The sequence below is a fragment of the Brevundimonas nasdae genome (assembly GCF_016654005.1).
Lineage (GTDB): Bacteria > Pseudomonadota > Alphaproteobacteria > Caulobacterales > Caulobacteraceae > Brevundimonas > Brevundimonas nasdae.
This window is the reverse complement of the sequence record NZ_JAEPWN010000011.1, coordinates 54,121-105,199: the sequence shown is the minus strand read 5'-3', so window position 1 is coordinate 105,199 and position 51,079 is coordinate 54,121. Positions and strand designations below refer to the sequence as shown.

The following is a 51,079-nucleotide window of genomic DNA, read 5'->3' as shown; positions in this document are numbered from 1 at the left end:
TTGACGAGTTCCCACGTCATCGATCCGAAGACCGACGCATGGTATCTTTTCAAAAAGACCGCAGATAGTCAGTGTCGTATGATGACCTCGAAGGGCCATCGCAAGAACACCGCCGCCTGCGTTTCTCTTTCCAAATCAACAATATCAAAGACCCAAACCGCTCCAGCGGCCCGACTTGTTTAGCGCCGGTGTCGTCGGCGGAGGCGGGTATCTAGTGAAGCCCGATCCTCATGTCAATCGCTCTTTTCAGAGATTTTGAAGACCGAAGAGCGAACCCTTCAAACCGCAAAAAATCGCCGGGAGTAAGCTGCGAGGCTGACCCCTAAACCGTAGTTCGGCGTTTCGAATGAAGCGCGGAACCTAATGAAGCCAACCGATGAAAGCAAGAAGTTTTTCAACCTCTTCTTTCGAAAGTTAACCCCACTCTCCATAAAGAACAGGAGAACGATGGTAGGCGGCGACGGGTTCGAACCGCCGACCCTCTCGGTGTAAACGAGATGCTCTGACCAGCTGAGCTAGCCGCCCTGAAAGAGAAGCAGGGCTTATGCCTGCGACCGGCGGACGGTTCAAGCCGATTCGAGCCCCCTCCCCGCATGAAAATGCCGCCGACAGTGATGTCGGCGGCATTCTCATTCAGTCACATCAATGGCTGACGGCGGATGACGGCCCTTCGACCGCCGGGACCGGAGCCGGAAGAGGCTCCGACGCCTCGTCCCACTCGACCGGCGTAAGCGTTCCGGTCAACGCCCACTTCAGCGCCTCGTCCGCCGTGGAGATCGGCACGATCTCGAGCGCCGACTTCACATTATCCGGCACATCGGCCAGGTCCTTCTCGTTCTCCTGCGGGATCAGCACGGTCTTCACACCCGAGCGCAGGGCCGCGAGCAGCTTCTCCTTCAGGCCTCCGATGGCGGTGACCCGGCCCCGCAGGGTGATCTCGCCCGTCATGGCGATGTCCTTGCGGATCGGGATGCCGGTCAGGACCGAGACCATGGCCACGGTCATGGCGACGCCGGCGGACGGACCGTCCTTGGGCGTGGCGCCGTCCGGCACGTGGACGTGGATGTCGGTCTTCTCGAAGACCGGCGGCTTGACGCCGAAGGCCAGCGAGCGGGCGCGGACGTAGGACGCCGCCGCCGAGATCGATTCCTTCATGACCTCTTTCAGATTGCCGGTGACGGTCATGCGACCGCGGCCTGGCATCTTGATGGCTTCGATCGTCAATATGTCGCCGCCGAACTCGGTCCAGGCCAGACCGGTGACGATGCCGACCTGATCCTCTTCATCCGTTTCGCCGTAGCGGAACTTCTTCACGCCTGCGTAGTCGGCCAGCTTGGCCTCATCAACAGTGATCGACTTGGCGCCGGTCTTGGCCATTTCGCGAACAGCCTTGCGGGCCAATCCGCCCAGGGCGCGTTCAAGCGAACGAACCCCGGCCTCGCGCGTGTAATAGCGGATCAGGTCGCGGATCGTGTCTTCCGGCACGATCAGTTCGCCGTCTTTCAGGCCGTGGTCCGCCAACTGCTTGGGCAGGACGTGACGCTTGGCGATCTCGACCTTTTCGTCCTCGGTGTAGCCAGAGACGCGGATGATCTCCATCCGGTCCATCAGCGGCTGCGGCATGTTCAGGCTGTTCGCGGTCGTCACGAACATGACCTGGGACAGGTCGTAGTCCACCTCCAGATAATGGTCGCCGAAGGTCGAATTCTGTGCGGGATCCAGCACCTCCAGCAGAGCCGAGGACGGATCGCCGCGCCAGTCGGCGCCCAGCTTGTCGATTTCGTCCAGCAGAACGAAGGCGTTGGTCGTCTTGGCCTTCTTCATCGACTGGATGATCTTGCCGGGCATGGAGCCGATGTAGGTCCGGCGGTGACCGCGGATCTCAGACTCATCCCGAACGCCGCCCAGCGACATCCGGACGTATTCACGCCCCGTCGCCTTGGCGATGGACTTAGCCAGCGAGGTCTTGCCGACGCCCGGAGGGCCGACGAGGCACAGGATCGGGCCTTTAAGACTGCCGGTGCGAGCCTGGACGGCCAGATACTCGACAATCCGTTCCTTGACCTTCTCCAGACCGAAGTGATCCTCTTCAAGGATGTCCTCGGCCTTGGCCAGGTCGATCGGCTTCTGCTTGGCCTTGCCCCACGGCACGGACAGCAGCCAGTCGAGGTAGTTGCGGACCACGGTCGATTCCGCCGACATCGGCGACATGTTGCGCAGCTTCTTGACCTCGGCCTCGGCCTTGGTGCGGGCTTCCTTGGACAGGCGGGTCTTACGGATGCGCTTCTCCAGATCCATGATCTCGTCACGCGCGTCGTCGGTCTCGCCCAGCTCGCGCTGGATCGCCTTCATCTGCTCGTTGAGATAATATTCGCGCTGGGTCTTCTCCATCTGGCGCTTCACGCGCGAGCGGATCTTCTTCTCGACCTGCAGGACCGAGATTTCACCCTCCATCAGGCCGTAGACCTTCTCCAGCCGCTTGGGCACGTCGAAGGTCTCCAGCAGGCCCTGCTTGTCGGCGATCTTGACTGACAGGTGGGCGGCGACCGAATCCGCCAGCTTGGAGGCGTCGGTGATCTGGGGGATGGAGCTGAGGGCCTCGGGCGGGACCTTCTTGTTCAGCTTCACATAGGATTCGAACTGCTCGACCACGGCGCGCAGCATGGCCTCAGCCTGGGAGGTTTCGCCCGGCTCATCCTCGATCTCGACGGCCTCGGCCTCGAAATACTCTTCACGGTCGGTGAAGCGGGTCAGACGCGCACGGCCCTTGCCCTCGACCAGCACCTTGACGGTGCCGTCGGGCAGTTTCAGCAGTTGCAGCACCGAGGCCAGCACGCCGATGGGATAGATGGCGTCGGGCGACGGATCGTCGTCGACGGAATTCTTCTGGGTGGCCAGCAGGATCTGCTTTTCGCCCTTCATGATTTCGTCGAGCGCCTTCACCGACTTTTCGCGGCCGACGAAGAGCGGCACGACCATGTGCGGAAAGACGACGATGTCTCTCAACGGCAGGACGGGTAGTGTCACGGAGCCAGTGCTCTGGGTATCAGTCATGATGCATACTCCTGGGCCATTGATGATCTCCGGCCCGCCGCCACGGTCGCCCGGGCAAAAGGCCCGGCCAGCGCGTGACGACCCGTCGATTCCGACGGCGTTCGAATGAGTATGTGGTTTGTGCGCGATGCGGTTCAAGCGCAACCGCGCAACAGCCCACATCTGTGTGCTGCATTGCCGCAAAATCAGTGGTTCTGTGCGAGGTGCGCGGGCGGCTTATTCAGTCGCGCGAGACGGAAAACCCCTTGTCCGGAGGGCCTTCACTCCGAAAACGCCTGAAGTCGAGCCTCGCGAATCCGCTTCCGCTCGTCGGCCTCGGCGATTTTTTCTAAAAGGATGGCGTCGAGACGTGCGTGGTGGCCGATCAGTTCGGCGCGCAGCAGTCACTTCCTCTCACTTCGTCATCCTTGGACTTGTCCCAAGGATGACGGTTTGTGGTGTGTGCTGCTTTCTTTCGTCATTCCGGGCGTAGGGCCGCTTGGCCTAAAGACCCGGATCCGAAGGGGGGCGAAGGCACCGCGCTCATGAAAAAAAGGCCGGTGCAGTCGCCCGCACCGGCCTTTCGCATCTCAGTTTTCCGCTAGATCAGGCGGCGCCATCAGCCTTTTTCTTGGAGGCTTCGGAGTAGATCAGCAGGGGCTGGGCCTTGCCGTCGATGACTTCGGCGTTGACCACGACCTCTTCGACGCCTTCGAAGGTCGGCAGTTCGAACATGGTTTCCAGCAGAATGCCTTCCAGGATCGAACGCAGGCCACGTGCGCCGGTCTTGCGGGTGATGGCCTTCTTGGCGACGGCGATCAGGGCGTCGTCGGTGAAGGTCAGTTCGACATTCTCCATCTCGAACAGACGCTTGTACTGTTTGACCAGGGCGTTCTTCGGCTCGGTCAGGATGGTGACCAGGGCCGCCTCGTCCAGATCCTCCAGCGTCGCCAGGACCGGCAGACGGCCGATGAACTCGGGGATCAGGCCGAAACGCATCAGGTCGTCAGGCTCAACATTCTTGAGGATGTCGCCCGTGCGGCGTTCGTCGATTTCCTTGACCTTGGCGCCGAAGCCGATGGAGGCCCCCTCGCCGCGCGCCGAGATCACCTTCTCCAGACCCGCGAAGGCGCCGCCGACGATGAACAGGATGTTGGCGGTGTCGACCTGCAGGAACTCCTGCTGCGGGTGCTTGCGGCCACCCTGCGGCGGCACGGAGGCGACGGTGCCTTCCATGATCTTCAGCAGAGCTTGCTGCACGCCCTCGCCCGAGACATCGCGGGTGATCGAGGGGTTGTCGGACTTGCGCGAAATCTTGTCGATTTCGTCGATATAGACGATGCCGCGCTGAGCCCGTTCAACGTTGTAGTCGGAGGCCTGAAGCAGCTTCAGGATGATGTTCTCGACATCTTCACCCACATAACCGGCTTCGGTCAGGGTCGTGGCGTCAGCCATGGTGAAGGGCACGTCGATGATGCGCGCCAGCGTCTGGGCCAGCAGCGTCTTGCCCGAGCCTGTCGGCCCGATCAGCATGATGTTCGACTTGGCCAGTTCGACGTCGTTGTTCTTCGTCGCGTGGTTCAAGCGCTTGTAATGGTTGTGGACGGCGACCGAGAGCACCTTCTTGGCGTGCGACTGGCCGATGACGTAATCGTCCAGGACGTCGCGAATCTCTTTCGGCGTCGGAACCCCGTCAGAGGTCTTCTTGAAGCCGATCTTGTGCTCTTCGCGGATGATGTCCATGCAGAGTTCGACGCATTCATCGCAGATGAACACGGTCGGGCCTGCGATGAGTTTACGCACCTCATGCTGGCTCTTTCCGCAGAACGAGCAGTAGAGGGTGCTTTTGGCGTCAGAGCCGGCTGCTTTGGTCATAGACCCTTATCTCACTCCCGCGGCGCGGACCGAAATGGCCCGAAACGCGCTTCCCTCACATTGATTCCAGCACTCTGGACGCGAAGGTCTTCAAAAAATGACAATCACCCATCCATCGTTCCGCGACAACCCCGAAGGCAGGAGGGAAATGTTGCAGCGCGTGGATCGTTCAGTCTCGCTGGGGATCAAGGCGAATGTCTGACATGGGCAGCGTGCAAGAATTTCGCCAGTCCGTCGTCGACGGACAGCCGATCGTGGCGTTCGATTTTGACGGCACCCTGACGATTCGCGACAGTTTCACCGAATTCCTGCGCTGGCGTGCGGGTCCGGGCGGCTGGATGCTGGGGCTGGTCAGGCTGGCGCCCGCCGTGGCGGCCTATGCGCGGAATCGCGACCGGGGACGGATCAAGGCCGCCTCGGTGCGCGAGTTTCTGCTGGGCGTTGACCGCGCCACGCTGGAGGCCGACGCCGCCCGCTTCGCCGACCAGATCTGGCCCCGCTTCATGCGGCCGGATGCGATGAAGACGTGGGATGAGTGGGGCGAACGCGGCGCTCATCGCGTGATCGTGACCGCCTCCCCCACCTCAACTGTCGCCCCTTTCGCCCGCAAACTGGGCGCCGAGGCCCTGCTGGGCACCGAGTTCGTGTTTGACGCCGACGACCGGATAACGGGCGAGTTCGCCGGTCCCAACTGCCGCGCCGAGGAGAAGGTGCGCCGCCTGAAGGCCGCCTATGGACAGGACATGGTGCTGACCGCCGCCTATGGCGACACCTCAGGCGACACCGAGATGCTGGCCATGGCGCAGGAGCCGGGCTTCAGAGTCTTCACCCAGAAACCCTGAACGATCAGCGCCCGTCGGCATCCACGTCGAAGACGACGGGCTTGCCGCGTGAGGCCGGGTTCCAGCCCGCCTCGATGGCGGCGGTGACGGCGTTGCGGACGGCGTCGACATTGACCCGCTGCTTCTCCACGTCCGGGCGGCCATTGGCGCGCAGGGGCATGGGGAACTGGACGATGGCTTCGCGCTTGTAGTCCTGGTGGCGCAGGGACACGGCCATGCCGTCCCAGGCGCCGCCACCCTTAGGCTGGGGCTGGCGGCGAAGCTCCCACTCGTAGTTTTCGCCATCGACTTCGACGACGCCGCTCTGATCTCTCGTGAACTGCATGGCCGCCTGATAGCACACAAAGAAAAAGGCGCACCGGGCTGGCGCGCCTTTTCCGTTCAATGATCGAACCGGATCAGTTTCCGGGCGTCTTCACGCCGTCGGCGTCAGCCTGTTCGCGGCGATCATAGACGTGGTCGACGATTCCCCAGGCCTTGGCTTCTTCCGCCGACATGAAGTGGTCGCGGTCCAGCGTCTTTTCGACTTCCTCATAGGTCCGGCCCGTGTGGTGGACGTAGATCTCGTTGAGGCGCTTCTTGGTGTAGCGGATGTCGGCGGCGTGCAGTTCGATGTCCGAAGCCTGGCCCCGGAAACCGCCCGAGGGCTGGTGCACCATGACGCGGGCGTTCGGCAGGGCGATGCGCTGCCCCGCCTCACCGGCCGTCAGAATCAGCGAGCCGGCAGAAGCGGCCATGCCCATGACCACGGTCGAAACCGGGCTCTTGATGTATTGCATGGTATCGTAGATCGCGAGCGCCGAGGTCACCTGACCGCCGGGGCTGTTGATGTACATGCTGATTTCCTTCTTCGGGTTTTCCGATTCCAGGAACAGCAGTTGGGCGCAGATCAGCGACGCCATGCCGTCTTCGAACGGACCGGTCAGGAAGATGATCCGCTCACGCAGCAGGCGCGAGAAGATGTCGAAGGAGCGCTCGCCGCGGCTGGATTGCTCCACCACCATCGGCACCAGGTTCATATTCATCAGTTCGATCGGATCGCGCATATGGTCTCTCGAGTGCGTGGAGGCGTTTGAGTCGCAGCCTCTTCAACCCAGCATATCGCGTCCGCCCCGGTCTGGCGCAAGGCGCATAAGCTGGAACAGTCAGCCTAGCGCCCGTTTCGTTGACGAATGACTTCTTCTGCGATGCCGCGCGCCTGCTGACGAACATTGGGGCGGTTTGGCACGGCCTTATACAAGGCGGCCAGATAGTCGCGATCCCATTGACTAAGTTCAGTAATGTTTTGAGGGTCAGCAAACAGATTCAGTATCGTGTCCTGCCCAGCAGTATCTCCGTCAGGGTTGACCTGGGCCAAGGCCACGAACGCCACATAGTCGACCAGCGCGCTCATGCGGATATTCGCCGTCTTGCTGAAATCAATGACGACGACGATACGCGCCAAATCATCACGCACATTCGTGCGCAGTCGCGAGGCGTCACGCACTGTATTGGTTGGATATTCTTCGCCGTCCAGGTGGACCGCCAACTCCCCGGTGTCGACATTAACGGGCAGGCTGACATGCCACCAACGCACAGGTGCGTCGCCTTCTTGGAAGCGACGCAGTGCAACAGAGCCGCGATCAGTGGCGCTGCGTGAGGGCCGAAACCCGCGCGGGTCGCTCTTAACAAGGGTTTGCGCCGTTTCCGCACCATTCTCAGAGCCGACGATCATCACGTCGGCCTTGCATCCGGGTCCCGCGACATCGCCGCCAGCCTCTATGATTCGAGCCGCGACACGATCAATCACCGCCTGAGCATACTGCGGTGACAGATAGGCGGTTGCGACACAGACCGGCTTGTTCCAACGCGCCAACGGGCGGCCCGGCGCAGGCGCCATATTGGTTTCGATGAAGGCGTCAACGCGCTCGCGGACCTGGGCGGCGCGCATGCGCGCCACGACTTCCACATCCTCGACCTGGCTTGGCGCAGCCGTTGATGCCGGGGCCTGGGACTGAACCGGCGCCTGCGCCTGAGATGTAGTCAAACCAGCTGACAGCGCCAACATCGCCCAAAACGCCATAACCATCTCCCAAAGCAAAAAAGGGCCCGCGACAGCGGACCCTTTTCATTTGCCGAAAAAGTGCAACGACGGACAGTTACCTATCCGTAAGATGGCTTAAATCACGCCTCTTCGTCGTCTTCCTTGAGCAGTTCTTCCTTGGTGATCGGCTTGTCGGTGACGTCGGCGACGCCGACGATCAGGTCGACGACCTTCTCTTCGTAGATTGGCGCGCGCATCTGGGCGGCGGCGTTCGGGTTCTGGCGGTAGAAGTTCAGGACGGCCTGTTCCTGGCCCGGATAGTTGCGGGCTTCCTGCAGGATGGCGGCGTTCAGTTCCTGGTCGGTGACCTGAACGTTGTTGGCGCGGCCGATTTCAGCCAGCACCAGACCCAGGCGCACGCGGCGCTCGGCGATCTTCTTGTACTCGGCCTTCAGGTCTTCGTCGGACTTGGCGGCGTCTTCTTCCGGCAGACGGCCAGCGGCCTTGTCGGCCTCGACCTGTTGCCAGATGCCGTCGAACTCGGCTTCCACCATCTTCGGCGGCAGCGGGAAGTCGTGGGCTTCGTCCAGTTGGTCCAGCAGGGCGCGCTTCAGCTTGAAGCGGGCGGCGCCGGCGTATTGCTGGTTCAGGTTCTGGCTCAGCAGTTCCTTCAGCTTGTCCAGCGATTCCAGACCGATGCGGGTGGCGAACTCGTCGTCGATCTTGGCTTCGGCTTCAGCCTTGATGGCCTTCACCTTGATGTCGAAGGTGGCCAGTTTGCCGGCCAGATTGGCGGCCTGGTAGTTCTCAGGGAAGGTGACCTCGATGGTCTTTTCCTCGCCGACCTTGGCGCCCGTCAGTTGCTCTTCGAAGCCGGGGATGAAGCGGCCCGAGCCGATCACCAGATCAGCATCTTCAGCAGCGCCGCCTTCGAAAGGCTCGCCGTCCAGCTTGCCCAGGAAATCGATCGTCAGTTGGTCGCCTTCGGCGGCCTTGACGGTCTTGCCCTTCTTGTCCTCGTAGGTCTTGGCCTGACCGGCCAGTTCCGTCAGGGCTTCGTCCAGATCGGCGTCCGACGCTTCATAGGTCGGGCGTTCCAGCTTCAGCGTCTTGGGATCAACCGGGGTGAAGTCGGGCATGACTTCCAGCGACATTTCATAGGCCAGGTCTTCCTGACCGGCGATGACCTTGTCCATGTCGGACGTCAGCTTCATCTCGGCGGGCGCGGCCGGACGAATCTTGGCTTCGTCCAGGGCCTTCTGGCTGGTTTCGTTCAGCTCGGCGTTGATGATTTCGCCCATGAACTCACGGCCGAAGGTCTTCTTGACGTGCGCGACCGGCACCTTGCCCGGACGGAAGCCCTTCAGCTTCACTTGCGGGGCGACTTCCTTGACGCGGGCTTCGAGCTTCTCGTTCAGCTCCGCGACTGGGATGGTCACCGCGATCACGCGGCTGAGGCCTTCGTTCGACTTTTCGACGACTTGCATGGTCGGGATTCTGACGCTCTGTGGCGCGTGAACCCCAGAGGGCCCAGCGCGGAATGGATAAAGCAAGAAGGCCGCCCCTTGTCAGGAGCGGCACCTCGAAGCCCGCCCTTATGTCGAGAAGGGCCGAAAAGGTCAACGCGGGCGTGTCCATTCGACGGTTTCAAGGGCCGCTCAGCCTCGCTATCTAGAGGAAATGAGCCAGCAAGCCTCCCCTATCGGCGTCTTCGTCACGCCCGTTACGCCGCTTCAGCAGAACTGCACGACCGTCTGGTGCACCGCCACGAACAAGGCGGCGGTCATTGATCCGGGCGGTTCGGTGGATGCGATTCTGGCCGAGGTCGAGCGGCGCGGCCTGACGCTGGACCAGATATGGATCACCCACGGGCATCTGGATCACGCAGGCGGGGCGGCGGAGATGCAGGAGAAGTCCGGCGTTCAGATCACTGGCCCGCAAAAGGCCGACCAGTTCTGGATCGACCGAATCGTTGAGAGCGGTCGGATGTACGGCCTGCCCGACGCCCGCCCCTTCACGCCCGACCGCTGGCTGGAGGACGGCGACACCGTGTCGCTGGGTCAAACGACATGGGAGGTGCGCCATTGTCCGGGTCATACGCCGGGTCATGTCATCTTCTTCAACCGGGCGGCGCGCTTCGCCCAGGTTGGGGACGTGCTGTTCCAGGGATCGGTTGGACGCACCGACTTCCCGATGAGCGACCCGCCCGCCTTGATCCGCGCCATCGTCGAGAAGCTGTGGCCGCTGGGCGACGACGTGACCTTTGTTCCGGGGCACGGGCCGATCTCGACCTTCGGACAGGAGCGCCGGACCAACCCCTATGTGTCCGACGCCGCCCTGCAACGGGCGCCGATCCAGCGCCCGGCGTCCGGTCCGGCCTAACGGCTCAGCAGAAGGCCGATGATGACGCCGATGCCTGCGGCGTAGAGGACCGACTTGATCGGGGCGTCACGGATGGAGTCGATCGCCTCTTCGGCGCGCTCGACGGCCTTGTCACGCACATGGCCGACGTCCTCACGCACCGCCTGACGCACAGACGAGACCGTGCGATCCGCACCATCCTTGGCGCTGGCGATGATGTCGTCAGCCTGGCGGCCGAGCTTGTGGGTCAGGTCTTCGCCCTCTGTGACGATGTCATCGACGGCTGATGAAACGGGGGTCTTGGCCATGATCTTCTCCAGGTTCTGTCGATCAACCCAGGGCGCGTCGCGAAGGTTCCCCGAAACATGGGACTGAACATCGCGCACATGGGCGCGTTCTCCTCCTGCAGAAGGAGAGTCCCCCATGACCGACGTGCCCCCCGAAATACAGCCCGAAACTCCAGAGCCGGGAATACAGCCCGAGATCCAGCCGGACCCCGCCCCAGCTCCGGAAATCGATCCGTCAGGCGCACCCGATGAACTACCGCCATTAACACCCGGCGAAATCACAAGGTGATGTGGTCGGATTTTGAACGACGCCAAGTTCACGGCGGACAGTGCTCAGACCTCGGAAAGTAAAAACGCTGTTCGATACGGAACCGTCACCGCTGCACCGGGTTGTTTGCGCAAGCGGAACGGCAACACCTGAAAGGACCCAAAATGGAAAGCCAGCCCACTCGACCCTCAGGCGTTTCCAAAAGAGGATTCGCCTCTATGGATCCCGAACGCCAACGTGAAATCGCCCGTAAGGGTGGAGCAAGCGTGCCCAGCGAGAAGCGCAGTTTCTCTCAGGACCGCGGCCTTGCGGCTCAGGCCGGAAGAAAAGGCGGCGAAGCATCGCACGGCGCCAAGAAGGATGATCAACCCGAATAGGGCGATCATTGTAATCACACGATAAAGGGCGGCGAACCGAATGGTTCGCCGCCCTTTTCCTTTGCCGATTCGGACGCCAGAATCAGGCGCCAAGCACCGCCAGGGCGACACTGGGCGCAGGCGACACGTCAAAATGCACCAGCCGCCAGCCGGAGGCGGCGGCCATGCTGGCGACAGAGGCTTCAGTGAACTTGCGCGAGCTTTCGGTGTGGATGGTCTCCCCCGCAGCGAAGTCGAAGCGGCGCGCGCCGATGTGGACCGTCATGGGTTCGACGGCTTCCAGATGCATCTCCATCTGGGCCTTGTCGCTGTTCCACACCGCGCGGTGCACGAAGGCGTTCAGGTCGAAATCGGCGTCCAGCTCCGCATTGGCGCGGACCAGCAGATTGCGGTTGAAGGCGGCGGTCACGCCCTGGGCGTCGTCATAGGCGGCGACCAGGATTTCGGGCTCCTTGACCAGATCGACTCCCAGAATGAACAGCGCCCCTTCGCCCAGCATCCGGCGCGTGGCGGTCAGGAAACGCTCGGCGTCGGCGGGCTGAAGATTGCCGATGGTCGATCCGGGGAAGAAACCGATGCGACGGCCCGTCGGCAGATCATCCGGCAAGGGGGCCAGATGCTCGAAATCGCCCAGCACGGGGCGGACGCGCAGTTTGGGATAGTCGGCCTTCAGGCGCGCCACTGCGTCCAGCAGGGCCGCCTCGCTGATGTCCAGCGGAACATAGGCGCCAAGGTCGGGCGCGGCGTCCAGCAAGATGCGGGTCTTCTCGCTGGCGCCCGATCCGAACTCGACCAGCACGGCGTCAGGGCCGAAATCGGCGGTCAGGGCGGCGGCGCGATCGCGCAACAGGGCCGTCTCCTGCCGGGTTGGATAATATTCCGGCAGGGTGGTGATGACCTCGAACAGGCGCGAGCCTTCAGCGTCGTAGAACCATTTGGGCGGGACCGCCTTCTGATCCCCCGACAGCCCCTCAACCAGATCATGCCGGAAGGCGGCGGTCTGGGCGTCTTCGGTGTCGCCGCTACGCCGGCGCGGCGCGTCTTCAGCCAGTCTCAAGCCCATGAACGCCCACCTCTGCTGGGGGTAATAGAAGTTCCGATAGGTCGTGCGGGCATGGCCCGGCGGCGTGGCGAAGGCCCCGCCGCGGAGCACATTCTGATTGACCATGAACTTGCCGTTGTACTCGGCGGCCGTTCCGGGCGTCGGCCGGAAACCGGGGTATGGGGCATAGGCGCTGGAGGTCCACTGCCACACCTCGCCTGACAGGTTGGAGAAGGCGCCGGGATCGGCGGTCGCCGCGTGCTCCCACTCGGCTTCAGTCGGCAGGCGCTTGCCCGCCCAGTGGGCGTAGGCATCGGCCTCATACAGGCTGATGTGCCGCACCGGGGCGGACGGATCGACAGGATGACGCCCGGTCAGGGACATGGTCGTCCAGCCCCCCTGATCGCGACGCCAGTACAGGGGCGCAGCCCAGCCTTCGGCCTGCACCGTGGCCCAGCCGTCGGCCAGCCACAGGTCGGCCTGCTGATAACCGCCGTCCTCGATGAAGGCGATCCATTCGCCGTTGGTGACCAGATCATTGGCCAGGGCGAAGGGCTCCAGCCAGACCTTGTGACGCGGCCCCTCGTTGTCGAAGGCGAAACCAGCCCCATCGTGGCCGATGGAGACCAGGCCGCCGTCAAACCGGGTCATTCCGCCCTTGGCCGGTTCCAGCGGACGGACGCGCGGCTCCACCCCATAGGCGGCCGGGTCCAGCGGGGAACAGGACATCAGGTGCAGCAGATCCATCAGGAACAGCTCCTGATGCTGCTGGTCGTGGTTCAGGCCCAGTTCGAACAGATATTGCGACAGGCCTTCGGGCGGCCCCTTGGCCAACCAGCGGATCATGCGGCGGTCGATCTCGCGCCGATAGGTCAGCACCTCCTCGACCGAGGGGCGGGTCAGGAGGCCGCGTTTGTCGCGCGCCACGCGCTGACCCAAGGCCTCATAATAGGAGTTGAACAGCTGCTGGAAGCGCGGATCGACGGGCTGATAGCCCGGTTCGTTGGCCAGGATCATGGCCTCGAAGAACCAGCTGGTGTGACCCAGGTGCCATTTGCCGGGGCTGGCCTCGGGCATGGACTGGGCGGCCAGGTCTTCGACAGAGAGGCCCGCCGCAAGCGCAGGCATGGCCCTGCGGACCTCACGGAAACGCGCGCCCGCCGCACCCGCCAACGCCATCGGCTGCAGGCGGGCGTTGATGTCAGATTCACCGTCCAAGGACGGTCCCCTGACCCTGACCGGGCGTGTGGTCGTTCATGCAGACCGAACGTCACGCCAAGGTCAGGGTTCCCGATAAGGCTGGGCGCGGGCCGGGATCAGCGAACCGGCTTGCCCCCGTGCTTGGCGTATTCCAGACGGGCGATGGTGCGGTTGTGCACCTCGTCCGGGCCATCGGCGATGCGCAGGGTGCGCACGCCTGCGTACAGTTCAGCCAGGGGCGTATCGCCTGAAACACCCGCGCCGCCAAAGGCCTGGATGGCGTCGTCGATGACCTGAAGCGCCATCCTGGGCGCGGCGACCTTGATCTGGGCGATTTCGGAACGGGCGTTCTTGGCGCCCGCCTCGTCCATCATCCAGGCGGCCTTCAGCACCAGCAGGCGGCACATCTCGATATTGGTGCGGGCGTCGGCGACGCGCTGCTCCCACACCGAATGTTCGGCCAGCTGCTTGCGGAAGGCGGTGCGGTTCAGAAGGCGCGTAACCATCAGCTCCAGCGCCCGTTCGGCGGCGCCGATCACGCGCATGCAGTGGTGGATGCGGCCCGGGCCAAGGCGGCCTTGAGCAATCTCGAAGCCCCGGCCCTCGCCCGCGATCAGGTTCTCGACCGGCACACGGACATTCTCCAACACCACCTCGGCATGGCCGATGGGCTTTTCGTCATAGCCGAACACCGACAGCATCCGCTCGACGCGGAAGCCGGGGGTGTCGACGGGCACGATGACCTGCGACTGCTGGGCGTGGGTTGCGGCCTCGAAATCGGTCTTGCCCATGACGATGGTCATCGCGATGTTCGGGTGGGCCATGTTGGTCGACCACCACTTGCGGCCGTTGATGACGTAATGGTCGCCGTCCCGCTCGATCCGGGTCTGGATGTTGGTGGCGTCGGACGAGGCGACCTCTGGCTCGGTCATCAGGAAGGCCGAGCGGATTTCACCGGCCATCAGCGGCTTGAGCCAGCGCTCCTGCTGGGCCGCGTCGCCGTACATGTGCAGCACTTCCATATTGCCGGTGTCGGGGGCGTTGCAGTTGAACACCTCCGCCGACCACAGGTGGCGGCCCATCAGTTCCGCCAGCGGCGCATATTCCAGATTGGTCAGGCCCGCGCCGTGTTCGCCGGGCAGGAACATGTTCCACAGACCGGCCTCGCGCGCGGCGGCCTTCATGGATTCCATGGCCGGCGGCTGGCGGGTCGCATCCTCGCGCACCTGAGCGAAATACTCGGCCTCACGCGGGATGACCTGCTCATCGAGGAAGCGACGGACGCGGCCGTGCCAGTCCAGCGCGCGGTCGGAATGTTTGAAGTCCATGTCGTTTCCTCGTTTAGGCAAATCGCGCCTCTGGCGGGCGCTGACATGAAAACGGCGCGGCTCCGAATGGGGCCGCGCCGTCGTCCTGGTGGCGGTCAGCCGCGCATCAGCGCTTCAGCAGAGCCGGCAGCTTCTGGGCGATCATCATGTCGCCAGCGATCTTCAGCTTGCCTTGCATGAAGGCCATCATGCCGTCCAGGCGGCCTTCCGACAGGGCGACGAAGTCGTCCCAGCTGATGGTCACGGTGGCGTCGGCAGGCTTGTCTTCGTTGGTGACGGTGTTCGGCACCGAGGCGCCGTCGATGTAGATCTTGCCAGCGTCGCCGAGGTCGAGCTTGACGGTCTTGCCCAGACCGGAGTTCTCGCCGACGGCTTCGCGGATTTTGTCGGTGGCGGTTGCGATATCAGACATTGGGGCGTCTCCCTTGGACGTTTGGATCACACGCCGTAAACCGCATCGGCGGGGGCGCCAAGATCACCTTGGGTAAAGCTCGGGTCACTTCTGCTTGGGCGAGCCCGACCACAGGGCGGCGGCGCCCAGCGCGCCCATGAAGAAGACAAAGGCCGCAACAATGGCGGCGACAACGGGAATGGCGTCTGCAGGCATCGGAAATCTCCTTTGCCGCATCGTCCGTCGGTCAGACGACGAACGCCTTGATCCGGATCAAACCGCGTTTTTTTCCGAATGAGAATTCGATTGCGCGGTCAGATCCCCCGTCGACACCGCCCTGTGCTCCTGTCCCCAGGTCGCGAAGGCGAAGATCACGGCTTCCAGCTTTCGGCCTGACGGCGTCAGCGCATATTTCCGAAAGCGCGGCGCGGACACCACCTCGTTTTCACGCGCGATGACGCCGTTGACCTCCAGTTCGCGCAGTTCACGCGACAGCATCCGGGGCGTGATGGCGTCCAGCAGGCGCTCCATTTCGGCGAAGCCCTTGGGGCCGCTCAACAGAGTGCAGACGATAGCCAGCTTCCATTTGCCGCTGACCACATTCAGCGCATCCTTGATCGCCAGAACAAAGGCCTTCTTGCACAGGTCGTCGACCTGATCTTCGTCAGCGTCGCCGTTCAGAGCGTAGCTCATCTTGCCTCCGGTCAAGCTTAAACCTGATCTTGCTATACAGTTTGACAGTTTCAAGCGCCTGTCACCGCCATAACTAGCGGCAAGACCTTAGCGACGACAGGAGCGTGTTTTGATTTTAGTCGCCGGAGCGACAGGCAACCTTGGTCGCGAGGTCATGAAACACCTGACCGGATATGGAGCCGATCATGAGGTCAGCATCCTGGCGCGCGACACCGCCAAGGCGGAACACTACGCCCGACTAGGCGTCCCGGTCCGTATCGCGGACTACGACCAGCCCGACACCCTGCCGCAAGCCTTCGCCGGGGTCAGCAAGCTGCTGCTGATCTCGACCATGTCGATGAACCGCGCCGAACAGCAGAAACGCGTGGTGGATGCCGCCGTCGCCGCCGGGGTCGGTCACATTCTCTATACGGGACTGGCGATCCGTGACATCGAGACCTCGGCCGTGCGCGATCTGATGATCAGTCACTTCGAAACGGAGAACCACATCCGGAACAGCGGCGTCGCGTGGACCTTTCTTCGCAACACCATGTACGCCGAGGCCCTGCCTGTGATCGTCGGCGCCCCGGCCGCTGGGGGCGCGATCATCCTGTCAGGCGGCGACGGGCAGGTTCCCTATGCGTCGCGTGGCGAAATGGGCGAGGCCGCCGCCAATGTGCTGTTGCAGACGGGGCATGAGGGCAAGACCTACGAAATTACGGGCGCCCAAGCCTGGTCCTATGACGAAGTCGCCATGGCCCTGACGGCCGCCAAGGGCCGAAACGTCACCTATCAGGACATCGATCCCGACACCCATCGCAGGGTGCTGGAGTCGCTGAATCTGCCTCCGTTTCTGATCGACCTGACCATCGGCACGGTCGAGGATATCCGGGAGGGTCAGTATGACATCGCCAGCGATGATCTGCAGCGACTGCTGGGCCGCGCCCCCACGCCCCTGCCCGCCCTGCTGCCGGACCTCTTTCCCAACTAACGCCTCCCTCTCACACCTGGAAAGACACCCTCATGACCTCCCCTGCCCGCGCTGTCGTCGACAAGATGTTCGAGGCCTTCCTGGCCAAGGACCTGGAGACGGCCCAGTCCACCGTGACCGAAGACACCCTGTGGGTTCATAACGGCTCTCAGAAGATGCCCGCCCTGCGCTTCGTCGGTAAATCCGGGACTGAAAAGTTCTTCAGCACCGCCTTCAACACCATCGTCTTCGACTATTTCCGTCCGCTGACCTTCATCGAGCAGGGCGACACCATCGCCGTACTGGGCGAGGAAAGCTTCACGCCCGAAGGCCAGCCCAAGGTGACCAACAAGTGGGTGCAGGTTTACACCATCCGCGATGGCCTGATCGCCCAGATGGATGAATATGCGACCTCCGCATCCGCCGAAGACTATATCGTCATCGACTGAGCCAGCGGATTTCGCTGAATAAAAGGGGCCTGGCGAGATGCTCGTCAGGCCCTTTGCTTTTTGATCCGCGCGCTTAGTCCGCCTTGGGCGCCCGCGTGCCGATGGTGCGGTCCAGGAAGTCCAGGTAGGTGCGCCACAGGTGCAGCATGCGCGGATTGCCGCGCACGCCGTGGCGCTGGCCCGGATAGAGCATGGTCTCGAACGGGATGCTCTTCTCCTGCATCGCGTTCAGGACGCGGGTGGTGTTCTGGAAGATGACATTGTCGTCGGCCATGCCGTGCAGCAGCAGCAGACGCCCCGTCAGATTATCCAGCTTTGGGATGATGTCGGAAGCGGCGTAGCCCTCGGGGTTATCCTGCGGCGTGGACATGTAGCGTTCGGTGTAGGCCGTGTCGTACAGGCTCCATTCCGTCGGCGGGGCGCCCGCCAGGGCGGCGGCCAGGCCCATCTTGGGCTCGGCCAGCATGGACAGGCTCATGAAGCCGCCATAGCTCCACCCCATCACGGCGATGCGGGCGTCGTCGACATAAGGCAGGCTGCGCAGATAGTCGGCGGCCAGAACCTGATCCTCGACCTCGACCGTGCCCATATGGCGGTACAGGGCGTTCTTGAAGGCGCGGCTGCGGAAGCCCTCGCCCCGGTTGTCCATGCGGAAGACAATATAGCCCGCCTCGGTCAGCAACTGGTCGGTGGCGGGCGCCCAGCCGCGCTTGACCCCGCCGCCCGACGGGCCGCCGTACACCTGCATCACGACCGGATAGGTCTTGGACGGATCAAAGCCCGGTGGCGTCTTCATCTGCCAGACCAGGGTCTCGCCGTGGCTCTGCAACGTGCCGAAGGTCGGTTCGCGCAGACGCGACACGTAAGGATAGAAGGGATGCTGGGCGTTGAGAGGATTCTCCTCGATCCATCGAATGCGCGTGCCGTCGATATTATAGAGGCCCGACTGCTGGGGCGTCTTCGGATCGGAATAGTTGCCGACATAGGCCGTGCCGGTGCCGTTGACCGAGACATTCCACCAGCCGCCTGCGGGGGTGATGGCGACCGGCGTCGCCGTCTCGTTCAGGCTGGCGCGGAACAGCTGCTTCTCGATCGGCAGCTCCTGGCCGTCGCGCATCGAGGCGGAGAAGAAGACCTCGCCCGTCTGCTGGTTGACGCCTTCCAGGTCCAGCACCGGATACTGGCCCTCGGTGATCGGGCGGATCAGCTTGCCGTCGCGGTCATACAGATAGAGGTGGCGCCAGCCGCTGTCTTCGTTCGACCAGATGAAGCGGCCGTCACGCAGGGGCTTGAAGTCGTTGCTGAGGCCGACCCAGGCGTCGCCCTTCTGGGTGACGATCACGCGCGAGGCGCCGGTTGCCGGGTTCACCGCCAGAAGGTCCAGCGTCTTCTGATCACGTGACAGGCGCTGCACATACAGGATGGAGGCGTCCGACGACCAGGCGACGCGGGCCAGATAGATGTCGCGGTTGGCGCCCAGATCGACCTTGATGCGGCGATTGGACGTCAGGTCCTGCACATACAGTTCGACGATGGCGTTGGGACGTCCGGCGCGGGGGTAGCGCTGCTCGACCACGCTGGCGCCGCCGCCGGTGATGTCCAGGCGCGGGATCACATCGACGGGGCTTTCGTCATAGCGTTCCAGGGCGATGCGCTTCTCGTCCGGGCTCCACCAATAGCCGGTGTCGCGATCCAGCTCTTCCTGAGCGATGAACTCGGCCGTGGCCCAGGTGACAAGACCCGCGCCGTCGGTGGTCAGGGCGCGCTCGCGGTTGGTCGTCAGGTTGAAAACGAAAAGATTCTGGTCACGGACGTAGGAGACGAAATTGCCCAGCGGCGAGACCTTGGCGTCGATTTCGTCGCCGGAGGTCTGGGTCAGGCGGCGCACCGAGCCGTCGGCGCGGCTGGCCAGAAAGACGTCGCCCTCCAGCGGTGCCAAGATGTAGCGGCCCTGTTCGTCCCACGAATAGTCGACCACGCCTCGCGCCGAGATTCGCATCCGCTCGCGCCGCGCCTTCTCGGCCTCCGACAGTTCGCCGGCGTCGGGAACCAGGGCGCGGGCGTCGATCAGCTTGTAGGGTTCGCCGGGGCCCGTCGGGGCGGCCCACAGGTCCTGAACACTGACATCGTCGTCGCGCGAGCGCAGGAAGGCGACCAGTTCGCCGTCCGGCGACAGGCTGACGCCCTTGGCCACCGGGCCGCCCAGAGCCGGGTCGGCGAAGACCCGTTCCGGCGTCAGAATGTTCGACGGGGTTTGAGCGAATGCTGGCCCGGCAAGGGCGACAGCGGCGGCGGACATAAGCAGGATGTTGCGCATGGCGACGAAGCTAACGGCGCGGCTGCAAGCCGTCACGAGGAAATCTCGCCATGCGGGACGCGCCTTTTCCTTCCCTGCGAGCGGTTCTCACACTAAATACCGCGCGATGACTGACGCAGCCTTCTCCCCCGCCCCGGCGCCCGCTCCCGTAAAGGCCAGCCCGTTCCATGAACTGGAAGTCCTGTGGGTGCGCCACTGGACCGACAGCCTGTTCAGCTTCGGCATCAGGCGGCCGGAGGATTTCCGCTTCCGCTCGGGCGAGTTCGTGATGATCGGCCTGCCCGGCGAAGACGGCGGCAAGCCCGTCCTGCGCGCCTATTCCGTCGCCAGCCCCAACTGGGCTGAAGAGCTGGAGTTCTTTTCGATCAAGGTCGCCGACGGCCCCCTGACCTCGCGTCTGCAGAAGATCCAGGCGGGGGACACGGTGCTGATGGGCAAGAAGCCGACCGGGACGCTGGTGCTGGACGCCCTGACCGGCGGCGAGCGCCTGTTCCTGATCGGCACCGGCACCGGCCTGGCGCCCTGGCTGAGCGTGGCGCGCGATCCCGAAACCTATTCCCGCTTCGGCCATGTCTATGTGATCCACACGGTGCGCGGCGTGGCGGACCTGGCCTATCGCGACTTCTTCAGCCGCGAAATCCACGACGATCCGCTGATCGGTGACGAGGCCAAGGCGCAACTGACCTATTATCCGACCGTCACGCGTGAAGAGTTCGACACACCGGGCCGGATCACCGACCGGATCAAGTCCGGCGACTTCTTCCGCGATCTGGGCCTGCCCGAGGGCTTCGACCCGGCGCGCGACCGCGCCATGCTGTGCGGCTCGATGGCGATGATCAAGGAAGCCGGCGAACTGCTGGAGACCTTCGGCCTGAAGGAAGGCTCCAACGCCGAACCTGCCGACTATGTGCTTGAACGCGCCTTCGTCGGTTGAGACAGGTTGAGTCTGGGACAGGTTGGCGGCTTGGCTTCGCGCGCTTGACGGGCTAACCCCGCCGCCATGTCGAAGTCTGATCCCGTCGCCGTAGATTCCCGGGTTGATCCCGCCGATTGCCAGTCCATGGCCGAGGTCCGTCAGGGCGTCGACGCCCTGGACCGCGCGCTGGTCGCCCTGCTGGCCGAGCGCCAGCGCTATATGGACGCCGCCGCGCGCATCAAGCCGAACCGGGACGCCGTGTTCGATCAGGCGCGCATCGATGATGTCGTGGCGAAGGTTCTGGTGACAGCAGAGGCCAAGGGTCTGTCAGCGGATATTGCCGAGCCGGTCTGGCGCCTGCTGATCGACCGCTGCATCGCCCATGAGTTCGCGACCTGGGACCAGACGCGCGGCTAACCCCGCAAGCTTTTGAGCATCAGTTCGTGACGGTAAGCTGCGACGTCACCCAGCGCCTCTGACAGGGCGGAACGCACCCGCTCCATCGCGGGCGCGGCCAACGCATCCTCGGACAGTTCCGCATCCGCACATGCGGCGACCAGATCATGGCCGCCGATGCCCGCCGCTGCACCCCGGATGGTGTGGACGGCGTCGCGCCATCCATCGACCTTGGGATCCAACAGAGGCGTCCAGAGAGCCGCCTGTTCGGTGAACAAGCCCAGCACCTCCTCATTGATGGCGTCATCGTCGCCGGTCATCGCCTCCAGTACGGAGAAGTCGACAGCCCCTGTCAGATCCCGCCGCGCCATCAGGCCGCGTTCTCCTCGCCCTTGGCCAGACGCGAGTTGCGCGAGGACCAGAGCAGATAGACGGCCAGACCGAACAGGTTCCACAGCAGGAAGTAGAGCTGGGTCGAGCTCTTCAGGCTGAAGAAGAAGGTGATGCAGCCGATGATGGCGATGCCACCGACCAGGGGCCACAGCGGCGCCTTGAACTTGCGCACCCGGTTCGGCTCACGCACCCGCAGCACGATCAGGCTGACGCCCACGGCCATGAAGGCCATCAGAGTGCCGGCGTTGGCCAGCGACGCCAGTTCGTCCAGACGCATGATGCCTGCCAGGAAGGCCACCACAATGGCCGTGAAGATGGTCACGACCGCCGGAACGCCCCGCTTGGAGATCCTGGCCAGGCGATTGGGCAGCAGGCCGTCGCGGGCCATGCCCAGGAAGATGCGGCTCTGACCGAACAGGAAGGCCAGCAGAACCGTCGGCAGGGCGATCACAGCGGCGGCGGCGATCCACTGGGCGGCGACGCCCTGACCCAGACCGCGCATGATGTGGGCCAGCGGCTCAGGGCTGTCCGAGAAGCTGGCGGTGGGCGCGGCGCCGATGGCCGCAGCGGCGACGGCTATATACAGGATGGTGCAGACCACCATCGAACCGACGATGCCGATGGCCAGATCGCGTTCCGGCTTCTTGGTCTCCTCCGCCGCCGTGGCGATGGCGTCAAACCCGTAGAAGGCGAAGAAGATGATGGCCGCAGCCGCCATCACCCCCGTCTGCACGAAGGGCGCGCCGAAACCGTTCGGCATGAAGGGCGTGAAGTTGGCCGCATCGAAGTGCGGCATGGCGATGGCGACAAACGCCACCAGGGCGGCGATCTTAACAAAGACCAGCACGGCGTTGACCGTCGCGCTCTCACGCGTGCCCAGCAGCAGCAGCCCAGTGACCACGGCGATGATGAAGATGGCCGGCAGGTTGATCAGCCCGCCCTCGACGTGCGGCCCGACCGAAAGCGCCAGCGGCAGGTCCAGACCCAGGCCCGCCAGGAACGGCACGGCATAGCCGGACCATCCGACGGCGACCGTCGACACGACCAGCGAATATTCCAGGATCAGGCTCCATCCCACGACCCAGGCGAAGATCTCGCCCAGCGCCGCGTATGAATAGGTGTAGGCGCTGCCCGAGGCAGGCATGATCGTCGACAATTCGGCATAGGCCAGGGCCGCACAGGCGCACACCAGACCGGCCAGACCAAAGCTGATCAGAACCGCAGGCCCCGCCAGACCGGCCCCCACGCCGATCAGCGTCAGGATGCCCGTGCCGACGATGGCGCCGACGCCCAGGGCCAACAGATGCGGCCAGCTCAAGGTCGGCTTCAGACCGGGCCCGTCGTGCGGCCTGAGCATGGCGTCGATCGAGCGCCGCCGGTTCCAGAATGCCATGTGCCTGTTTCCCCCGCCGCCTTGGTGCGGCTGATTCCGCTATCAGCATAAACTGTCGAAGAAAGTTTGCGAAAGCGCTTGCCAACCCCGAAACGGCTGGGTAGTAGGAGCGCCCTTCGGCAAGGGCAACCGCCGCCGAAGACATGACGATCGGTGTGGGTGATTAGCTCAGTCGGTAGAGCAGCTGACTCTTAATCAGCGGGTCCACAGTTCGAACCTGTGATCACCCACCATCGTCTTCTCTCGATTCATCTGAAAGCACAAAGCGGCTTTAGACCTGCCCGACGCGGCAGGTTCTCGGCTACGCCACATTGTCCTTCCAATCCATGCAACGGCTACCTGAAGCGCGCTGCTGCGGCTGAAAGCGATCATTGGTCTGAAATGCGAGTGCAGGTAGACTGCAGGCTTGATCATGCCGGGAGCCAACGGCCGTCCGACGGGTAGCCGCCTAGACGAGCCCAGATCCGCGTAGCGATCAACCTCAACTGCCTGAGCCGTCGTTCTCATCGCAGAGCGACGGCTCCATAGTTTTGTGCGCACTGGCGTCCGATCCACCAAGCGCCGCCCGCCCCCCCGTGTCGCACTGATCTGCAAAACGCCAGGACGATCCAGCTTTCGGAACGGGGCGCTGCGACTATCGTTGTCCTTTTCATGATGCCCCTTGAGAATGCTGTCCTCCCGATACTGGGTGCGGTCGCCGCCGGCAGTCTGATCGGGTTCGAGCGCGAATGGCGGGGGCGCGCCGCCGGTCTACGGACCCATATCCTGGTCAGCCTGGCCTCCGCGCTTCTAATGCTGGCCGCAATGTCCCAGGGGGACTGGGCGTTTCGCGCCCTTCCCGATGAGAATATCGTCACCGATCCCACGCGGATGGCGCATGGCGTGTTGACCGGTGTCGGCTTCCTCTGCGCTGGGGTGATCTTCCGCTCCGGCTTTTCCATCCATGGCCTGACAACTGCGGCCTCGCTTTGGATGACCTCGGCGCTCGGCCTTCTTTTTGGAGCGGGCCTGTTCGGTCTAGGCTTGGCCGGGACCCTGGCCACCGCCTTCATCCTCATCGGCCTGCGCCTGGTAAGACGTCGTCTGCCCATTCGCCTGACGGTCGATGTCGACGTAAGCTGGGAGAAGGACGCCGCCTGCGAAGAAGAGGTCGAGCGGGCTCTTTTGGCCGTGAACGCCAATGCACGCCCAGGCCGAATCGATCTTACCCATGGGGGAAGCCGGATCCGACGCGCCTGGCGCGTGCAAACCACCGGCGGTCAGCACCTCAAAACTCTGGCGGACCGGCTCAGTGCGGCTCCCGGCGTCGTGGAGTTTCAGATAGACCCACGCGACGACTGAGCGCGGGTCAAGCGATTGTCGCGCTCTCCCAGGCATTGAACCTCACCTGGGCTAGCGCATTGTCTTGGCATGCCGCGCGCAACCAAAAGCCCACGTCAGGCGCCGATCGAGTATGATCAACCATTAAGCCGCCCCGTTAAGGGCGCCTTTCGGGTTTCCGGCCTCATGTTCGGACTGGGGGCCCTCGTCGTCATCGTCCTGGCCGCCCTAGCGTTCATATACATTCGGGGCGGGTGACGCCGCGCGGCGATGTTGGGCCGGGAGACTGGTTCGATCTTTACGATTTTCGCCCTGATGACCTGTTTGTCGCAGCCAGGGGGCCAGCGACTTGTCATGCTGAGCGCTTCAGCGCGCGTTCACAGCGCCGGGCAAAAGGCCGCGCGGACGCATGAAATCCAATGCGCCGTCACGCAACACATTCGAATCGGAAAAGCCGCCTGAACAGTTTTCGAAATCGCGGAAAGATGGGGACCGCTTCAATGCACCCCGCAGCGAATTCACTCGACGCCGCCTGAGCGGTGTTCGAAAACTGCAACCTGTTGATACGGTTCGGAAGGAATGGTGGACGCGACAGGGATTGAACCTGTGACCCCCTCGGTGTGAACGAGGTGCTCTCCCGCTGAGCTACGCGTCCTTGCCTTGCGGAGGCGGCGATGTAGCCCGCTCCTCCGCGTCGCGCAAGCGCCCGTTTCAGATTCCTGCGGCTTTCACCGTTTCGGCGGTGTCCGCGTCCGGGTCGCCCGGCAGCCAGGCCACGTGGCCGTTGTAGATGTCCTCGTTCAGGATGCCTTCTTCCTTGGCCACCAGGACCGGCACGACCATCTGGCCGGTCACATTGGTCGCGGTGCGCATCATGTCGATGATGCGGTCGATGGCGACGATATAGCCGATGCCTTCCAGCGGCAGGCCCGCGGTGGACAGGGTCAGGGTCAGCATGACGATGGAGGTGCCCGGCACGCCCGCCGTTCCCAGCGATCCCAGGACGGCCGTCAGGCCGATCAGGACGTACTGGGTGAGCGTCAGGTCGATCTTGAAATACTGGGCGATGAAGATCGCCGCGATGGCCGGATAGATGGCGCCGCAGCCGTCCATCTTCACATTGGCGCCCAGCGGCACGGCGAAGGCGGCGTAGGCTTGCGGCACGCCCAGACGCTCGACCGTCTGGCGCAGGGTGATCGGCAGGGTGCCCAGCGACGACGAGGTGGCGAAGGCGGTCTGTTGGGCCGCGAAGGCGCCGCGGAAGAAGCTGCGGACCTTCAGGCCGTGCAGCTTCAGCAGGCCCGAATAGACGATCAGGATGTGGAACAGACAGGCCGCATAGATGGCGGCGATGAACTTCAGCAGCGGCAGCAGGGCCTCCCAGCCGTAACCGCCGACCACCGAACCGATCAGGCCGAACACGCCGATGGGCGTCAGCTGGATCACCCAGCGGGTGATGCGGAAGACCACAGCCGCGCCTTCGTCCACCAGCCGCCGAACGCCCTGCGCCCGGTCGCCCAGGGCCACCAGCGCCATGCCGACCAGCGCCGAGAAGAAGATGATCTGCAGCACCTTGCCCTCGGCCAGGGCCGCGAACGGGTTGCGCGGCACCACGCCGATCAGAACCTCAAGCGGGGTCGGGATAACCCGCTCCTTAACCTCGCCCAGCGGCAGGTTGGACAGGCCCACGCCCGGATTGATGATATGGCCGAACGCAAAGCCGACCAGAACCGCCAACAGCGAGGTGATGGCGAACCAGACGATGGTGCGCACGCCCAGACGCACGGCCCCTGCCCCCTCGCCCAGCTTGGCGATGGAGCTCGCGATGGTGAACAGCACCAGGGGCGCGACCACCATGCGGATCAGGTTCAGATAGACGTCGCCGATCGGCTGGAGCCAGACCTCGGCCTTTTCTCGCAGTATCAGTCCAGCAAGGATGCCCAGGGCGAAACCTGCGGCTGTGCGTTGCCACAGGGGGATCTTGAAGAAGCGGGCGAGCATGGACGTACTTTCAAAACAGTGCGCCAATCTGTCGATTGCGCCCGCAATCCGCAACCGCGACGGCGCGGGTTCGGGCCGCAGTTTTTCTGCAACCCACCCTCAGTTTTTCTACATCAGCCCCTGAGCGCCTTCAGGACGTAGAAGTCGGACAGGATGCCGTCGATGGCCTCCTCCACGTCCTCGAAGGCGTCGATCAGGACGTCGCCCCCCAGGGTCTCGACCGGCACGGGGGTGTAGCCGAACGTGGTCAGGATGCAGGGCATGCCTGCGTCCCGCGCGGCCCCGGCGTCAGGGGCTGCGTCACCGACCATGATGGCGCGCTCGGGATCGCCCCCCGCCTGGGCCACGGCCTCTTTCAGATGCGCGCCGGAGGGTTTGCGGGCGCTGACACGGTCAGGGCCGACGATGGCGGCGAAACGCCGGGCCAGGTCCAGCTTTTGCAGCAGCAGTTCGGACAGGTCCGACCGCTTGTTGGTGGCCACCACCAGAAGGGCGCCGCGCTCGGTCAGACGCTCAAGCGTTTCGACCACGCCTTCGAACGGCTGGCTGCCGTCGGCGATATGGGCGGAGTAGTCGGTCAGGAAACGCTGGAACAGTTCGTCGGATTCCGCCCGCTCGACCGATGCGCCTGCCGCCTCGAAGCCGTGAACCAGCAGGGCCCGCGCGCCGGAGCCGATCAGCTTTTGCGCCTCCTCCATCGCGACCGGCGGCAGCCCCTCTTCGACCAGCAGGCGGTTCAGGGTTCCGATCAGGTCCGGCGCGGAATCGACCAGCGTCCCATCCAGATCAAAGGCGATGGTCCAGCCTTCCAGGTCGCGATCGGTCATCCATATCTCCCGCTGGCCCGCATGATGGGCTAGATCGGGACACGACTAGACGCCGGGACGATTCATGACCAGCCAGACACGCGCTCGCGCCGCAATCATTCTCGCCGCCGGGCAAGGCACGCGGATGAAATCCCCGCTGCCCAAGGTGCTGCACCCGGTCGGCGGACGGGCCATGCTGGACCACGCCATCGACGCCGCCGAGGCGCTGGGGTGCGAACGGATCGTGGTGGTGGTCGGCGTGCATTCGCCAGAGGTCCGCGCCCATGTTGCCAAACGGCTGGGCGACGCCGCCATCGCGGTTCAGGACCCGCCGCTGGGCACTGGTCACGCCGTGCGCGCGGCGGAACCGGCTCTGGCCGGTTTCGAGGGCGAGGTGGTCGTGACCTATGGCGACGTGCCGCTGCTGAAGGCCGCCGACATCGAGCCTGTCTTCGGATCGGCGGGGGTGACCGTCATCGGCTTTGAGGCGCGCGATCCCGGCGCCTACGGGCGGTTGATCATCGAGGGCGAAACCCTGACCGCCATCACAGAGGCCAAGGAGGCGTCGCCCGAGGTTCTGGCCGTCACCGCCTGCAATTCCGGCGTCATGGCCGCGCCTGCCAGGCTGTTGTTCTCGCTGCTGGCTGAGGTCAGGAACGACAACGCCAAGGGCGAATACTATCTGACCGACGTTGTCGAACTGGCCCGGAAAGCCGACCACCCGACCCGCGCCGTCTTCGCAGCCGAAGACGCCGTGATGGGCGTCAACGCCCAGGGCGAATTGGCCCAGGCCGAAGCCCTGTTCCAGAAGGTGCAGCGCGAGACCTTCCTGGCCGCGGGCGTGACCATGAGCGCGCCGGACACCGTCCACTTCGCCTGGGACACCGAGATCGGCAGCGGAACGGTGATCGAACCGTTCGTCGTCTTCGGCCCCGGCACCCGCATCGAAGGCGGCGCCCGCATCCGCAGCTTCAGCCATATCGAGGGCGCCCGCGTCGCATCCGGGGCCGAGGTCGGCCCCTATGCCCGCCTGCGCCCCGGCGCAGACCTGTCCCCGGGCGTGAAAGTCGGCAACTTCGTCGAGGTGAAGAACGTCAGGCTGGGCCAAGGCGCCAAGGCCAACCATCTGGCCTATCTGGGGGACGGCGCAGTCGGCGCGGGCGCGAACATCGGCGCAGGCACGATCTTCTGCAACTATGACGGCTTCAACAAGGCCCGCACCGAGGTCGGAGACGGCGCCTTCATCGGCTCGAACTCCAGCCTGGTCGCCCCGGTCACCATCGGCGCCGGGGCCATCGTCGCCTCCGGCTCCGTGATCACCAAGGACGTGCCCGCAGACGCCCTCGCCTTCGGCCGCGCACGTCAGGCCTTCAAGCCGGCCGCCGGCGCCGCCTTCCGCGAGAAGGCAAAGGCTGCGAAGGCGGCCGGTAAAGACTGACCCGGATCAGATGATCCTGATGCCTGCGCCGACCGCGTCGGACGCGGGACCAATGAGCAGGTCCAGATGCTCGCCGTCGAAGTTCAGACCTTCGACGCCCGCCTCGACGCGTTTGCGTACGGCGGGAATCTCGAGATCGCCGTAAACCTCCATCCGCCAGCCCGTTTCGCCGGTCGTGCGGTCACGCGTTCTGGCCAGCCAGGCTGAGCTGATCGAAGGATGGTCAAGGGCGTCTTTCATTCGGGCCACCAGAACCGATGGCGCGGGATCGGGCGTCGTCAGCTCGATATTGGGATCTTCCACGGTCGGCTGGGCGTTGCCTGCGCTCGCCAGAATGGCCGCGATGTCGGCGGGCGTCAGAACCAGCCCCTTCTCCTGACCGGGGTTCAGCACGATCCAGCCGCCCGTGAAGGCCTCAAGCAGATGGCGGCCGCGAATGGCCATGCTGGCAGGTTCGCCAAACAGGTTGGTGGCGAACTCCGTCCGGGTGAAGGCGGCGGTAGCGTTGTGCCCTTCCTTCAGGACGATGCCGTTCAGGCGGAAGGGCGCGTCACGGCCCAGCACGACGCCCTCAGGCGGTCTGCCTCCGGTCGGCGACACATAGAGTTCAGAGGCCAGCAAGGCCGTCTCCACCCCACCCTGCCGCGACGGGTCGGTGAAGGCGGCGTCCAGAGCGGTTTCCAACAGGTTCTTCGATGACACAGGCATACCTCACGCTTCACTAGAGGCGGCGAATAGCACGAATGTCGCCCGTCCCAAGCCCTGCCCCCTTCACGCCTTCGCGCGCAGCCCCTATGGAGCGGACATGAGCGCAGATGATCAAAAACGCCTTGCCGGCGAAGCCGCCGCCCAGCACGTCGAAGCGGGCATGATCGTTGGATTGGGCACCGGCTCGACCGCCGCCTGGTTCGTCAAGGCGCTGGCGGCGCGCAACCTGTCGGGCCTGCGCTGCGTGCCGACCTCTGAAAAGACGGCCGATCTGGCGCGTGAACTGGGCCTGACCCTATCCACGCTGGAGGATACGCCGCGCATCGACCTGACCGTCGACGGCGCCGACGAGATCGGTCCCGGCCTGGCCCTGATCAAGGGCGGCGGGGCGGCCCTGCTGCGTGAGAAGCTGGTGTGGGAGGCGTCGGCGCGCTGCATCGTCATCGCTGACGCCGCCAAGGTGGTGCCCGTGCTGGGGACCTTCCCCCTGCCGATCGAGGTCGTCGCCTTTGGACACAAGACCACCGGCAACCGCATCGCCGACGTGCTGGCCGATCACGACATCGCCGCCCCGGCCCGCGTGCGCCAGGCGGATCGTGGACTGGTCCGCACCGATGGCGGCAACCTGATCTATGACGCCGCCTGCAAGGCGATCACCGACCCGGCGCGTCTGGCCGACGACCTGAAGCTGATCACCGGCGTCGTCGAACATGGCCTGTTCCTGGACCTGGCCGATCTGGCCATCATCGGCCACGACGACGACGTGGAGACCATCACGCCCTGAACCTTGCCGCGTCGTCCTTGTCCGGTCAGGCCTGGGCGCCTAAGTCGGGTCAGCGCTGCGGCCAGGCCCGGCGGATTTCAGACTATTCAGACGAATTGGACTCCTTTTTTCGGGTCCGATGCCGGAGCGCCCGATGACCACCTACGACTACGACCTCTTTGTCATCGGCGCCGGTTCGGGCGGGGTGCGGGCGGCGCGGCTGACGGCGCTGGACGGCAAAAAGGTGGCGGTGGCCGAGGAATACCGCGTCGGCGGCACATGCGTGATCCGCGGCTGCGTGCCCAAGAAGTTCATGGTCATGGCCTCCGAGGTCAGCCACGCTCTGGAGATCGCCGAGGGCTATGGCTGGTCGTTCGACAACGCCCGGTTCGACTGGCCCAAATTCCTTGAGGCCAAGGATGTCGAGATCGCCCGCCTGTCCGGCATCTACGCCGCCAACCTGGGCAAGGCGGGCGTCGAACTGGTCCACGGCCGCGCGGTGCTGAAGGACGCCCACACCGTCGAAATCATCGGCAAGAACCGCACCATCACCGCCGAGAAAATCCTGATCGCCACCGGCGGCCGCCCGTGGAAGCCGGAAAACCTGCCCGGCATCGAACACGCCATCACGTCCGAGGAAGCCTTCCACCTGCCCGAACTGCCCAAACGCATCCTGATTGCGGGCGGCGGCTATATCGCGGTGGAGTTCGCCGGCATCTTCGCCGGTCTGGGCGTCGAGACGACCCTGATCTATCGCGGGCCCAACATCCTGCGCGGCTTTGACGACGACGTGCGCGCCCATCTGGCGGCGGAAATCGAGAAACGCGGCATCAAGGTCATCCTGGGTTGCCAGCACCAGTCGATCGAAAAGACCGAGACCGGCCTGGTGAACCACCTGGAAAACGGCATGAAGCTGGAGACGGACGTGGTCATGTTCGCCACCGGCCGCATTCCCTACGTCAAAGAACTGGGCCTGGAGCAGGCCGGGGTCGAACTGAACGACGAGGGCGCGATCAAGGTCGATCCCTATTCAAAGACGACGGCGCAAAACATCTGGGCCATCGGCGATGTGACGGATCGGATGAACCTGACGCCCGTGGCGATCCGCGAGGCCGTCGCCTTCCACCAGACCGTCTTCCGCGACAATCCCCAGCACTTCGACTACGAGGCCGTGGCCACCGGCGTCTTCAGCCAGCCCCCCGTCGGCGTGGTCGGCCTGACCGAGGCCGAGGCCCGCCGGTCCTGCTCGAACGGCGTTGATGTCTATGTCACCCGCTTCCGCCCGATGAAATACGCCTTCACCGGCTCGGACGAGCGGGTGCTGATGAAGCTGGTGGTCGACGCCGACAGCCAGCGCGTCGTCGGCGTCCACATCGTCGGCCCGGAAAGCCCCGAAATGATCCAGCTGGCCGCCATCGCCGTGAAGGCGGGCCTGACCAAGGCGCAGTGGGATGCGACCTGCGCCGTTCACCCGACCATGGCCGAGGAACTGGTCACCCTGAAGGAGAAACAGTCCGGCGCCACATCAGCAGGCTGATCTCCTCAACGCCGTATGGTCACCACGGGCGGCGGCGTGCGCGGCCGCTCGCGGAACCGCTCGATCAGGTCCAGCTTGGCCGTGTCCGGCACAGGCATGGCCTCTGGGCCCTCGTTGCTGAACATCATCAACTGGGTGTCCCCGCCCCGCGCCCTGGGCCACTCGGGACGTCCCACGCCATTGGGATCGCCCGAGCGCGCAAAGGCAGTCCAATAGGCCATCATCGCTTCGGACGCGTTCCGGTCGACCTCCGTGACGGGATAAGGCAGCTTCGACAGGGCTCCGAACACATAGGGCCGCTCAATGGCGTGCGACGCCCCGCCGTGCGGTTCCGGATTGTCCGGCGAGGTGACGTCGAAACGATACAGATAGGCTTCCCTGCCCGCCGCCGAATGCAGCCGCGCCAGCATCCGCGCGGGTTCGGAGAATACGGCGTCGGTGATGAAACCCTTGTCGAACCCGTCCTGTCCGCCATAGGCGGCGACCAGCGAGGCGCGCTCCAGCCAGGTCGTGTCGTCGTCGATCATGCCATAGCCGTTCCGGTCGGTGGGCCGCATCCACCAGAACTCGGCGCTGTTGGAGCCGATCATCATGGGCACAGGCGCCTGACGCCCCGCCTTGAACGCCGCCTCGATGGTCGAGGGCACGATCTTGCCGTCGATCAGGGTCAGGTCGCCATTGGCGAAAACGGGCGAAGGGGTCAGGAAGACTTGGGCCGGTGCGGCGCGCAGATCGGCGGCGGTGCGAAGTCCGGCGCCCAGCGCCCAGGCCTCGCCCCGTTCACGGGCGGACGGCAGGCCGCGCACATCCTTGGCGTTCAACGGGGTCTGGAACTCGCGCCCCAGTCCCGACTGGATCACGGCCTTGTCGAACAGGCCGCGTGCGGGGGGCGAGATCATCAGGCGGGTGACGATGGCGCCGCCCGCCGACTCGCCGAAAATGGTCACATTGGCCGGATCGCCGCCGAAGGCCGCGATATTGCCCCGCACCCACTTCAGGGCCGCGATGACGTCCATCAGGCCGTAGTTGCCACCCGCCTCGCCCGCCGGGCGCTCCGCCGCCAAAAGGGGGTGATCAAAGAAGCCCAGTCGGCCCAGCCGATAGTTCAACGTCACCACGACCACGCCGTCGCGGGCCAGATGCGACCCGTCATACAAGGCCGCCGTGCCCGAACCATTGTTCAGGGCGCCGCCGTGGATCCACACCATGACCGGCGCAGGCTCCGTCGCTGTCACAGGTCGCCAGACATTCAGGTTCAGGCAGTCCTCGCTCATCGGCAGAGGACCGACGCCCGGATCACCGCTGGGTGGAGGCTGGATGCACAGGGGCCCATAGGTCGAGGCGTCGCGCTCGCCCCGCCATCTGGGCGCAGAACCGGGCGGCCGCCAACGACGCGCCCCCGCAGGCGATGCGGCGTAAGGAATGTTCTTGAAACTGGCCACTTCAGCATCCGCACGGCCCATGAGGGCGCCCTGCTGGATCTGAACTACGGGCTGCTCGGCTGTGGGCGCCATCATGAGGGAGAGGGTGGCGAAGATGCCGGCGATTGTCATCCGCGCTGATTAGCAAATCCTGCCGGCAGGCCAAGCTTGGCAGGAGCGCAGTTCAAAATTCTTGCAGCCGAACACCGGCGTCGACCGCAGCGGCATGGAGCGAACGGCTTGAACGACGCGGATGCCGCCCATCGAACAGTTTGATCGTCCGAAACTTTCGCCCTTGGCTGGCGAATTTCAGCGTTCTGGTTTACCCCCTACCGGATTGGTCGTGGAGCGAACTGTTCCACGCGACAGAACAGGCGTCGAATGACCCAAGCACTGAATGGCCGACGCGTGCTGGTGGTGGAGGACGAGTCCCTCGTCGCCATGCTGCTGGAAACCATCCTTGAAGACATGGGCTGCACGCCTGTCGGTCCGGCGTCCAACATCGACGAGGGTGAGGCGATGGCCCGCGACACCGTCGATCTGGACGCAGCCCTGCTGGACGTGAATGTCGCCGGTCGTCAGGTCTTCCCCGTCGCCGCCGCCCTGAAAGAACGCGGCGTGCCCTTCGTCTTCTCCACCGGATACGGCGAAGGCGGCCTGCCCGACGAATGGCGCGGCGCCATCACCATCCAGAAACCCTTCACAGAGGCCGCCGTCCGCGACGCCCTGATGAAGGCCATGGGCGTCGCAGACGTCTGATCAGTCAGTGCGGCGTTCGGCGGGGTGCAAACCATCCTGCGTCAGACCGTTGCACCGCGCCGGTCACGGCCAGCACGGCCAAGGTTTGCTCAACCTGTCGGCGCACAGCCGCGCGGCCGCCATCGAACTCGTCGATCAGCAACTTTGAAGGCATGGGAACCCCCGCCTTCCGCATGATCGTCAAAAGGTTGGACGCCATCTCACCAGGCTCCAGCGACAGGTTGGTCCTGACGGGCGCGCTGGGCAGGTTGATTTCGGCCGTGCGTGGGCGTCCGGTCATCGTCACGCGTGTGGCCTGATAGCCAGGCCTCAAGAAACGTACTTCGCCACAGGTCTCCTGTTCAGCACGATGCTGATTCAGCACAATCAAGCGGTCGACGATTTGCGCATCGCTAAGGTCATTCGGCCAGCCGTAGGCCGCCGCCACGGCCTGATCGAGGCGCTGGTGCAGATAGTCCAACACGCCGATGCAGCCCATTTCGTGAACCTCCTGCTCCGCTTCAGTCAGAACCACGCCGTGGTTGAGCTTTGCTCGCGCATTGTACAGGCCTGTCATTGTCAGCGAAGGATGGCGGGCCAAAACACGCGCCCTCAGTTCATCAACCTCTTCGGCCAGGGCTGCGATCTCAGCGGCCCTGCAGCCATTCAAGTCTGGGAACGGGAATGCGTCGAAACAACTGCCCTTCACATAGACGGCTTCCCGCTCGTACTCGCCGATGCGTCCTGCATTGGCGGCGAACCAGGCGCGATGCTGGCGGGAAGACAAGACGCCCAGATGCATCGGGTCGTCGCTGGCGATGACGACCAGTTTGTTATCGGCCGCAACCGCGCCGTCCATAAAGCGGAACCAACGATGCTTCGCCGTCTCGATCGTGACGATGTATCGGTCCAGACCCTGCGCCGCCGCGCGCAGTTCACGCCGCGGCTCACCGAAAATCCACCAGTTGTCGCGGTAGGTCGCGCGGTTATTGCGATCACGCTCCGGCTTCACCGTTTCCAGAAGATGCTGATAGATCAGCGGATGCTGGCGTCGAACCTCACCCTCCTCCCAGCCGAAAAAGTCGATCACCTTCAGTCCGCGCGAATGATCGGCCAAGTCGCGACCGTTGCGATAGTCCAGAAAAGGCGACGGCGCACCTGGTTCGGAACCGGCTGAAAGGGCGAGAGCCTTTTCCGCAGTCACCAGGAACCCGCCGCCCTTCAGTTGAACCCCTCAATGCGCCAGCAGTGCATTTGCTTTCAGGGGGATGAGGCGAGTCAGGCGACTGTCCAACTTCAGGTCGGCGTCAATCACGCCGTGGCGCTCCTCAAACGTCAGTTCGGCTTCATTTCGGATCTGCCCTCGATAGCTTTTCAGCAGCTCAAGAAAACTGCGCCGTTCGATCAGTTCGACGCTGTCCGCGAACATGGCGAAGATGCACTGCATCACAAAGAGAGCTGTCTTGTCCGACTGCGCGGCGCGTTGAACGCGGTCGAGCCCGACCTGAAGTCGCGTGTTGATCGAACGAACGGTCCAGGCCAGGCGGGTGGCGATAGCCGTCGTTACCTCAAGCGATTTCGCCGCCGGATCAAGGGACATGGGCTCGGTCCACACGCGGCGAAGCCGTTCACGCACTTCCGCAGACCGCAGTTGGTCCAGCGTAATTTTATGAGTCGTCCGACTGGGGAACGGGGCGTAGATATTTCCCTGTCTGGCGAAGTCGGACCAGAGTTCAATCGACCGCCCGACATCTACCAGCACCAGAAACGGCGGCCATTCATCCAGCGCCTTGGCGTAGTTTTCAGCCTGCCGTTTAGCGGCCCGCATGAAACCCTCTGCGGTGGTTTCACTTTGAGGCTTTGGCTTTCTTTTGGACATCAATGAAAGCTGGACGACCTGATCCAGAGGGCCGCCGTCGCGTCGCTTTCGTGACTGTTTCGCCTCCAGCACGAAGCAACCGCGCTTGGCGCAATCGATATAGCCAGGCTGGGCGGATCCGTCGTCATGCTCAAAGCGAACGGGCCGCTCAAAACAGTAGTCCAGATCCCCGGCGCGCTCGTCATCCGGCGCCGGCGCACCGATCAACCGACAAAGCTGGATGATGAATGTCTGATAGTGCGCACGCTCGCTGATGGGCGCGACGGACCAATGATCGATGAAGGCTTCGACATCCATAGATTGCTTTCCCGACATGAAAACAATCTGTAGTTACCAGATCTAAAATGCAACCTATTCGTGCGAATACCTTTTATACAACATCGGCTTGCCCAGCCAATAAGCCAGTTCGGCCGGTCGGGTGATGCTCCACACCGCCAGATCCGCAGCCTTGCCGGTTTCGATGGTTCCAACCTCGTCCAGAACGCCAAGCGCCCTCGCCGCCTCGCGCGTGGCGCCGGCCAGGGCTTCTTCGGGCGTCAGGCGGAACTGGACGCAGGCCAGGTTCAGCACCGCCGTCATCGAGGCCACCGGCGATGTGCCGGGGTTGCAGTCGGAGGCGATGGCCATGCGCACGCCGTGCTTGCGCAACAGATCGACCGGCGGAAGCTTGGTCTCGCGCAGCATCAGGAAGGCGCCGGGCAAGAGGACCGCGACCACGCCTGCCTCGGCCATGGCGGCGACGCCCGCCTCGGTAGAATGTTCGATGTGGTCGGCGGACAGGGCCTGGTATCGGGCAGCCAGGGCCGCGCCACCGCCGTCCGACAACTGATCGGCGTGCAGCTTGACCGGCAGATTCAGCGACTGCGCCTTTTCGAACAGGCGCGACACCTCGTCCTGCGTGAAGGCGATGGGCTCGCAGTAGGCGTCCACCGCATCGACCAACCCCTCGGCATGGGCGGCGGGCAGGATGTCGTCCACAGCCTTGTCCACATAGGCTGCGCGGTCCGAGCGATGCTCAGGCGGAGTGGCGTGCAGGCCCAGATAACTGGTGCGGACGCGGACCCCGCCCTCGCGCCCGATGCGGCGCGCGACCCGCAGCATCTTCAGTTCGCTGTCATGATCCAGTCCATAGCCGGACTTGATCTCGATGGTGGTGACGCCCGTGGCCTTCAGCCCCTCCAGACGGGCCATGGCCGAGGCGAACAGTTCGTCCTCCGACGCCTCACGCGTCGCCTTGACCGAAGAGACGATGCCCCCGCCGGAACGCGCAATCTCTTCATAGGTCGCCCCGCCCAGACGTTTCTCGAACTCGCCCGAACGGTCGCCGCCAAAGACCAGATGGCTGTGGCAGTCGATCAGCCCCGGCGTGACCCAGCGCCCCTCCAGACGATCGGTATCCACAGCCTCATGCACAGGCAGGTCAGCACGGGCGCCGGCCCAGGCGATGCGGCGGTCCTTGATCAGGATGGCCGCATCCTCGATCGCGCCATAGGGGACGCCGCCCTCGGTCATGGTGGCGACGTGACAGTCGGTCAGAAGGCGGTCGGCCTGGATCATCGGCTGGAGACTCCGCTCAGGATTTCACAGAACCAGCGCCCGACGGTCAGGGAGCTTAGGTCGCCGATCTCCAACGACGGATCATATTCGGTCAGGTCAACGACGCGCACCTTGGGATGGGCGCCGATGACACGGGCGGCGTCGAAGAAGTCATGCACCGACACCCCGCCCGGTCGGGCGCCAGGGCTGGCGGGCCATTGGCTGCGGTCGATCACATCGATGTCGAAGTCGACGTAGATGACTTCGCACAGGGCTGACAGACGCTCCAACTCCTCGGCGACCACGACCGCCAGACCCCGCTCATGGCATTCGCGCGCCATGCGGACGCTGATGCCCGCCGCCTTGGCTTTTTCGTGGGCGCGGCGGGTGTTGGCGAAGGGGGCCAGGCCGATCTGGCTGATGCGGGCGCCGTCCAGACCGTCGTCCAAAAGGGCCTGTATGGGATTGCCGTTGGTCAGGCCCTGATCCGTATCGCGCAGGTCGAAATGGGCGTCCAGGGTCAGGACGCCGACGCGATCCAATCCCAGAGCGTGGGCGCCCGGACGTGTGATGGCGTTGTTGCCTCCGATCAGGATGGTCAGGGCGCGGTGGGCCTGCGCCTTCACCGCATCGCGGACAGGTTCAAAGGCGTCGGCGGGCGAGACGGCCTTCAAGGCCACGTCGCCTGCGTCATGCGCCTGCACCGCCAGTTCCAGCCCGGTTTCGACATCATAGGTCGACAGGCGCGGCAGCACGGCCCGGAACGCCTTTGGTCCCAGATCACAGCGTCCGGGCGTCAGGGAACGCTCGTTCAACGGCGCGCCGATCACGGCGACGGGGGCGTCGGGGTGATCGCCGACCAGATCGGCGACCGAGCGCCAGCCCAGGGCTTCAGACGGTTCGCTCATGCTCATTCCTTGATCGGCGTCTTCATCGGGGATTGGGTCGGGGAAAATCGCGCAACCAGATCATAGGCCGCGCCGGGGAAGGTCTGCCACGCCCAGGTGACCGCCAGGCCATCGCGCCACGTCCGCCGTTCCAACCGCAGGCAGGGCGTGCCGTCCGACAGGCCCAGACGCGTCGCCGTCTCCCCGTCTGCGCCCACGGCGGAAATGCGATGCTCGGCCTCGGTCCAGGGCATGTGCGCCAGCAGCCAGCCGCCCGGAGGCGCAGCGGTGAAATCGGCGTGTTCCGCCTCCGGCGCCGTCGTCAGAGAAATCAGACGCCGCTCCAGCGTGAACGGCATCGCATCGGCCAGATGCAGGGTCTCCAGTTCGATCAACCGTGCGCCCATTCCGTCTTCGTCCGCCCGGCTCGGGCGTACGATGCGCAAAAGCAGTTGGTGCGAATAGGCCAGCCCCCTGCCCTCGATCTCGGACTGGATGTCAGGAATGGCGACCAGGGCCGATGAGTGGACGGGCGGGTGGGCGACCACGGTTCCAGCGCGCCTGCGACGCACCACCAGCCCACGCGCCGACAGATCGGTCATGGCCCGCGACACCGTCATCCGGGCGCAGCCGTATTCGGCCATCAGTTCGGCCTCGGTCGGGATGCGAAAGCCCGGCCGCCATTCGCCAGAAGCGATGCGACGCTCAATGTCGCTGGCGATCCGCCGATGCAGAGGCTCAATATCCATGGTCGAACCCTGCCTCTTGCGCGCAATAATGTCTAGACATTAGACTGCCTCCACAATGCACGACGACGGACGACCGTCGCATGGAGGATTGATGACCGCCACGCCCAACACCCGCGTCATCCGCAGCCCGCGTGGGCCGGAAATGACCGCCAAGACCTGGGCGGCCGAGGCCGCGCTTCGCATGTTGATGAACAACCTCGATCCCGAGGTGGCCGAACGTCCGGAAGACCTCGTGGTCTATGGCGGCATCGGCAAGGCGGCGCGGAACTGGCAGGCCTTCGACCGCATCGTCGAGGAGTTGCGCGCGCTGGAGGCCGACCAGACCCTGCTGGTCCAGTCGGGCAAGCCGGTCGGCGTCTTCCGCACCCATGCCGACGCGCCGCGCGTGCTGATCGCCAACTCCAACCTGGTGCCGAAATGGGCGACGTGGGAGCATTTCAACGAACTCGATAAGAAGGGTCTGGCCATGTACGGCCAGATGACCGCCGGGTCGTGGATCTACATCGGCACCCAGGGCATCGTGCAAGGCACCTATGAGACCTTCATGGAGGCGGGCCGCCAGCATTACGGCGGCGACTGGTCGGGCAAATGGATCCTGACAGCGGGTCTGGGCGGCATGGGCGGCGCGCAGACGCTGGCCGCGACCATGGCGGGCGCATCCTGCGTGGCGGTCGAATGCCAGCGCAGCCGGATCGAGATGCGCCTGCGCACCCGCTACCTTGACGTCATGGCCGAGACACTGGACGAGGCCCTGGCCCTGATCGAAGACGCCAAGGCGACCGGAAAGGCCATATCTGTCGGCCTGTTAGGCAATGCAGCCGATGTATTGCCTGAACTGATCAAGCGCGGAGTACGCCCCGATCTGGTCACAGACCAGACCAGCGCCCACGACCTGATCAACGGCTATCTGCCGTCTGGCTGGACCGTGGCGGAATGGGAGGACAAGCGCGTGTCCGACCCCGCCGCCGTCACCGCCGCCGCGAAGACGTCCATCGTCGAACACGTCAAGGCGATGCTGGCCTTCCAGGCCATGGGCATTCCGACGACCGACTATGGCAACAACATCCGTCAGGTCGCCTTTGACGCTGGCGTCGAGAACGCCTTCGACTTCCCCGGCTTCGTGCCCGCCTATATCCGCCCGCTGTTCTGCCGCGGGATCGGGCCGTTCCGCTGGGCCGCTCTGTCGGGCGATCCCGAAGACATCAGGAAGACGGATGCGGCGATGAAGACGCTGTTCCCCGACAATGCAGGCCTGCATCGCTGGCTGGACATGGCGGGCGAGCGGATCGCCTTCCAGGGGCTGCCCGCCCGCATCTGCTGGATCGGCCTAGGCGACCGCCATCGCGCGGGACTGATGTTCAACGAGATGGTTGCGTCTGGCGAACTGTCGGCCCCCATCGTCATCGGTCGCGACCACCTGGATTCAGGTTCGGTCGCCAGCCCCAACCGGGAAACCGAGTCAATGATGGACGGATCGGACGCCGTGTCCGACTGGCCGCTGCTGAACGCCCTGCTGAACACAGCCTCGGGCGCGAGTTGGGTGTCGCTGCACCACGGCGGCGGGGTCGGCATGGGCTATTCCCAGCACTCGGGCGTGGTCATCGTCGCCGACGGCACGCCGGAAGCCGCCAGACGTCTGGAGCGCGTGCTGTGGAACGACCCGGCCACCGGCGTCATGCGCCACGCCGACGCCGGATACGACATCGCCAAGGACGCCGCGCGCGCCAATGGCCTGAACCTGCCCTCGCTGGACCTGTAAGCGCATGACCAACACACTCACCATCGGCGCCGCGCCACTGACCCTGGCCCAACTGCGGGCCGTTCTCGATGGTCCCGTCAAGGTCGAACTGACGCCCGACGCCTGGGCCGACGTGGACAAGGGCGCGGCGGTCGTCGCCGCCATCGTCGCCGAAGGCCGCACCGTCTATGGCGTGAACACCGGGTTCGGCCTGCTGGCCAACACTTCCATCGCGCCCGAAGATCTTGAGACCCTGCAACGCAATCTGGTGCTCAGCCACGCCTGCGGCGTCGGCACCCTGCTGCCGGATGCGGTGACGCGCCTGCTGATGGTGCTGAAGATCGCATCGCTATCACGCGGCGCATCAGGAATTCGTCGCAAGACGTTGGAAACTCTGATCTCACTCGTCAATGCAGATGTGCTGCCCTGCATACCGTCCAAGGGTTCCGTCGGGGCGTCCGGCGATCTGGCGCCCCTGGCCCATATGTCATGCGTCCTGATCGGCGTGGGCGAAGCGCGGCTGAACGGTGAGACGCTGGATGCGGAAACGGCGCTGTCGCGCATCGGCCTGTCGCCCCTGACGCTGGGACCAAAGGAAGGCCTGGCTCTGCTGAACGGGACCCAGTGCTCGACCGCGCTGGCGCTGGCCGGACTGTTCGCAGCCGAGGCTGTGTTCGCCGCCGGCGTCGCAGCCGGCGCCCTGTCAGTCGATGCGCTGAAGGGGTCCGACGCCCCGTTCGATCATCGCATCCACGTCCTGCGCGGACAACCGGGTCAGATCGCCGTCGCCGCCCGCCTGCGTGAACTGATCAGCGGCTCGGCCATTCGCGACAGCCACCGCGACGACTGCGCCAAGGTGCAGGACCCCTATTCCCTGCGCTGCCAGCCCCAGGTCATGGGCGCGATCCTGGACGTGCTTAACAACGCCGCCGCCACGCTGGAGCGCGAAGCCAATGCGGTGACCGACAATCCGCTGGTCTTTATCGAAGACGGCGACGTGATTTCTGGCGGTAACTTCCACGCAGAACCCGTTGCTTTTGCAGCAGATCAGATCGCCATGGCCCTGTGCGAGATCGGCAATATCTCCGAGCGCCGCACCTCGATCCTGGTCGATCCGAAGATGAGCGAACTGCCCGCCTTCCTGGTCAAGGAGAGCGGCCTGAACTCCGGCTTCATGATCGCCCAGGTGACGGCGGCGGCCCTGATCGCCGAGAACCGCATGGTCGCCCATCCGTGCAGCATCGACACCGTGCCCACCAGCGCCAATCAGGAAGACCATGTGTCGATGGCCACCCACGGCGCGCGCCGCCTGCTGGACATGGCCGAGAACACGGCGACCGTGGTCGGCATCGAACTGCTGGCCGCCGCACAGGGGATCGAGTTCCACCGTCCGCTGACCAGTTCGCCCGCACTGGAGCAGGTGTTCGCCATCGTCCGTGAAGCCGCCGCTCCCTATACGTCCGACCACTATTTCGCGCCCGACATCGCCCGCGCGACGGACGGGGTGCGGGCCGGTCGCTACCGGTCCTTCGCCGAGGGTCTGCTGCCCTCGGCCTAGGCCAAAAATCAGCCTGCCAGAACGCCCAGGTGCTCCAGCAGGATCATGGTTCCAAGACCGATCAGGGCAAGGCCGCCGACGAACTCGGCGGCCTTGCCGAATTTGGCGCCCACCGCGCGGCCGATCAGCAGGCCGATGGTGGTCAGGACGAAGGTGGTGAAGCCGATCGAGGCGGCGATCACCCAGATGTTCGCGCCCAGGAAGGCCAGCCCCACGCCGACGGCGGCGGCGTCGATGCTGGTGCCGACGGCGGTGGCGATCAGGGCCCAGCGGCCCGTGCGGCGCGGTGCGGCGTCTTCTTCGGCGTCACGCGGCTTGCACGCCTCCCAGAGCATCTTGCCGCCCACCGCGCCCAGCAGGCCAAAGGCGATCCAGTGGTCGATTTGTTCGACAAACCCCGCCGCCACAATGCCCAGCGCCCAGCCGATCAGCGGGGTGATGCCCTCGATGACGCCGAACACCAGGCCGGTCTTCACAGCGTCGATCCAGTTGGGGCGATGCGACGCGCCACGTCCGATGGCGGCGGCGAAGGCGTCCGTCGACATGCTGAGGGATAGGATCGCGATGGCTCCTGGGGTCATAAGCAACTTCCACCGGACGCAGAGCAACGCACTCCACTCCGGCCGGTGCGGCGGTGGAACGCGCTGGTCTCGCTAGGCGGTGGTTCCGCTGATCGCGCCACGCGCCGAAGCGCGAGTGTGTTGACCCGATCCCGGCTTAATCGCGCCGGAAGCTACTCCCCAACAGGAAGCGGTCCCCTACACGCAGACTCGGGGCGTTGGCAACCGCGTCGGGCGTGGGGTTAATTGGCGGCGGCGGGCGTGCGGCCGATGGTTTCGGGTTCGCTGTCATCCTCCAGCGCGCCCAGTTCGCCCCGCTCACGCGCCTGGCGGCCATAGACCCATTCGAACACCGGCGAGGTCATCAGGGTGGTCACAATGGCCATCAGCACCAGCATCGAGAACAGGGCCGGGCCGATGATGCCCTTCTGCAAGCCGATGTTGAGGATGATCAGCTCCATCATGCCTCGCGCATTCATCAGGACGCCGATCCCCATGGCGGTGGGGTTGTCATGGCCGGTCACCCGCGCCGCCGCCCAGCAGGCCACGGCCTTGGCCAGGATGGAGCCGATCAGAATGACCATCGCCACGCCCAGCAGCGACAGGCTGGAGACCATGGTGAGTTGCGTATTCAAGCCCGAGAAGGTGAAGAACATCGGCACCAGAACGACCAGGGCGAACGGCTCCAGTTGACGCTTCAACTCCCGGGTCAGGACACCGCGCGGCATCGCGGCGCCCAGGATGAAGCCGCCGAACACCGAATGCAGCCCTGCCGCATCCATGGCCCAGGCGCAAAGCATGAACAGCACCAGCACAGCGCCCAGCAGGGCCGGGCTGACCCTGCCCTCACGCTCGGCCATGCGGGCCAGCGGCGCCAGCAGCTTTGGCCCCATGGTCAGCATCAGGCCGGCGAACAGGCCGCCGCCGACGATGGCCTTGACCGCGACGGCGGAGCCGCCGCCCATGCTGGCCAGAACCAGCGCCAGAACCGTCCAGGCGCAGGCGTCGTCGATGGCCCCCGCCGAAAGGGTCATTGTGCCCAGCGGCGTCCTGGCCAGCCCACGCTCCTGAATGATGCGGGCCAGGACCGGGAAGGCGGTGATGGAGATGGCCGCGCCCAGGAACAGGGTCGCCTGCATGGCGTCCACACCCTTGCCGAACAGGCCCATGTGCATCAGCCAGGGCGACAGGGCGATGGCGACAAGGAAGGGCGCGATCATGCCGGAGAATGACACAGCGGCGGCGCTGCGGACGTTGGAGCGGAAATGGTCGGAGCGGAAGCCCAGCCCGACCATGAACATGTAAAGGCCGATGCCCAGTTGGGCGCCGACATAGAGGACCGACTTGGTCTCCTTGGGGAAGATCATGGCCTGAAGATCGGGGGCCAGAAGGCCGAACAGCGACGGGCCCAGGATCACGCCCGCGATCATTTCACCGACGACCTGGGGCTGGCCCAGATAGGTCTTCACCAACCAGCCGGCGGCCCGGCAGGCGGCGATGATGACCGCCATCTGCAGAAAGAAGGCTACGCTGATTTCAGCATTCGACATTGGTTCCTCCCCCGAGGCGCGCCGCTCTTGAGAACGATCACATTTCGCCAGCATTATCCCGACTGACGCCAAACTCAAGAGGCGTTCGGCAGCCGGAACTTCACGGGAGCGTCAGTCGAAGGGCTGCAGCGGCGCGCGGCGCAGGGCCGCCAGATTGGCCGAGTTGGTGCAGAAGCAGACGGTGCGCAGTTGACGCATGATCGTCTGGAAATGCCCGACCACCGCCTCGGTCGAGAGGGTCGCGGCCTGAAGCACGCCGGTCGCCTGCCCCACGATGTCGGCGCCGATGCGGATGGCCTTGGCGACATCCAGACCGTCGCGAACACCACCGGAGCCGATCACTGTCGCTTCTGGGCAGGCGCGGCGCACATCAACGATGGCGCGGGCGGTCGGAACGCCCCAGTCGGCGAAGGCGGCGGCGTGTTCCGCGTCGATGGGATCGGTCGCGCGCTCGCCTTCGATCAGGCCCCAATTGGCGCCCCCCGCGCCCGCCACGTCCACGGCGGCGGCCCCCATATCCATCAGACGACGCGCGGTGCGGCCCGACAGGCCCGCCCCCGTCTCCTTGACCACCACCGGGACATCCAGTTTCAGAATCAGCGCCTCCAGCGCCGCGCCAACGCCCCACCAGTCGCGGTCGCCCTCAGGCTGACAGGCTTCCTGCAGGGGATTCAGATGCACGATCAGGGCGTCTGCGCCGATCATATCGACCGCACGGCGCGCTTCATCGACGCCAAAGCCGCGCGTCAGCTGGGCCGCGCCGATGTTGGACAGGATGAAGGTGTCCGGCGCCCGGTTGCGCAGGGCCATGCCCAGGCCGCCGGTCGCCGCATCCTCGATGGCCGTGCGCTGCGAACCGACAGCCAGGGCGATGCCCAGATGCTGGGCCGCCTCGGCCAGTCGGGCGTTGATCTCCTCGGCGCGCGAGGGCCCGCCTGTCATGGAACTGATCAGCAGGGGCGCTTTCAGACGCCGCCCCAGGAAATCCGCGCCCAGGTCGATCTTGTCGTGGTCAAGATCCGGCAAGGCTTCATGCACGAACCGGATGGTGTCGAAGCCCGCGTCGCGCCTATGACGCCCACGCCCGGACAGCACCACATCGAGATGCTGGTCCTTGCGGCCGGATGACGGAAAGCCAGTCATCCAGGCCGCTTAGACGTGGATCATGGCTCCCTTGCGGCGGGGACGTTTTCCCGCGGCGTGCTGACCGGCTGACGCTCCAGCGTCAGGGCGTAGGCCCCCGTCTGGTTCGGGCCGTAGGCGCGGGCGCGGATGACGTACCAACCATCGCTGGGGGCGGTCCAGTCCAGCCGGGCGTGCATGTCCGACAGGCCGTCGTCGTCGTGAGCGATGCTGGAGAAGCTGTCGCCGTCCTCGCCCAGGTCGATGTAGGAATCGAAGGCGTTGGACACCATGGTGATCCGCAGCTTGTCGTCCTTCTTCGCCTGGAAACGATAGGCGTCATAATAGGCGCCCTCGTCCGACAGTTCATCCTTGTCCGTCAGGGTTCCGCGCACCGTGGCGCCGATCAGCAGGCTGCCGGGCTTGGGCTCCGGCCCGCGATCCGACAGCTCCAGCGAGTACAGACCCTTGCTGTCCGACGAATAGGAGGTGGCGCGCACGATGTACTGACCGTCCGACGGCAGGGTGTAGATCAGGCGCGCGTCCGTCCCCTCGCCCAGTCCGTCGTCGTCCGTGACGTCGGCGCTGAACTCGCCATCCGCTGACCCGATCTCCAGATAGGCGTCGAAGTCGCCGGATCGCAGAACGGCCTGAATGCGCTGGCCCTCCGTGCCGGTGAAGACATAGTCGGTGTAGCGCTTTCCGCTGTCGCTTTGAGGACCGTCTTCCTTCAGTTCGCCCTCGACGGTCTGGCCAAAGACAGCCTCGGTCGGGGGGGGCGGCGGCGCGGTCTCGGTCAACTCCAGCGTGAACTTGCCGTCGCTGTCGGCGCTGAAAGCCCGGGCTTCGAGAATATAGTCGCCGTCTGCATCCAGCGTATGGGCGAGGCGCGAATCCGTGCCGCTGCCGCCATCGTCATTCTCGGCCAGGATCGTGTTGTCAGAGGCGCGGCGCAGGGTCAGATAGGCGTCGAAGTCGCTGGACTTCAGGTCGGCGGCGATGCGCTGGCCGTTGGTCCCGGTGAAGCGGTAGGTTTCGACGCGTCGGCCATTGTCGTTGGTCGGGCTGGAGCGGTTCAGCGTGCCGTCGACCTTGTCGCCGACAGCGATCGGCTTGGACGGGGGCGCGGGCGGGGCTTCCGCCAGGCCGACCGTGAACCGGCCCGTGCCGCTGGAGAACGAGGTCGCGCGGATGACGTATTCGCCCGCCGCCGGAGCGGTGAAGGTCAGGCGCGAGTTCAGACCGCCGTCGGGGCCGTCGTCATTGCGGCCCAGTTCGACAAAGTCAGGCCCGTTCATCCGCCCGACCAGCACCACCGAATCAAAGGCGTCGGAATCCTGGGTGATCGTGAACCGATCCCCAGCGGCGGCGCGGAACGAATAGGCCTTGTAGCGCCCGCCGTCGTCGCTCTCGGCATCCCGCGACGTCAGCTCGCCCGTGATGGTCGCGCCCAGTCGGATGGGCGTGGGGCGCGGCCCGCGCGGCGCACGTGGGCGTTCCGTCAGCGACAGGCGGTAATCCCCGCCGTCCAGACCGCTGTAGGTGCGGGCCCGCAGGATATAAACGCCGTCCGTTTCGGGCGTGTAGCGCAGCCGCGCATCCGTGCCTTCGCCCAGTCCGTCGTCATCCTCGACCAGGGCCGTTGTGGATCCTTCTGCATAGAGGGCCAGATAGGCGTCGAAATCGTTGGAGCGCAGAATGGCTTCCAGCGGCTGGCCCGCGCGGGCCTGGAAGCGATAGTCGTCATAGACATAGGCGTTGCGCGGGGCCTTGCGGTCGCTGGACGTCAGCGCCCCCTCCACCGTGCCGCCGATCCGTATCGACGCCGCATCCTGAGCCAGTGACGGTCCCGCCGCCAATACAAGGGCCAGCGTGCTGACAGCGACAACAAGGCTCGGACGCTTCATGAAATCCTCCGTAGGGTTCGGCCGATCATAGACGACGAACCGAGACGCCTGTAAATCGCCGCCATCCTGAATTTCCTCCCACGGTAGTGATCTCATGTCGGCACAGCCCACCAGCGCGCACCTGATTGACGGCAAAGCTTTTTCCGCCGCCCTGGTGGATCGCGTCGCCGCTGCTGCGGCCAGGCTTGAAGCCGAACATGGCGTCAAACCGGGCCTGGCCGTGGTCATCGTGGGCGAGGATCCGGCCAGTCAGCTGTATGTGCGCAACAAGGGCGAAACGACCGTAAAGGCCGGGATGCGATCCGACACGCACCGCCTGCCCGACACCACGACACAGGACGAACTTCTGGCCCTGATCGCGACCCTGAACGCCGACGACGGCATCCACGGCATTCTGGTCCAGCTGCCTCTTCCCAAGGCCATTGATTCCGCTGCGGTTCTGGACGCCATCTCTCCGGACAAGGATGTGGACGGCTTCCACGTTGTGAACGCGGGACGCCTAGCGGTCGGCCTGCCCGGCATGGTGCCCTGCACGCCCCTGGGTTCGCTGATGATGCTGAAGGATCAGTTGGGCGATCTGACCGGCCTGAACGCCGTGATCGTCGGCCGTTCCAACATCGTCGGCAAGCCGATGGCGCAACTGTTGCTGGGCGAAAGCTGCACCGTGACCATCGCTCATTCAAAGACCCGCGACCTGCCCGCCCTGTGCCGCACCGCCGACATTCTGGTGGCCGCCGTCGGCCGTCCGGAGATGATCAAGGGCGACTGGATCAAGCCGGGCGCGACCGTCATCGACGTGGGCATCAACCGCGTGCCGTCCGCCGACCCGATCAAGGCCGCCGAGGGCAAGACCCGCGTGGTCGGCGACGTGGCGTTCAAGGAGGCCGTCGAGGTCGCCGGACGCATCACCCCCGTCCCCGGCGGCGTCGGCCCCATGACCATCGCCTGCCTGTTGGCCAACACCTATTCCGCCGCCTGCCGCGCGAACAATATTCAACCGGAGCCACTGGACGCTTGATGCATTAAGGCGGCGGGTGAATAGTCGCCCAACGGCGATAGCGCCGACAGGGAGATGTCATGGTCCGCCTCAACGCCCGCGCGCTCACGTTCACGACGGCGCTCCTGATCACGCCGGTCGTCGCCGGCTGCGGCTACAATACGATTCCGACCAAGGAAGAGCGCGCCCAGGCCGCCTGGGCCGATGTCCAGAGCCAGTATCAACGCCGCGCCGATCTGGTTCCGAATCTGGTCGCCACGGTCCAGGGCGCCGCCATTCAGGAACGCACGACCCTGACGGACGTGATCAACGCCCGCGCCCGCGCCACCTCGGTCAATGTTTCGGCGGACAGCCTGAGCGACCCCGCCGCCTTCCAGCAGTATCAGGCTGCGCAGGGCCAGTTGTCGGGCGCCCTGTCGCGCCTGCTGGTCACGGTCGAGGCCTATCCCCAGCTTCAGGCCAATCAGAACTTCCTGACCCTGCAGTCGCAGTTGGAAGGCACCGAAAACCGCATCCAGATCGCGCGGCGCGACTACAACGAGGCGGTCCGCGACTACAACACGACCCTTCGGACCTTCCCCAGCGTGATCTGGGCCAAGACCATCCAGTCCGGCTCCAAGCCCATGCAGCTGTTCACCGCCACGGCCGAGGCTCAGGCCGCGCCGTCGGTGAACTTCAACCTGGGCGCCCCGCCGTCGAACGCCTCTGCGGCGCCGGGCGGAAACGCAGCGCCGGTGACGCCGGGCGCGACGCCTCCGGCCCAGTGATGCAACGCGCTTGACCCGAACTCTAGCCCCGGCGCGACGCCTGACCGGCGTCGCGGCCCTTCTTCTGGGCCTGATGGCGGCGCTGTTGTTCGCTCTGCCGTCGATGGCACAGAGCAAGCCGACCTTCCCTGCCCTGACAGGCCGGGTGGTGGATCAGGCCAATCTGCTGGACCCCGCCACTGAACAGGCCCTGACCGAGAAGCTGGCGACGCTGGAGACCAAGTCCAGCGATCAGCTTGTAGTGGTCACCGTCAACAGCCTGCAGGGCTATGAGATCGGGGACTACGGCTACCAGCTGGGCCGGGCCTGGGGCATCGGCCAGAAACAGACCAACAACGGCGCCCTGCTGATCATCGCGCCGAATGAGAAGAAGGTTCGTGTCGAGGTCGGCTATGGGCTTGAGCCGATCCTGACAGACGCCTTTTCCAGTTCGGTCATCCAGAAAGACATCCTGCCGTCGTTCCGCAGCGGCGATTATCAGACAGGCGTGGTCAAGGGCGTGGACGCCATCATCGGCCAGCTGTCGCTCGATCCCGCCGAGGCCCAGGCCCGGGCCGCCGCCATCGCCGAGGAGCAGGCCAAGGTCGACGTGCCGGTGGGGCCGATCATCTTTGTCGTGCTGATCTTCCTGTTCATCTTCATCAACGGCGTTCGCGCCGCCGGACGTGGCCGTCGCACGGGCCGAGACGGATTCGGCTCCATCCTCCTGTGGGCGGCGTCAGAGGCCCTGCGCAATTCTGACCGCAATGATCGCGGCGGCGGTTGGGGCGGCGGAGGCGGAGGCTTCGGTGGAGGCGGCGGCGGATTTGGCGGCGGCGGCGGCTCATTCGGCGGCGGCGGCGCCTCAGGAGGATGGTGATGCATTTCTCCGCTGAGGACCAAACCCGGATCGCCAGCGCCATCGCGGCGGCCGAAGCCGCCACGTCAGGCGAAATCTTCTGCGTCGTGTCGCGGCGAGTGTCGTCCTACATCGACGTCAGCCTGGGCTGGGCGGCGGCTGCAGCGCTGATCCTGCCAATGGGGCTGATCCCGCTGGGCTTCGGTCCCGGCTGGCTGCCGCAGTTCGGCGGCGGTTGGGAGGCGGCCCACGTCAACGGCGGGCCGCAGGACGTCGCCCATGCCCTGGGGGCTTACGCCATGGTTCAGGCTGTGGTGTTCGTTCTGGTCTTTCTGCTGACCCGTATTCCGACAATCCGGCGATGGGCCACGCCCCGCAATGTGCGCCGCGACCGCGTGCGCCGCGCCGCCCTGCAGCAGTTCCTGGCCCACGGCGTCCACGTCACCCGCGAACGCACGGGCGTGCTGATCTTCGCCGCGCTGGAAGAGCATCAGGTCGAACTGATCGCCGATGAGGCCATCCACGCCGTCGTCGCCGCCGATCACTGGGCCGACGCGGTCGCCGCCCTGTTGCGAGAGATCGGCGCAGCCCGCCCAGCCGCTGGGTTCGAGGCGGCCATCGCCCTGTGCGGACAGGTGCTGGCCCAGCACTTCCCGCCGCGCCCGGACAACCCCAACGAACTGCCGGATCACCTGATCCTGCTCTGACTGTCGCAACCCGGTCGCATTCTGCGCCGAAAAGACCAGTTCTTCGCCGCTCGGTTCACCTAATTCATGCCTCGTCTTCTGACTTACAACGTCCATCGCTGCGTCGGCACCGACAAGCGGCTGGATGTCGACCGCATTGTCGCGGTGATCGGCGAGCACGAGCCGGACATCGTCTGCCTGCAGGAACTGGATGTGGGCCGCGCCCGCACCGGCAAGGTGGATCAGGCCGAACGGATCGCTGAGGGCCTGTCCATGACGTCGCGCTTCCATCCGGCGATGCAGGTCGAGGCCGAACTGTATGGCGACGCCATCATGACGCCGCACCCGGAGAGACTGATCCGCGCCGACTCCCTGCCTTCGGTTCGCGGCATTCCAGGGCTTGAGCCTCGCGGCGCCATCTGGTCCCAGATCACCATCGACGGCGTGGCGGTCAATGTCTTCAACACCCACCTGGGCCTGGTGCCCAAGGAGCAGAGGCTGCAGGCCGCCGCCCTGACCAGTGCGACCTGGCTGGGCGGCTGCACGGGGCCGACCCTGCTGGCGGGCGACTTCAACGCCACCTCGATCACCCGTCCCTATCAGACCCTGTGCCGCAAGCTGGAGGACTGCCAGCGGCAGCTGAAGCTGAAGCCGTCGATCAAGACCTTCCCGTCCGGCTTCCCCGCCATCCGCATCGACCACTGTTTCGTCAGCCCGGAAATCCGTATCCGCTCGGTGCGCGCCGACTATTCGCCGCTGGCGCGCGTGGCGTCGGATCACCTGCCGCTGATCATTGATTTCGACGTGGTTCAGTCCGGCGTTTGAGCCCTCGGCAGGGGTTCGGGCCGCCGCGCATGGGCCAGCCGCTTCCACGGCCGCCATGCATCCGACGAAGAGATCGGGTCTCCCAACTGCCATTCCGCAAACAACTGCTGCAGACGCGTGGGCTGGTCATGCCCCAGCAGATGCAGGCGCGGGCTTTTGAAACTGGATATGGCGGCGCCGACCGAGCCCATGACCGCCTCGACCGCCGCATAGTC

General features: G+C 64.9%; 48 protein-coding genes, 3 tRNA genes and 1 riboswitch (1 of these 52 cut by a window edge). Of the genes, 21 read left to right on the top strand and 30 right to left on the bottom strand.

The window, feature by feature from the left end:
• Window positions 1-183, top strand: a 183-nt coding sequence (locus tag JKF87_RS18420; protein ID WP_236261437.1) for a hypothetical protein, incomplete at its 5' end; no start/stop codon positions are given.
• 265 nt (window positions 184-448) lie between these two features.
• On the opposite strand, the gene JKF87_RS15600 is transcribed toward JKF87_RS18420, so the two are convergent.
• The 3 genes from JKF87_RS15600 to clpX all read right to left on the bottom strand — a co-directional run bounded on the left by JKF87_RS15600 (window position 449) and on the right by clpX (window position 4,908).
• A tRNA-Val gene (locus JKF87_RS15600) sits at window positions 449-525 on the bottom strand.
• A gap of 117 nt (window positions 526-642) precedes the next feature.
• Entirely contained in the window at window positions 643-3,054 is a 2,412-nt protein-coding gene (gene lon / locus JKF87_RS15595) for an endopeptidase La (RefSeq protein ID WP_201100803.1), read from the bottom strand.
• A 585-nt stretch (window positions 3,055-3,639) separates the two neighbouring features.
• Window positions 3,640-4,908 carry an ATP-dependent Clp protease ATP-binding subunit ClpX gene (gene clpX, locus JKF87_RS15590; RefSeq protein ID WP_201100802.1) on the bottom strand — a complete coding sequence of 423 codons (1,269 nt, stop codon included), beginning with the start codon at window positions 4,906-4,908 and terminating at the stop codon, window positions 3,640-3,642.
• A 194-nt stretch (window positions 4,909-5,102) separates the two neighbouring features.
• Between clpX and JKF87_RS15585 the strand changes: the two genes are divergently transcribed.
• Complete coding sequence (locus JKF87_RS15585) at window positions 5,103-5,750, top strand: HAD-IB family hydrolase (protein WP_201100801.1); 648 nt, start codon at window positions 5,103-5,105, stop codon at window positions 5,748-5,750.
• A 4-nt stretch (window positions 5,751-5,754) separates the two neighbouring features.
• Here JKF87_RS15585 and JKF87_RS15580 read toward each other — a convergent pair whose 3' ends face one another.
• The 4 genes from JKF87_RS15580 to tig form a co-directional block, all read right to left on the bottom strand.
• Window positions 5,755-6,075, bottom strand: a complete 321-nt coding sequence (locus JKF87_RS15580; protein ID WP_201100800.1) for a hypothetical protein — start codon at window positions 6,073-6,075, stop codon at window positions 5,755-5,757.
• 73 nt (window positions 6,076-6,148) lie between these two features.
• Window positions 6,149-6,796: an ATP-dependent Clp protease proteolytic subunit gene (locus tag JKF87_RS15575; protein ID WP_201100799.1), complete on the bottom strand. Its 648-nt coding sequence runs from the start codon at window positions 6,794-6,796 to the stop codon at window positions 6,149-6,151.
• Window positions 6,797-6,900: 104 nt separating this feature from the next.
• Window positions 6,901-7,812, bottom strand: a complete 912-nt coding sequence (locus tag JKF87_RS15570) for a hypothetical protein (protein ID WP_201100798.1) — start codon at window positions 7,810-7,812, stop codon at window positions 6,901-6,903.
• A gap of 101 nt (window positions 7,813-7,913) precedes the next feature.
• A complete protein-coding gene (tig, locus tag JKF87_RS15565) occupies window positions 7,914-9,260 on the bottom strand; it encodes a trigger factor (RefSeq protein ID WP_201100797.1) in 1,347 nt (448 codons plus the stop codon).
• Between the two features lie 193 nt (window positions 9,261-9,453).
• Between tig and JKF87_RS15560 the strand changes: the two genes are divergently transcribed.
• Window positions 9,454-10,155, top strand: coding sequence for an MBL fold metallo-hydrolase (locus JKF87_RS15560; protein ID WP_236261436.1), 702 nt, complete (start codon window positions 9,454-9,456; stop codon window positions 10,153-10,155).
• Here JKF87_RS15560 and JKF87_RS15555 read toward each other — a convergent pair.
• Window positions 10,152-10,442 carry a DUF883 family protein gene (locus JKF87_RS15555; RefSeq protein ID WP_201100796.1) on the bottom strand — a complete coding sequence of 97 codons (291 nt, stop codon included), beginning with the start codon at window positions 10,440-10,442 and terminating at the stop codon, window positions 10,152-10,154. The two genes, JKF87_RS15560 and JKF87_RS15555, sit on opposite strands and share 4 nt — an antisense overlap.
• Window positions 10,443-10,853: 411 nt before the next feature.
• Here JKF87_RS15555 and JKF87_RS15550 point away from each other — a divergent pair, with 411 nt between their 5' ends.
• Window positions 10,854-11,066, top strand: a complete 213-nt coding sequence (locus JKF87_RS15550) for a con-10 family general stress protein (RefSeq protein ID WP_201100795.1) — start codon at window positions 10,854-10,856, stop codon at window positions 11,064-11,066.
• An 82-nt stretch (window positions 11,067-11,148) separates the two neighbouring features.
• Here JKF87_RS15550 and egtB read toward each other — a convergent pair whose 3' ends face one another.
• From egtB to JKF87_RS15530, 4 genes are all read right to left on the bottom strand, one after another.
• Window positions 11,149-13,287 (bottom strand): ergothioneine biosynthesis protein EgtB, encoded by a 2,139-nt coding sequence (egtB, locus tag JKF87_RS15545; RefSeq protein WP_201100816.1) that lies wholly within the window; start codon window positions 13,285-13,287, stop codon window positions 11,149-11,151.
• 137 nt (window positions 13,288-13,424) lie between these two features.
• Window positions 13,425-14,636: an acyl-CoA dehydrogenase family protein gene (locus JKF87_RS15540; RefSeq protein ID WP_201100794.1), complete on the bottom strand. Its 1,212-nt coding sequence runs from the start codon at window positions 14,634-14,636 to the stop codon at window positions 13,425-13,427.
• A 106-nt stretch (window positions 14,637-14,742) separates the two neighbouring features.
• The gene (locus JKF87_RS15535; RefSeq protein WP_201100793.1) at window positions 14,743-15,048 is read right to left on the bottom strand and encodes an SCP2 sterol-binding domain-containing protein; all 306 of its coding nucleotides are present in this window, start codon (window positions 15,046-15,048) and stop codon (window positions 14,743-14,745) included.
• A 252-nt stretch (window positions 15,049-15,300) separates the two neighbouring features.
• Window positions 15,301-15,720: a winged helix-turn-helix transcriptional regulator gene (locus tag JKF87_RS15530; RefSeq protein ID WP_201100792.1), complete on the bottom strand. Its 420-nt coding sequence runs from the start codon at window positions 15,718-15,720 to the stop codon at window positions 15,301-15,303.
• 109 nt (window positions 15,721-15,829) lie between these two features.
• Here JKF87_RS15530 and JKF87_RS15525 point away from each other — a divergent pair, with 109 nt between their 5' ends.
• Together JKF87_RS15525 and JKF87_RS15520 are read left to right on the top strand one after the other, a co-directional pair.
• Window positions 15,830-16,690, top strand: coding sequence for an SDR family oxidoreductase (locus tag JKF87_RS15525; protein ID WP_201100791.1), 861 nt, complete (start codon window positions 15,830-15,832; stop codon window positions 16,688-16,690).
• Between the two features lie 32 nt (window positions 16,691-16,722).
• Window positions 16,723-17,118, top strand: coding sequence for a nuclear transport factor 2 family protein (locus JKF87_RS15520; protein ID WP_201100790.1), 396 nt, complete (start codon window positions 16,723-16,725; stop codon window positions 17,116-17,118).
• Between the two features lie 73 nt (window positions 17,119-17,191).
• On the opposite strand, the gene JKF87_RS15515 is transcribed toward JKF87_RS15520, so the two are convergent.
• Entirely contained in the window at window positions 17,192-19,435 is a 2,244-nt protein-coding gene (locus JKF87_RS15515) for a S9 family peptidase (protein WP_201100815.1), read from the bottom strand.
• A 106-nt stretch (window positions 19,436-19,541) separates the two neighbouring features.
• On the opposite strand from JKF87_RS15515, the gene JKF87_RS15510 reads away from it, so the two are divergent.
• Window positions 19,542-20,369, top strand: a complete 828-nt coding sequence (locus tag JKF87_RS15510) for a ferredoxin--NADP reductase (protein ID WP_201100789.1) — start codon at window positions 19,542-19,544, stop codon at window positions 20,367-20,369.
• 66 nt (window positions 20,370-20,435) lie between these two features.
• Window positions 20,436-20,768, top strand: a complete 333-nt coding sequence (locus JKF87_RS15505; RefSeq protein WP_201100788.1) for a chorismate mutase — start codon at window positions 20,436-20,438, stop codon at window positions 20,766-20,768.
• On the opposite strand, the gene JKF87_RS15500 is transcribed toward JKF87_RS15505, so the two are convergent.
• Both JKF87_RS15500 and JKF87_RS15495 read right to left on the bottom strand, forming a co-directional pair.
• Window positions 20,765-21,118: an Hpt domain-containing protein gene (locus JKF87_RS15500; RefSeq protein WP_201100787.1), complete on the bottom strand. Its 354-nt coding sequence runs from the start codon at window positions 21,116-21,118 to the stop codon at window positions 20,765-20,767. The genes JKF87_RS15505 and JKF87_RS15500 overlap by 4 nt on opposite strands.
• Window positions 21,118-22,533 carry an amino acid permease gene (locus JKF87_RS15495; protein WP_201100786.1) on the bottom strand — a complete coding sequence of 472 codons (1,416 nt, stop codon included), beginning with the start codon at window positions 22,531-22,533 and terminating at the stop codon, window positions 21,118-21,120. Before JKF87_RS15495 ends, JKF87_RS15500 begins: the two co-directional genes overlap by 1 nt.
• Before the next feature lie 157 nt (window positions 22,534-22,690).
• Here JKF87_RS15495 and JKF87_RS15490 point away from each other — a divergent pair.
• A tRNA-Lys gene (locus JKF87_RS15490) sits at window positions 22,691-22,766 on the top strand.
• 418 nt (window positions 22,767-23,184) lie between these two features.
• The gene (locus tag JKF87_RS15485) at window positions 23,185-23,874 is read left to right on the top strand and encodes an MgtC/SapB family protein (RefSeq protein ID WP_201100785.1); all 690 of its coding nucleotides are present in this window, start codon (window positions 23,185-23,187) and stop codon (window positions 23,872-23,874) included.
• Between the two features lie 559 nt (window positions 23,875-24,433).
• Here the strand turns inward: JKF87_RS15485 and JKF87_RS15480 are convergent.
• The 3 genes from JKF87_RS15480 to JKF87_RS15470 all read right to left on the bottom strand — a co-directional run bounded on the left by JKF87_RS15480 (window position 24,434) and on the right by JKF87_RS15470 (window position 26,681).
• Window positions 24,434-24,508, bottom strand: a tRNA-Val gene (locus JKF87_RS15480).
• 56 nt (window positions 24,509-24,564) lie between these two features.
• Window positions 24,565-25,854 (bottom strand): dicarboxylate/amino acid:cation symporter, encoded by a 1,290-nt coding sequence (locus JKF87_RS15475; RefSeq protein ID WP_201100784.1) that lies wholly within the window; start codon window positions 25,852-25,854, stop codon window positions 24,565-24,567.
• 113 nt (window positions 25,855-25,967) lie between these two features.
• Window positions 25,968-26,681 (bottom strand): HAD-IA family hydrolase, encoded by a 714-nt coding sequence (locus JKF87_RS15470; protein ID WP_201100783.1) that lies wholly within the window; start codon window positions 26,679-26,681, stop codon window positions 25,968-25,970.
• Window positions 26,682-26,745: 64 nt separating this feature from the next.
• Between JKF87_RS15470 and glmU the strand changes: the two genes are divergently transcribed.
• A complete protein-coding gene (gene glmU, locus JKF87_RS15465; protein ID WP_201100782.1) occupies window positions 26,746-28,098 on the top strand; it encodes a bifunctional UDP-N-acetylglucosamine diphosphorylase/glucosamine-1-phosphate N-acetyltransferase GlmU in 1,353 nt (450 codons plus the stop codon).
• Window positions 28,099-28,104: 6 nt separating this feature from the next.
• Here glmU and JKF87_RS15460 read toward each other — a convergent pair whose 3' ends face one another.
• The gene (locus JKF87_RS15460; RefSeq protein ID WP_201100781.1) at window positions 28,105-28,806 is read right to left on the bottom strand and encodes an SseB family protein; all 702 of its coding nucleotides are present in this window, start codon (window positions 28,804-28,806) and stop codon (window positions 28,105-28,107) included.
• Between the two features lie 97 nt (window positions 28,807-28,903).
• On the opposite strand from JKF87_RS15460, the gene rpiA reads away from it, so the two are divergent.
• Window positions 28,904-29,590 (top strand): ribose-5-phosphate isomerase RpiA, encoded by a 687-nt coding sequence (gene rpiA / locus JKF87_RS15455; protein ID WP_201100780.1) that lies wholly within the window; start codon window positions 28,904-28,906, stop codon window positions 29,588-29,590.
• Between the two features lie 133 nt (window positions 29,591-29,723).
• The gene (gor, locus tag JKF87_RS15450) at window positions 29,724-31,106 is read left to right on the top strand and encodes a glutathione-disulfide reductase (protein WP_201100779.1); all 1,383 of its coding nucleotides are present in this window, start codon (window positions 29,724-29,726) and stop codon (window positions 31,104-31,106) included.
• A gap of 5 nt (window positions 31,107-31,111) precedes the next feature.
• Here gor and JKF87_RS15445 read toward each other — a convergent pair whose 3' ends face one another.
• Window positions 31,112-32,659, bottom strand: coding sequence for a carboxylesterase/lipase family protein (locus tag JKF87_RS15445; RefSeq protein ID WP_236261434.1), 1,548 nt, complete (start codon window positions 32,657-32,659; stop codon window positions 31,112-31,114).
• A gap of 249 nt (window positions 32,660-32,908) precedes the next feature.
• On the opposite strand from JKF87_RS15445, the gene JKF87_RS15440 reads away from it, so the two are divergent.
• Entirely contained in the window at window positions 32,909-33,286 is a 378-nt protein-coding gene (locus JKF87_RS15440; protein WP_201100778.1) for a response regulator, read from the top strand.
• Window positions 33,287-33,290: 4 nt separating this feature from the next.
• On the opposite strand, the gene JKF87_RS15435 is transcribed toward JKF87_RS15440, so the two are convergent.
• The 5 genes from JKF87_RS15435 to JKF87_RS15415 are packed head-to-tail and all read right to left on the bottom strand — an operon-like array spanning window position 33,291 to window position 38,316.
• On the bottom strand, window positions 33,291-34,469 hold the full coding sequence (locus JKF87_RS15435; RefSeq protein ID WP_201100777.1) for a type IIL restriction-modification enzyme MmeI: 1,179 nt from the start codon (window positions 34,467-34,469) through the stop codon (window positions 33,291-33,293).
• Between the two features lie 30 nt (window positions 34,470-34,499).
• Entirely contained in the window at window positions 34,500-35,441 is a 942-nt protein-coding gene (locus JKF87_RS15430) for a type IIL restriction-modification enzyme MmeI (RefSeq protein WP_201100776.1), read from the bottom strand.
• Window positions 35,442-35,495: 54 nt separating this feature from the next.
• Complete coding sequence (gene hutI / locus JKF87_RS15425) at window positions 35,496-36,698, bottom strand: imidazolonepropionase (protein ID WP_370874353.1); 1,203 nt, start codon at window positions 36,696-36,698, stop codon at window positions 35,496-35,498.
• Window positions 36,698-37,588, bottom strand: coding sequence for an agmatinase family protein (locus JKF87_RS15420; protein ID WP_201100774.1), 891 nt, complete (start codon window positions 37,586-37,588; stop codon window positions 36,698-36,700). The genes hutI and JKF87_RS15420 overlap by 1 nt, the downstream gene beginning before the upstream one ends.
• A gap of 2 nt (window positions 37,589-37,590) precedes the next feature.
• Window positions 37,591-38,316, bottom strand: a complete 726-nt coding sequence (locus JKF87_RS15415; protein WP_201100773.1) for a UTRA domain-containing protein — start codon at window positions 38,314-38,316, stop codon at window positions 37,591-37,593.
• Between the two features lie 91 nt (window positions 38,317-38,407).
• Here JKF87_RS15415 and hutU point away from each other — a divergent pair, with 91 nt between their 5' ends.
• Both hutU and hutH read left to right on the top strand, forming a co-directional pair.
• On the top strand, window positions 38,408-40,075 hold the full coding sequence (hutU, locus tag JKF87_RS15410; protein WP_201100772.1) for a urocanate hydratase: 1,668 nt from the start codon (window positions 38,408-38,410) through the stop codon (window positions 40,073-40,075).
• A gap of 4 nt (window positions 40,076-40,079) precedes the next feature.
• The gene (hutH, locus tag JKF87_RS15405; protein ID WP_201100771.1) at window positions 40,080-41,612 is read left to right on the top strand and encodes a histidine ammonia-lyase; all 1,533 of its coding nucleotides are present in this window, start codon (window positions 40,080-40,082) and stop codon (window positions 41,610-41,612) included.
• Window positions 41,613-41,620: 8 nt separating this feature from the next.
• Here hutH and JKF87_RS15400 read toward each other — a convergent pair whose 3' ends face one another.
• From JKF87_RS15400 to JKF87_RS15385, 4 genes are all read right to left on the bottom strand, one after another.
• The gene (locus tag JKF87_RS15400; RefSeq protein WP_201100770.1) at window positions 41,621-42,193 is read right to left on the bottom strand and encodes a manganese efflux pump MntP; all 573 of its coding nucleotides are present in this window, start codon (window positions 42,191-42,193) and stop codon (window positions 41,621-41,623) included.
• A 4-nt stretch (window positions 42,194-42,197) separates the two neighbouring features.
• A riboswitch (yybP-ykoY riboswitch) is annotated at window positions 42,198-42,363 on the bottom strand.
• Window positions 42,364-42,414: 51 nt separating this feature from the next.
• On the bottom strand, window positions 42,415-43,722 hold the full coding sequence (locus JKF87_RS15395; RefSeq protein WP_236261433.1) for a cation:proton antiporter: 1,308 nt from the start codon (window positions 43,720-43,722) through the stop codon (window positions 42,415-42,417).
• Window positions 43,723-43,833: 111 nt separating this feature from the next.
• Window positions 43,834-44,865 carry a type 2 isopentenyl-diphosphate Delta-isomerase gene (gene fni / locus JKF87_RS15390; RefSeq protein ID WP_201100769.1) on the bottom strand — a complete coding sequence of 344 codons (1,032 nt, stop codon included), beginning with the start codon at window positions 44,863-44,865 and terminating at the stop codon, window positions 43,834-43,836.
• Between the two features lie 20 nt (window positions 44,866-44,885).
• Window positions 44,886-46,751, bottom strand: coding sequence for a PPC domain-containing protein (locus JKF87_RS15385; RefSeq protein ID WP_201100768.1), 1,866 nt, complete (start codon window positions 46,749-46,751; stop codon window positions 44,886-44,888).
• A 94-nt stretch (window positions 46,752-46,845) separates the two neighbouring features.
• On the opposite strand from JKF87_RS15385, the gene JKF87_RS15380 reads away from it, so the two are divergent.
• The 5 genes from JKF87_RS15380 (at window position 46,846) to JKF87_RS15360 (ending at window position 50,864) form a co-directional block, all read left to right on the top strand.
• Window positions 46,846-47,769 (top strand): bifunctional methylenetetrahydrofolate dehydrogenase/methenyltetrahydrofolate cyclohydrolase, encoded by a 924-nt coding sequence (locus tag JKF87_RS15380; protein ID WP_201100767.1) that lies wholly within the window; start codon window positions 46,846-46,848, stop codon window positions 47,767-47,769.
• 59 nt (window positions 47,770-47,828) lie between these two features.
• Window positions 47,829-48,515 carry a LemA family protein gene (locus JKF87_RS15375; RefSeq protein WP_201100766.1) on the top strand — a complete coding sequence of 229 codons (687 nt, stop codon included), beginning with the start codon at window positions 47,829-47,831 and terminating at the stop codon, window positions 48,513-48,515.
• A 73-nt stretch (window positions 48,516-48,588) separates the two neighbouring features.
• Complete coding sequence (locus JKF87_RS15370) at window positions 48,589-49,374, top strand: TPM domain-containing protein (RefSeq protein WP_201100812.1); 786 nt, start codon at window positions 48,589-48,591, stop codon at window positions 49,372-49,374.
• On the top strand, window positions 49,374-50,060 hold the full coding sequence (locus tag JKF87_RS15365; RefSeq protein WP_236261431.1) for a TPM domain-containing protein: 687 nt from the start codon (window positions 49,374-49,376) through the stop codon (window positions 50,058-50,060). Before JKF87_RS15370 ends, JKF87_RS15365 begins: the two co-directional genes overlap by 1 nt.
• A 66-nt stretch (window positions 50,061-50,126) precedes the next feature.
• Window positions 50,127-50,864, top strand: coding sequence for an endonuclease/exonuclease/phosphatase family protein (locus JKF87_RS15360; protein WP_201100764.1), 738 nt, complete (start codon window positions 50,127-50,129; stop codon window positions 50,862-50,864).
• Here JKF87_RS15360 and JKF87_RS15355 read toward each other — a convergent pair.
• Window positions 50,849-51,079: the final stretch of a phospholipase D-like domain-containing protein gene (locus tag JKF87_RS15355; protein ID WP_201100763.1), read on the bottom strand. The gene runs 1,245 nt beyond the window's last position; 231 of the gene's 1,476 nt are visible here — the last part of the coding sequence; the start codon falls outside the window, past its right edge; it ends in the stop codon at window positions 50,849-50,851. The two genes, JKF87_RS15360 and JKF87_RS15355, sit on opposite strands and share 16 nt — an antisense overlap.

Bases quoted from the DNA above. Each gene is read 5' to 3' on its own strand.
- JKF87_RS15515 (WP_201100815.1), bottom strand. From the start codon at position 19,435: ATGCGCAACATCCTGCTTATGTCCGCCGCCGCTGTCGCCCTTGCCGGG.
- hutH (WP_201100771.1), top strand. From the start codon at position 40,080: ATGACCAACACACTCACCATCGGCGCCGCGCCACTGACCCTGGCCCAA.
- glmU (WP_201100782.1), top strand. From the start codon at position 26,746: ATGACCAGCCAGACACGCGCTCGCGCCGCAATCATTCTCGCCGCCGGG.
- JKF87_RS15365 (WP_236261431.1), top strand. From the start codon at position 49,374: ATGCATTTCTCCGCTGAGGACCAAACCCGGATCGCCAGCGCCATCGCG.
- gor (WP_201100779.1), top strand. From the start codon at position 29,724: ATGACCACCTACGACTACGACCTCTTTGTCATCGGCGCCGGTTCGGGC.
- rpiA (WP_201100780.1), top strand. From the start codon at position 28,904: ATGAGCGCAGATGATCAAAAACGCCTTGCCGGCGAAGCCGCCGCCCAG.
- clpX (WP_201100802.1), bottom strand. From the start codon at position 4,908: ATGACCAAAGCAGCCGGCTCTGACGCCAAAAGCACCCTCTACTGCTCG.
- JKF87_RS15540 (WP_201100794.1), bottom strand. From the start codon at position 14,636: ATGGACTTCAAACATTCCGACCGCGCGCTGGACTGGCACGGCCGCGTC.
- JKF87_RS15520 (WP_201100790.1), top strand. From the start codon at position 16,723: ATGACCTCCCCTGCCCGCGCTGTCGTCGACAAGATGTTCGAGGCCTTC.
- JKF87_RS15385 (WP_201100768.1), bottom strand. From the start codon at position 46,751: ATGAAGCGTCCGAGCCTTGTTGTCGCTGTCAGCACGCTGGCCCTTGTA.
- JKF87_RS15530 (WP_201100792.1), bottom strand. From the start codon at position 15,720: ATGAGCTACGCTCTGAACGGCGACGCTGACGAAGATCAGGTCGACGAC.
- fni (WP_201100769.1), bottom strand. From the start codon at position 44,865: ATGACTGGCTTTCCGTCATCCGGCCGCAAGGACCAGCATCTCGATGTG.
- JKF87_RS15535 (WP_201100793.1), bottom strand. From the start codon at position 15,048: ATGTCTGATATCGCAACCGCCACCGACAAAATCCGCGAAGCCGTCGGC.
- JKF87_RS15395 (WP_236261433.1), bottom strand. From the start codon at position 43,722: ATGTCGAATGCTGAAATCAGCGTAGCCTTCTTTCTGCAGATGGCGGTC.
- JKF87_RS15360 (WP_201100764.1), top strand. From the start codon at position 50,127: ATGCCTCGTCTTCTGACTTACAACGTCCATCGCTGCGTCGGCACCGAC.
- JKF87_RS15575 (WP_201100799.1), bottom strand. From the start codon at position 6,796: ATGCGCGATCCGATCGAACTGATGAATATGAACCTGGTGCCGATGGTG.
- JKF87_RS15370 (WP_201100812.1), top strand. From the start codon at position 48,589: ATGGCGGCGCTGTTGTTCGCTCTGCCGTCGATGGCACAGAGCAAGCCG.
- JKF87_RS15550 (WP_201100795.1), top strand. From the start codon at position 10,854: ATGGAAAGCCAGCCCACTCGACCCTCAGGCGTTTCCAAAAGAGGATTC.
- JKF87_RS15460 (WP_201100781.1), bottom strand. From the start codon at position 28,806: ATGCCTGTGTCATCGAAGAACCTGTTGGAAACCGCTCTGGACGCCGCC.
- JKF87_RS15570 (WP_201100798.1), bottom strand. From the start codon at position 7,812: ATGGCGTTTTGGGCGATGTTGGCGCTGTCAGCTGGTTTGACTACATCT.
- JKF87_RS15415 (WP_201100773.1), bottom strand. From the start codon at position 38,316: ATGGATATTGAGCCTCTGCATCGGCGGATCGCCAGCGACATTGAGCGT.
- JKF87_RS15485 (WP_201100785.1), top strand. From the start codon at position 23,185: ATGATGCCCCTTGAGAATGCTGTCCTCCCGATACTGGGTGCGGTCGCC.
- JKF87_RS15375 (WP_201100766.1), top strand. From the start codon at position 47,829: ATGGTCCGCCTCAACGCCCGCGCGCTCACGTTCACGACGGCGCTCCTG.
- egtB (WP_201100816.1), bottom strand. From the start codon at position 13,287: ATGGCGTTGGCGGGTGCGGCGGGCGCGCGTTTCCGTGAGGTCCGCAGG.
- JKF87_RS15400 (WP_201100770.1), bottom strand. From the start codon at position 42,193: ATGACCCCAGGAGCCATCGCGATCCTATCCCTCAGCATGTCGACGGAC.
- JKF87_RS15420 (WP_201100774.1), bottom strand. From the start codon at position 37,588: ATGAGCGAACCGTCTGAAGCCCTGGGCTGGCGCTCGGTCGCCGATCTG.
- tig (WP_201100797.1), bottom strand. From the start codon at position 9,260: ATGCAAGTCGTCGAAAAGTCGAACGAAGGCCTCAGCCGCGTGATCGCG.
- JKF87_RS15430 (WP_201100776.1), bottom strand. From the start codon at position 35,441: ATGGATGTCGAAGCCTTCATCGATCATTGGTCCGTCGCGCCCATCAGC.
- JKF87_RS15495 (WP_201100786.1), bottom strand. From the start codon at position 22,533: ATGGCATTCTGGAACCGGCGGCGCTCGATCGACGCCATGCTCAGGCCG.
- JKF87_RS15510 (WP_201100789.1), top strand. From the start codon at position 19,542: ATGACTGACGCAGCCTTCTCCCCCGCCCCGGCGCCCGCTCCCGTAAAG.
- hutU (WP_201100772.1), top strand. From the start codon at position 38,408: ATGACCGCCACGCCCAACACCCGCGTCATCCGCAGCCCGCGTGGGCCG.
- JKF87_RS15505 (WP_201100788.1), top strand. From the start codon at position 20,436: ATGTCGAAGTCTGATCCCGTCGCCGTAGATTCCCGGGTTGATCCCGCC.
- JKF87_RS15560 (WP_236261436.1), top strand. From the start codon at position 9,454: ATGAGCCAGCAAGCCTCCCCTATCGGCGTCTTCGTCACGCCCGTTACG.
- JKF87_RS15585 (WP_201100801.1), top strand. From the start codon at position 5,103: ATGTCTGACATGGGCAGCGTGCAAGAATTTCGCCAGTCCGTCGTCGAC.
- JKF87_RS15555 (WP_201100796.1), bottom strand. From the start codon at position 10,442: ATGGCCAAGACCCCCGTTTCATCAGCCGTCGATGACATCGTCACAGAG.
- JKF87_RS15440 (WP_201100778.1), top strand. From the start codon at position 32,909: ATGACCCAAGCACTGAATGGCCGACGCGTGCTGGTGGTGGAGGACGAG.
- JKF87_RS15380 (WP_201100767.1), top strand. From the start codon at position 46,846: ATGTCGGCACAGCCCACCAGCGCGCACCTGATTGACGGCAAAGCTTTT.
- JKF87_RS15500 (WP_201100787.1), bottom strand. From the start codon at position 21,118: ATGGCGCGGCGGGATCTGACAGGGGCTGTCGACTTCTCCGTACTGGAG.
- JKF87_RS15470 (WP_201100783.1), bottom strand. From the start codon at position 26,681: ATGACCGATCGCGACCTGGAAGGCTGGACCATCGCCTTTGATCTGGAT.
- JKF87_RS15475 (WP_201100784.1), bottom strand. From the start codon at position 25,854: ATGCTCGCCCGCTTCTTCAAGATCCCCCTGTGGCAACGCACAGCCGCA.
- JKF87_RS15445 (WP_236261434.1), bottom strand. From the start codon at position 32,659: ATGACAATCGCCGGCATCTTCGCCACCCTCTCCCTCATGATGGCGCCC.
- lon (WP_201100803.1), bottom strand. From the start codon at position 3,054: ATGACTGATACCCAGAGCACTGGCTCCGTGACACTACCCGTCCTGCCG.
- JKF87_RS15580 (WP_201100800.1), bottom strand. From the start codon at position 6,075: ATGCAGTTCACGAGAGATCAGAGCGGCGTCGTCGAAGTCGATGGCGAA.